Annotated in this window: 42 protein-coding genes (1 of these 42 running past the window's edge); 25 read left to right on the top strand and 17 right to left on the bottom strand. The window is 59.8% G+C overall.

Annotated elements, in window-relative coordinates; translation table 11 throughout:
* Window positions 1–148 precede the first annotated feature (148 nt).
* The gene (locus PMI16_RS18770) at window positions 149–775 is read left to right on the top strand and encodes an ABC transporter ATP-binding protein (RefSeq protein WP_007882429.1); all 627 of its coding nucleotides are present in this window, start codon (window positions 149–151) and stop codon (window positions 773–775) included.
* 18 nt (window positions 776–793) lie between these two features.
* On the opposite strand, the gene PMI16_RS25430 is transcribed toward PMI16_RS18770, so the two are convergent.
* The 3 genes from PMI16_RS25430 to PMI16_RS18780 all read right to left on the bottom strand — a co-directional run bounded on the left by PMI16_RS25430 (window position 794) and on the right by PMI16_RS18780 (window position 2,932).
* The gene (locus PMI16_RS25430; protein WP_081493438.1) at window positions 794–1,105 is read right to left on the bottom strand and encodes a hypothetical protein; all 312 of its coding nucleotides are present in this window, start codon (window positions 1,103–1,105) and stop codon (window positions 794–796) included.
* 57 nt (window positions 1,106–1,162) lie between these two features.
* Entirely contained in the window at window positions 1,163–1,609 is a 447-nt protein-coding gene (locus tag PMI16_RS18775) for an SRPBCC family protein (protein ID WP_007882432.1), read from the bottom strand.
* Between the two features lie 198 nt (window positions 1,610–1,807).
* Window positions 1,808–2,932, bottom strand: a complete 1,125-nt coding sequence (locus PMI16_RS18780; RefSeq protein ID WP_007882433.1) for an MrcB family domain-containing protein — start codon at window positions 2,930–2,932, stop codon at window positions 1,808–1,810.
* 197 nt (window positions 2,933–3,129) lie between these two features.
* On the opposite strand from PMI16_RS18780, the gene PMI16_RS18785 reads away from it, so the two are divergent.
* Together PMI16_RS18785 and PMI16_RS25435 are read left to right on the top strand one after the other, a co-directional pair.
* Window positions 3,130–4,032 carry a GIY-YIG nuclease family protein gene (locus PMI16_RS18785; RefSeq protein ID WP_007882434.1) on the top strand — a complete coding sequence of 301 codons (903 nt, stop codon included), beginning with the start codon at window positions 3,130–3,132 and terminating at the stop codon, window positions 4,030–4,032.
* A 188-nt stretch (window positions 4,033–4,220) separates the two neighbouring features.
* Window positions 4,221–5,135, top strand: coding sequence for a hypothetical protein (locus PMI16_RS25435; protein WP_007882435.1), 915 nt, complete (start codon window positions 4,221–4,223; stop codon window positions 5,133–5,135).
* 20 nt (window positions 5,136–5,155) lie between these two features.
* Here the strand turns inward: PMI16_RS25435 and PMI16_RS25440 are convergent, their stop codons facing one another.
* From PMI16_RS25440 to PMI16_RS18820, 7 genes are all read right to left on the bottom strand, one after another.
* Window positions 5,156–6,202 carry a DNA methyltransferase gene (locus PMI16_RS25440; RefSeq protein WP_007882436.1) on the bottom strand — a complete coding sequence of 349 codons (1,047 nt, stop codon included), beginning with the start codon at window positions 6,200–6,202 and terminating at the stop codon, window positions 5,156–5,158.
* A gap of 95 nt (window positions 6,203–6,297) precedes the next feature.
* A complete protein-coding gene (gene gyrB, locus PMI16_RS18795) occupies window positions 6,298–8,805 on the bottom strand; it encodes a DNA topoisomerase (ATP-hydrolyzing) subunit B (protein WP_007882437.1) in 2,508 nt (835 codons plus the stop codon).
* Between the two features lie 172 nt (window positions 8,806–8,977).
* Window positions 8,978–10,084, bottom strand: a complete 1,107-nt coding sequence (gene dnaN / locus PMI16_RS18800) for a DNA polymerase III subunit beta (RefSeq protein ID WP_007882438.1) — start codon at window positions 10,082–10,084, stop codon at window positions 8,978–8,980.
* Window positions 10,085–10,475: 391 nt separating this feature from the next.
* The gene (dnaA, locus tag PMI16_RS18805) at window positions 10,476–11,903 is read right to left on the bottom strand and encodes a chromosomal replication initiator protein DnaA (RefSeq protein WP_007882440.1); all 1,428 of its coding nucleotides are present in this window, start codon (window positions 11,901–11,903) and stop codon (window positions 10,476–10,478) included.
* 317 nt (window positions 11,904–12,220) lie between these two features.
* Window positions 12,221–12,988, bottom strand: a complete 768-nt coding sequence (locus tag PMI16_RS18810) for a class II glutamine amidotransferase (RefSeq protein ID WP_007882442.1) — start codon at window positions 12,986–12,988, stop codon at window positions 12,221–12,223.
* Between the two features lie 268 nt (window positions 12,989–13,256).
* A complete protein-coding gene (locus tag PMI16_RS18815; protein ID WP_034381271.1) occupies window positions 13,257–13,577 on the bottom strand; it encodes a hypothetical protein in 321 nt (106 codons plus the stop codon).
* Between the two features lie 451 nt (window positions 13,578–14,028).
* Window positions 14,029–14,268 carry a hypothetical protein gene (locus PMI16_RS18820; RefSeq protein WP_007882447.1) on the bottom strand — a complete coding sequence of 80 codons (240 nt, stop codon included), beginning with the start codon at window positions 14,266–14,268 and terminating at the stop codon, window positions 14,029–14,031.
* Window positions 14,269–14,477: 209 nt separating this feature from the next.
* Between PMI16_RS18820 and PMI16_RS18825 the strand changes: the two genes are divergently transcribed.
* Both PMI16_RS18825 and PMI16_RS18830 read left to right on the top strand, forming a co-directional pair.
* Window positions 14,478–15,428, top strand: a complete 951-nt coding sequence (locus tag PMI16_RS18825; RefSeq protein WP_007882450.1) for a LysR family transcriptional regulator — start codon at window positions 14,478–14,480, stop codon at window positions 15,426–15,428.
* 57 nt (window positions 15,429–15,485) lie between these two features.
* Window positions 15,486–17,540 (top strand): AsmA family protein, encoded by a 2,055-nt coding sequence (locus PMI16_RS18830; protein ID WP_007882451.1) that lies wholly within the window; start codon window positions 15,486–15,488, stop codon window positions 17,538–17,540.
* A 355-nt stretch (window positions 17,541–17,895) separates the two neighbouring features.
* Here the strand turns inward: PMI16_RS18830 and PMI16_RS18835 are convergent, their stop codons facing one another.
* The 3 genes from PMI16_RS18835 to PMI16_RS18840 form a co-directional block, all read right to left on the bottom strand.
* Window positions 17,896–18,204, bottom strand: a complete 309-nt coding sequence (locus tag PMI16_RS18835; protein WP_007882453.1) for a 2Fe-2S iron-sulfur cluster-binding protein — start codon at window positions 18,202–18,204, stop codon at window positions 17,896–17,898.
* Between the two features lie 48 nt (window positions 18,205–18,252).
* Window positions 18,253–18,450 carry a hypothetical protein gene (locus PMI16_RS26050; protein ID WP_157212704.1) on the bottom strand — a complete coding sequence of 66 codons (198 nt, stop codon included), beginning with the start codon at window positions 18,448–18,450 and terminating at the stop codon, window positions 18,253–18,255.
* A 183-nt stretch (window positions 18,451–18,633) separates the two neighbouring features.
* Window positions 18,634–19,515, bottom strand: a complete 882-nt coding sequence (locus PMI16_RS18840; protein ID WP_007882456.1) for a LysR family transcriptional regulator — start codon at window positions 19,513–19,515, stop codon at window positions 18,634–18,636.
* A gap of 204 nt (window positions 19,516–19,719) precedes the next feature.
* Here PMI16_RS18840 and PMI16_RS18845 point away from each other — a divergent pair, with 204 nt between their 5' ends.
* The 16 genes from PMI16_RS18845 to PMI16_RS18920 all read left to right on the top strand — a co-directional run bounded on the left by PMI16_RS18845 (window position 19,720) and on the right by PMI16_RS18920 (window position 37,826).
* Window positions 19,720–21,237, top strand: a complete 1,518-nt coding sequence (locus PMI16_RS18845; protein ID WP_007882457.1) for a CoA-acylating methylmalonate-semialdehyde dehydrogenase — start codon at window positions 19,720–19,722, stop codon at window positions 21,235–21,237.
* A gap of 170 nt (window positions 21,238–21,407) precedes the next feature.
* Entirely contained in the window at window positions 21,408–23,036 is a 1,629-nt protein-coding gene (locus PMI16_RS18850) for a GMC family oxidoreductase (RefSeq protein WP_007882459.1), read from the top strand.
* 229 nt (window positions 23,037–23,265) lie between these two features.
* Window positions 23,266–24,036 (top strand): ABC transporter ATP-binding protein, encoded by a 771-nt coding sequence (locus PMI16_RS18855; RefSeq protein ID WP_007882460.1) that lies wholly within the window; start codon window positions 23,266–23,268, stop codon window positions 24,034–24,036.
* The gene (locus tag PMI16_RS18860) at window positions 24,036–24,791 is read left to right on the top strand and encodes an ABC transporter ATP-binding protein (RefSeq protein WP_007882461.1); all 756 of its coding nucleotides are present in this window, start codon (window positions 24,036–24,038) and stop codon (window positions 24,789–24,791) included. Before PMI16_RS18855 ends, PMI16_RS18860 begins: the two co-directional genes overlap by 1 nt.
* A gap of 211 nt (window positions 24,792–25,002) precedes the next feature.
* Window positions 25,003–26,220, top strand: coding sequence for an ABC transporter substrate-binding protein (locus tag PMI16_RS18865; RefSeq protein ID WP_007882462.1), 1,218 nt, complete (start codon window positions 25,003–25,005; stop codon window positions 26,218–26,220).
* Between the two features lie 164 nt (window positions 26,221–26,384).
* Complete coding sequence (locus tag PMI16_RS18870; RefSeq protein WP_007882464.1) at window positions 26,385–27,269, top strand: branched-chain amino acid ABC transporter permease; 885 nt, start codon at window positions 26,385–26,387, stop codon at window positions 27,267–27,269.
* 33 nt (window positions 27,270–27,302) lie between these two features.
* The gene (locus tag PMI16_RS18875) at window positions 27,303–28,283 is read left to right on the top strand and encodes a branched-chain amino acid ABC transporter permease (RefSeq protein ID WP_034381272.1); all 981 of its coding nucleotides are present in this window, start codon (window positions 27,303–27,305) and stop codon (window positions 28,281–28,283) included.
* Window positions 28,284–28,443: 160 nt separating this feature from the next.
* Window positions 28,444–30,447 carry a UvrD-helicase domain-containing protein gene (locus PMI16_RS18880; RefSeq protein ID WP_007882468.1) on the top strand — a complete coding sequence of 668 codons (2,004 nt, stop codon included), beginning with the start codon at window positions 28,444–28,446 and terminating at the stop codon, window positions 30,445–30,447.
* A 220-nt stretch (window positions 30,448–30,667) separates the two neighbouring features.
* Window positions 30,668–31,441 (top strand): sulfite exporter TauE/SafE family protein, encoded by a 774-nt coding sequence (locus PMI16_RS18885; protein WP_007882470.1) that lies wholly within the window; start codon window positions 30,668–30,670, stop codon window positions 31,439–31,441.
* Between the two features lie 252 nt (window positions 31,442–31,693).
* Window positions 31,694–33,649, top strand: a complete 1,956-nt coding sequence (mnmG, locus tag PMI16_RS18890) for a tRNA uridine-5-carboxymethylaminomethyl(34) synthesis enzyme MnmG (RefSeq protein ID WP_007882472.1) — start codon at window positions 31,694–31,696, stop codon at window positions 33,647–33,649.
* A 5-nt stretch (window positions 33,650–33,654) separates the two neighbouring features.
* A complete protein-coding gene (gene rsmG / locus PMI16_RS18895) occupies window positions 33,655–34,314 on the top strand; it encodes a 16S rRNA (guanine(527)-N(7))-methyltransferase RsmG (RefSeq protein ID WP_007882476.1) in 660 nt (219 codons plus the stop codon).
* Window positions 34,315–34,869, top strand: a complete 555-nt coding sequence (locus PMI16_RS18900; protein WP_007882477.1) for a lipocalin family protein — start codon at window positions 34,315–34,317, stop codon at window positions 34,867–34,869. It abuts the gene before it with no gap.
* Window positions 34,870–34,924: 55 nt separating this feature from the next.
* Entirely contained in the window at window positions 34,925–35,557 is a 633-nt protein-coding gene (gene leuE / locus PMI16_RS18905) for a leucine efflux protein LeuE (protein ID WP_007882478.1), read from the top strand.
* A 62-nt stretch (window positions 35,558–35,619) separates the two neighbouring features.
* Complete coding sequence (locus PMI16_RS18910) at window positions 35,620–36,390, top strand: ParA family protein (protein ID WP_007882479.1); 771 nt, start codon at window positions 35,620–35,622, stop codon at window positions 36,388–36,390.
* Between the two features lie 60 nt (window positions 36,391–36,450).
* A complete protein-coding gene (locus PMI16_RS18915; RefSeq protein WP_007882485.1) occupies window positions 36,451–37,368 on the top strand; it encodes a ParB/RepB/Spo0J family partition protein in 918 nt (305 codons plus the stop codon).
* Window positions 37,369–37,424: 56 nt separating this feature from the next.
* Window positions 37,425–37,826 carry a tautomerase family protein gene (locus tag PMI16_RS18920; protein WP_007882490.1) on the top strand — a complete coding sequence of 134 codons (402 nt, stop codon included), beginning with the start codon at window positions 37,425–37,427 and terminating at the stop codon, window positions 37,824–37,826.
* Window positions 37,827–37,848: 22 nt separating this feature from the next.
* Here the strand turns inward: PMI16_RS18920 and PMI16_RS18925 are convergent, their stop codons facing one another.
* On the bottom strand, window positions 37,849–38,844 hold the full coding sequence (locus PMI16_RS18925) for a GlxA family transcriptional regulator (protein WP_034381281.1): 996 nt from the start codon (window positions 38,842–38,844) through the stop codon (window positions 37,849–37,851).
* Window positions 38,845–39,076: 232 nt separating this feature from the next.
* Between PMI16_RS18925 and PMI16_RS18930 the strand changes: the two genes are divergently transcribed.
* Window positions 39,077–39,787: a M24 family metallopeptidase gene (locus PMI16_RS18930; protein ID WP_007882492.1), complete on the top strand. Its 711-nt coding sequence runs from the start codon at window positions 39,077–39,079 to the stop codon at window positions 39,785–39,787.
* Between the two features lie 53 nt (window positions 39,788–39,840).
* Here PMI16_RS18930 and PMI16_RS18935 read toward each other — a convergent pair whose 3' ends face one another.
* Complete coding sequence (locus tag PMI16_RS18935; RefSeq protein ID WP_007882495.1) at window positions 39,841–41,682, bottom strand: ABC transporter ATP-binding protein; 1,842 nt, start codon at window positions 41,680–41,682, stop codon at window positions 39,841–39,843.
* A gap of 197 nt (window positions 41,683–41,879) precedes the next feature.
* A complete protein-coding gene (locus PMI16_RS18940) occupies window positions 41,880–42,545 on the bottom strand; it encodes a response regulator transcription factor (protein ID WP_007882497.1) in 666 nt (221 codons plus the stop codon).
* 235 nt (window positions 42,546–42,780) lie between these two features.
* Here PMI16_RS18940 and PMI16_RS18945 point away from each other — a divergent pair, with 235 nt between their 5' ends.
* The 3 genes from PMI16_RS18945 (at window position 42,781) to PMI16_RS18955 (ending at window position 57,147) form a co-directional block, all read left to right on the top strand.
* Entirely contained in the window at window positions 42,781–50,463 is a 7,683-nt protein-coding gene (locus PMI16_RS18945) for a beta strand repeat-containing protein (RefSeq protein WP_007882499.1), read from the top strand.
* Entirely contained in the window at window positions 50,460–55,022 is a 4,563-nt protein-coding gene (locus tag PMI16_RS18950) for an OmpA family protein (RefSeq protein ID WP_007882501.1), read from the top strand. Before PMI16_RS18945 ends, PMI16_RS18950 begins: the two co-directional genes overlap by 4 nt.
* Before the next feature lie 85 nt (window positions 55,023–55,107).
* Complete coding sequence (locus PMI16_RS18955) at window positions 55,108–57,147, top strand: sensor histidine kinase (protein WP_007882503.1); 2,040 nt, start codon at window positions 55,108–55,110, stop codon at window positions 57,145–57,147.
* Between the two features lie 2 nt (window positions 57,148–57,149).
* Here PMI16_RS18955 and PMI16_RS26260 read toward each other — a convergent pair whose 3' ends face one another.
* Window positions 57,150–57,671: the 3' portion of a response regulator transcription factor gene (locus PMI16_RS26260; RefSeq protein WP_007882505.1), read on the bottom strand. 150 nt of this gene lie beyond the right edge of the window; 522 of the gene's 672 nt are visible here — the last part of the coding sequence; its start codon lies beyond the right edge, outside the window; its stop codon occupies window positions 57,150–57,152.

Consider the following 57,671-nt stretch of genomic DNA (forward strand, 5'->3'; position numbering starts at 1 on the left):
AAAGTCAGGACCCAGCGTCGTCCCGGCGTCCGCCACGACAAATGAACGCCAATCGTCATTGAGCGTTCTCCATCCTCAATTACAATCGCCTCTCGGCCACGCCACCATATCGCCACCTCGCCAACGACCAACGCAAAGACTCCATCCGATGACCAGCCCGACCATCCTGCAAGCGACCGACCTGACTTTCAACTATCCCGAGCGTGAACTGTTCAACCAGCTCTCGCTCGCCATCCCCGCCGGCGTCACCATCATCCGCGGCGGCGACGGCCGCGGCAAAACCAGCCTGATCCGCCTGCTGGCCGGCGAACTGAAAGCACACAGCGGCCAACTGGCCATCAACGGCATCCGCCTGGATGAACAGGGCGCGCAATACAAGCAGCAGGTCTACTACGTCGACCCGCGTACGGAAACGTTCGACCAGATGACGGTGCCGGAATATTTTGCGTCGGTGCGGGCGCGGTTTCCCGACTTTGACGATGCGGTGCTGCCGGAATTATTGGAAGGCCTGTCGCTGACGCCGCATGTAGAGAAGAAGCTGTTCATGCTGTCGACCGGCAGCAAGCGCAAGGTGTATCTGGCGGGGGCGTTTGCTGCGGGTGCGGTGGTGAATTTGCTGGATGATCCGTTTGCGGGGTTGGACAAGGGATCGATCAACTTTGTGTGCGAAGTGCTGGCGGATTTTGCGGAGCAGGGTGAGCAGGTATGGGTCGCAAGTTTTTATGAGACGCCGCCTGAAATCCCGACAACCAGCATCATCGATCTGGGCGACTAAGGCTAAGACTAAAACAGGTCAGCGACGCCGATAACTTTTATCGCCGTTGTCCGTATAACAAAACTGCCCGCCGCGCGGGCCAGTGCAATAGCGATGGCTGCGACAACTACAGCCATCTTCGTCATCCTTCGCAAGCGGCATCAGCCGCTGCTGGTTGGACATGGAACAGACCTTCTTTGACGCGCTGACAGAGCCGTCATTGCAAATAAAGTCAGCACCGGCACAGTGAGAGACGCCGCCCTTTTTCCCTGAACAAGGCGTGTTGGCCGCGACGGCGGATTGATGAAACGCGGCAAGAACCAGCGCGAGCAAAAACCCAACGGTCTTCATCCCGTTCCCTTCCTTTTTATTATTGATTGCGAGCCGACTTGGCAACACAGTCTCGCGCTAGCCGGGAATATTCGGCTCCACCAGATTGGCCAGCTGCGCCAGTGACTCTTGCCAGCCGAGATAGCACATCTCCACCGGAATGACCTCCGGAATCCCCGACTGCGTAATGCGCACTTCCGTGCCGGTCAAGACCGGCTTCAACTTCACCGTCACCAGCAATTCGCCAGGCAGATTTGGATCGTCGAACTTGTCGGTGTAGCGAACCAGTTCACCCGGCACCAGCTCCTTGTACTTACCACCGAAAGAGTGGCCGTTGCCGCTGGTGAAATTCGAAAACGACATGCGGAAGGTGCCGCCAACTTTAGCCTCCAGATGCTCCACGGTGCAGGTGAAGCCGTAGGGCGGGAGCCATTTGGCAAGGGCGGCTGCGTCGGTGAAGGCGCGGTAGATTTTGTCGGGGGTTGTGCGGAGGATGCGGTGGAGTTCTACGGTTCCTGTGGACATGGTTTTTCTCCTTTGAGGCTGGCTTCTCTTAAGGGAAGTTTTAATTGTTGTGGATGAGCAGAAATTTAAGAATTTCAAGCAACTTAGTGTGTCCGCTTTGGCAGCAGAGCTCATATTTTATGACACTTAAATTCCATGCCAAAGCGCATCAGATTAAATGGCAACTCCTACAAGATGCAGAGAGGCTACGTACTTGAATCAATCCTCATCGGCTAATTTTCCATACATTTTTTTCAGTTCGTTAAGCTCAACGACAAGTCCTCTTGCTGCTAAATCATTTTTCCGTAGCTGCCATAAAAATCTCAAAGGATCGTTTTTCTGATCGGCTCGCGCATGGTGAAGTAAGCGATGGCAATTTGCGCACAAAGCGACGATGTTTTCTTCTACGTCTAGACTGTGCGGAAACTGCCCCTGCTTACTCAACGGAACTAGATGGTGCGCTTCTACATATGTCATCCCCGTCTTCTTCCAGAGGAAAGAACTATGCACACCTGCGCCTCCCGACAACGCGCATACCCCATTCGACATTGAAATCGCCCGCGCACTCACATTCGCCGAGCGTGAAAATACTTCGCGTCCCGATGACTTTATCTTACGTGGGGGAGGCTGAGGCCCGTTTGTAGATGGTTCTTTGGGAACCGTCTTTAGAGTTGCCTCAACAGCTTTGACGAACTCATCATTGGATATTTCAGTGTTCGCGTCGACTAAGGAATGTGGGTATTTCTCCCATAACTCGCTATACGCCTGCAACAGGATCCGCACGTCGTTTTCCAGTTTAGCTTGCGAAGGGAGATCATCGGCGAAGTACTCTTTCGCCCAAATGGAGCCGAACTCATATCCTGTTGAAAGCGTGCCATTGGTTCTTAAATCGATAGGCCCTGTAGTAAAACCTTCTGGGACCGGGCCGAGCTCGAGAACTGCCTGCTGCGCACAGTCTTGTAACTTTCGATACGCGAGATCGAACGAACCATAGCGAGTTTCAAAGGCAGTAAACGCTTGATTCAGCGTCAAGTACACGGAAGACATGTCCTCTGAAAATAGTAGGACGATGTAGTAACCCTCTAGCGCTGATTTCGTGATGGAGCGCTTGAATATTGCCACCCAGGGGACGTGGGCAAAGGTTCGATTTGGCTCGCCAATTGAGCCCTTGGTAAGCCACTCGGTAGAGATATATCCGCTCCTCTCTACACACTCTAGAAAGAATCCCGGGATACTTTTCCGTATGGCCTCCACAAGAGAGGGTATTTCAACATTTCGTGGAACGCGCCCATATTTTTCTTTTGCTGGCAGATATTCTGCGAAGACTGTTTTTAGTTCTATCATTTATCTTTTTCTAGTCATAGGAGTAGGTCTTACTTGACTAAAAATCAAATAATTGCGATAAATGATAAGTAAATATTCTGTTTCGTGCAGAGTGAATGTAATGAACTTGGACTACTTGGCGAGTAGTTAAGTAATTGTTGCGTTTTATTACCCATGTTAAATTGCGAAATAAATCTAATAACTATTGGAAAAATTTCGTGCCAACAGGTAAATCTATTCGCATATATCTCGCTGATGCCACGGTTACAGGAGTTCGATTTGCCGAATTAGTGAACTGGACGGGGCAAGGACTTGCTTGCCCGAGAAATAGATTGAGCGATTTGGCAAATTGGTCGGAAGCCTCAAAACCAGGGGTCTATTTTTTATTCGAAGGTCGTTCGAATGATACAAAGTCTCTGGCCTACATTGGTGAATCAGAGAATGTGCTAGAGCGGCTAACAACGCATGATCGTCAGAAAGAATTTTGGAGTGAAGTCGTTATCTTTAGCAGTAAGGATGACAATCTGACTAAGGCACACGTCAAATACCTTGAATCTTCTCTAGTTGCATTAGCTAAGGATGCGGATCGATATCAACTAGAGAACGGCAATATTCCGACTGCATCTAGCTTACCTCGAGCAGATCGCGATGCAATGGAAGAGTTTATTGAGAATAGTCGTATGGTCCTTGGTGTGTTGGGATACACGATTCTGGAGCCGCTGCTGCCGTCAAATCGGCAAAGGAAGGATGGCGCCAATGCTATCGAACTAGATTCTAGGGATAGTCCACTGATGGATCTGAGTTTCACTATTAGTGGACTAGTAGCAAGAGGTGCGCTGACGAACGAAGGTTTCGTCTTAAAGAAGGGGGCCCAGCTCTCCAAAGGCCAAAGTGAGAGCATGCCGACCAAACTAGCTAGTCTTAAGGCCCAACTCATTACCGAAGGCAGCTTAATCGAGTGCTCAGATTATTTTCTGGCCAATAGTGATCTACTGCTTAGTTCCTCAAGTTATGCAGCGGCTCTGGTTGCTGGGACATCTCGGAGCGGACCACAAAGTTGGAAGACATCTGATGGCCAAACATTAAAGCAGAAAGAGGACGCTTCTTTACTCATAAAGTAACACTAAGCGCCTCAACCTCGTCATGGCCCCAAGTCCTTTAAATCGTGTTTCGCTGACTTCTCTTTAGAGTATCGCGAACAAAATCGTTTGTAGCTCAAGCGTTTAGACGCCGTAGAGTTCTTAAGGTGTGTTTAGCATTAGAAGCCAGTCAGCGCTCGTTGTATTTGCACTGAAGACATAAATAAAAAATGAATACTCAGCAAATAATCTCGCTAGCATCAAACTACTTAAACGGCTTACGGGGACATGAGTTTGACGTTCTTGAAGTCTCCAAGCCCGTGTCACCAGACGCGGCCGTTAATCTAGCAAAAATTGTTTCGAAACTGTCCCCTCTTGTTGGGAATCTTATCGAATTTAATAGCTGTGAATACCTTAACGATCAGGATGGATTCGAGGAACTCGGCCACTGGGTTCGGCAAGACCCTGGTTTTCCAGACACCATTTTTGCAGGAAATGTTTTTCCGACCCCTGGCTTTGAAATAAAAGCTTGGTTTCCGCTTGCGACAGAAATCACGGCACGATTTAAAGATAGTCAAGATCATTTTGCAAGCGACCAAACATATGTCGCAATGCTTGCTTGGTTACCGGAAAATTTGATTTTTGGTAAGCCAAAAATTATTGACATTATGGTCGCGTCAGGTGCCTCTATTTCGATGGCTCGAGATAACCATTACCATAGCCCACCAGATTATTTGGTGCTTGAGCCTGGAGACACTAGCGATAGGACAAGCAATCTACAACAGACCAATACCAACGGATATAAATTTCAAGGCACTTCGGCTGAATTCGCCCAAGCTCAACAGTTAGTCGACAGCTGGGGAGAAGATGGTCGAAGATACAGTACTTCGGCCGAATATCATCGCTTACTACGAACTTTGATAGAAAGATTCCCCTATCGTTTAGACACGAATTTCGCAAAGATGGATAGGATTGCCCATCCAGATATCGAACGTTTTAAATCTCGAGTCTACGGCACCACGTTTCATGGAAAAACTATCGGCGAATGGAATAGACTCTTGTCCAAAGGAGACAATTGGGCGATCAAAGTCGCATTGGAACAAGAATTAGGTATCATCGAAGAAGGCCGAACGCCCGTTGAATAACTGGCCGCCCAAATTCATAGTTACTTAAATCGTGATAACCCAATTTGGAAATATGTTGCATCCAGTTCTGCTGCATAAGCTTTTCTGTTGATTTTTTGCGCAGCTAAACTCGCAGAAAATAGGCCACCGAAAGGCTCCCAAACGACATGTTCAGGATCACTGGACGCACTTATAATCTGAGTCATTAGATCTAGTGGCTTCTGATTCAAATGTGCTGCTTTCCCAGAAATTTCTGGGACCTTAATTCGCTCAGCACCTTTCAATGGGTTCCGTTCCCACACATTTGTAACCCCCATAGGACAATGGAAAATAGATCGCATCTTAATCCAATCATCTTTTGTCATAGGTGACTGACCATTCTGCGAGAAATACGGCCGCCCATCTGGATTGCCATGTTTGTTGGCATAAGTAGCCATTTTCTCGAACATTTCTGGAGGCGGATAGTACCAAAGATGTCCCTGATCAAGATACTTACGGACGGCTACATCCGCTACCTCACACGCCTCATTTGCTCGCTTCATCGGAAGTCCTGTTCTCTTCCATTCTCGATACAGCCATTTCTGAAGGGTCAATGAGTCAATTTTAGGTTCAAATACGTACTGTACGCACACCTCCGTGACTACTGGGAACCGGCGGATTTTTGCAGTGTTCACGTTACCAGCAATATGGGCACGCCCCTTGTTCCATGTATTAGCATTGACATATCGCCAGCCGTGCTGTTCTAAGATTGGGTGAGTCACCGCCCAACCTATTTCGGAATTCCAAAACCACAATGTGGTTTGAGCACTCGAAAATTCGCTCCAAGCTTTGATATGGGGAGCATACCAATTAGCTACCCCCATATGGTCTGATGTGTCCCCTTCAAAACCGAGAATTCCATAAGCCCCATCAGAAATGATCACATGTGGTGGAGCCCACTCAGTGTAGTAGTCAAGACTGTTCCCATGAAATAAATGCGTGTTGCCATTGCTCCAGCGATTAGTTTCTGGCGTTGAACTTAGCTTCACGGCTTTGCCTCGTCCAACGGTACTTGTAGAGACGTTTCTCTTCGCTATAGATTCGGTCATCCGAATTTCCTTAAAAACGTCCTAACTTAGGATATTTCATTCTCTGCTATTGCTCACTCTCGAGGGCGTAACAGAAGAACCATTAGATGATATTTTTAAACATCAATATTCCCAGCCTGCAGCGCATTCAACTCAATAAACGCCCGACGCGGTTCCACGTCATCCCCCATCAGCGTCATGAAAATCTGATCCGCGGCGATCGCGTCTTCGATTTGCACTTTCAACAGACGGCGGACGGTTGGGTCCATGGTGGTTTCCCACAGCTGTTCCGGATTCATTTCGCCCAGACCTTTGTAGCGCTGCTTGCTGACGCCGCGTTCGGCTTCTTCGCGCAGCCATGCCATGGCCTGGTGGAAGTCGTTGATGGCGCTTTCCTTGATCTTGTCGCCGGTGCCGCGGCGGATCAGTGCGCCGGGTCCGATGAGGCCGCGGAAGGTTGCCGCTGCATTGGCCAACACCTGGTAGTCGGGGCCGTTGACGAAGTCGGTGTCGATGGCGGTGACCTTGATGTTGCCGTGGTACATGCGCTGGATGCGCAGGACGTGTTTGTCGGTCAACTCGTCGGAGCGGACGATGACGTCGATGCCCGGTTCGTTGATGGCTGCCTTCAGTGCGACGGCCGATTGCTCGGCTTCTGCCGCGGTGTTCAGTTGCAGGGTGACGCCGGTCATGATGGCGGACAGCGCGGTGGCGTCGATCATGCGGGTCAGGCGCATGATGATGGCGTTGGCGGTGTTGTATTGACGGACCAGTTCGGTCAGCGGGGCGCCGCTGATCGGTGCTGCGCCTTCGCTGGGGACGAGCTCGGCGTCGTTGAGGGCGATCTGCATCATGTAGTGCGCTTCTTCGACGTCGTCCTTGAGGTAGCGCTCGTCCTTGCCGGCCTTGACCTTGTAGAGCGGCGGCTGGGCGATGTAGATGTGGCCGCGTTCGACCAGTTGCGGCATCTGGCGATAGAACAGCGTGAGCAGCAGGGTGCGGATGTGGGCGCCGTCGACGTCCGCATCGGTCATGATGATGATGCGGTGGTAGCGCAGTTTGTCGGCGTTGAATTCGTCCGGACCGATGCTGGTGCCGAGGGTGGCGATGAGCGTCGTGATCTGCTCTGAGGAGAGCATCTTTTCGAAGCGCGCCTTTTCGACGTTGAGCACTTTGCCGCGCAACGGCAGGATGGCCTGGAATTTACGGTCGCGGCCTTGCTTGGCCGAGCCGCCCGCGGAGTCACCCTCGACGATGTAGAGTTCGCACAGGGCCGGATCCTTTTCCTGGCAGTCGGCCAGTTTGGCGGAGAGGCCGAGGCCGTCCATGACGCCTTTGCGGCGGGTCAGTTCGCGTGCCTTGCGCGCGGCTTCGCGGGCGCGCGCGGCTTCGACGATCTTGCCGCAGATGATCTTGGCGTCGTTAGGTTTTTCTTGCAGGAAGTCGGTGAGGGTCTTGGCGACGATTTCTTCCACCGGGCCGCGCACTTCGCTCGATACCAGCTTGTCCTTGGTCTGCGAGCTGAACTTGGGCTCGGGGACTTTGACGGAGAGCACGCAGGTGAGGCCTTCGCGCATGTCGTCGCCGGAGACTTCGACCTTGGCTTTTTTGGCGAAGTCGTTTTCTTCGATGTACTTGTTGATGACGCGGGTCATCGCGGCGCGCAGGCCGGTCAGGTGGGTGCCGCCGTCGCGTTGCGGGATGTTGTTGGTGAAGCAGAGCACCTGTTCGTTGTAGGCGTCGTTCCATTGCATGGAGACGTCGACGCTGATGTTGGTGTTCTGGTCCGACATGCGCTCGCCGGTGGCCTGGAAGATGGTCGGGTTGAGGATGCTCTTGTTCTTGTTGATGTATTCGACGAAGCCGCGGGTGCCGCCTTCGAAGGCGAAGTCTTCTTCCTTGCCGGTGCGCTGGTCGGTCAGGCGGATGTGCACGCCGTTGTTGAGGAAGGACAGTTCGCGGATGCGCTTGGCGAGGATTTCGTAGTGGAACTCGACGTGGGTGAAGATTTCTTCGTCGGCCCAGAAGTGGACTTCGGTGCCGCGCTTGTCGGTGTCGCCGATGACTTTGATCGGGGAGACTTGCACGCCGTCGACAACTTCAATCTGGCGGTCTTGCGGAATGCCGCGCACGAATTCCATCGCATGCACTTTGCCGTCGCGGCGCACGGTCAGGCGCAGCAGTTTGGACAGGCCGTTGACGCAGGAGACGCCGACGCCGTGCAGGCCGCCGGAGACTTTGTAGGAGTTCTGGTCGAACTTGCCGCCGGCGTGGAGCTCGGTCATGACGATCTCGGCAGCGGAGCGTTTGGGCTCGTGCTTGTCGTCCATCTTGATGCCGGTCGGGATGCCGCGGCCGTTGTCGGTGATGGAGATCGAGTTGTCGGAGTGGATGGTGACGTGGATTTCGGTGCAGTGGCCGGCCAGCGATTCGTCGATGGAGTTGTCCAGCACTTCGAAGACGAGGTGGTGCAGGCCGGTGCCGTCAGAGGTGTCGCCGATGTACATGCCGGGGCGTTTGCGGACCGCTTCCAGACCTTCCAGAATCTGGATGGAGGAGGCTCCATATTGATTTTGTTGCGGTTGTTCGGTGTTGTCTGCTGGCACTGGGGACGAGAGGGACATGGCTACCTTCTGAAAAAACTAACGGAACTGCCTGACTAAATACTAAGAAACTGCAAGGAAACTGCAACTGAACTACAAAGGAACTGCTGAAATCGGGGATGAAACCGAATTCTTAAAAGTGGCGAAGGGCCGTCTTGCGCACGGCCCCTCGTCTACTTTCGGCTAACTGAAATCAAATGCGCATCGGCATGACGACGTATTTGAAATCGGCATTGTCGGGAATGGTGATCAATGCGGAAGAGTTGGCGTCGCCCAGGGCGATGTTGACGTAGTCGCCCTTGAGGTTGTTCAACACGTCGAGCAGGTAGGTGACGTTGAAACCGATGTCGACGCTGTCGCCGCCGTAGTCGATTTCGAGTTCTTCAACCGCTTCTTCCTGGTCGGCGTTGGTGGAGCTGATCTTGAGGCTGCCCGGCGCAATCACCCAGCGCACGCCCTTGAACTTGTCGCTGGTCATGATGGCTGCGCGTTGCAGCGAGCGCAGCAGCTGTTCGCGGCCGATGGTGAAGTTGTTCTTGTAGCCCTTGGGCACCACGCGGGTGTAGTCGGGGAACTTGCCTTCGACCAGCTTGGAGATCAGTTCGATGTCGGCGAAGGTCAGCTTGACCTGGTTGTTGGCGATTTCCAGTTGGACCGGGTCGTCGCTTTCGTCCAGCAGGCGCTGCAGTTCGATGATGGTCTTGCGCGGGATGATGACTTCCTGGCGCGGGAACTCTTGCTCGGTGGCGACCTGGCAGAAGGCCAGGCGGTGACCGTCTGTCGCGACGGCGATCACGTTCTTGCCTTCGACGACCAGCAGCAGGCCGTTGAGGTAGTAGCGGATGTCTTGCTGCGCCATCGAGAAGTGGACCATGTTGAACAGGTGCTTCAGGGTCTTTTGCGGCAGCGTGACTTGCGCGTTGTAGTGCTCGGCCTGGGCGACGGTGGGGAATTCTTCGGCGGCCAGCGTTTGCAGGGCAAAACGCGACTTGCCGGATTGCACCGTCAGGCGCTTGTTGGACAGGGTGACCGTCACTTCGCCCGAGTCGGGCAGGGCGCGCAGGATGTCGAGCAATTTGCGCGCGGCGACGGTGGTGGCGGTGGCTTCGCTACCGGAGCCGACTTCGGCGTGCGTGGTGATCTGCACTTCGATGTCGGTCGAGAGGAAAGATACTTTTTCGCCGTCCTTGCGAATGAGGATATTGGCCAGAATCGGCAATGTGTGCCGACGCTCGACAATACCACTCACTATTTGCAGTGGCCGGAGAAGCGTATCTCGTTGGGTTTTGACCAATTGCATAGTCTCTATATCCTTGCTAGTAGTGGTTTAAAGGATGCTGAAAGCCGCTTTCAAATTCTGTCTGCAATCCGGTCTGGTCCTCCGTCTGCGCTCAGTTTTGCCGTCGTTTCTGCAATGTGTCGCTGCAATTTGAAAACGGTTTCATTGCGGTAGCGCGGACTTGCCGTACTACATAGTGCTGTCGTGCTGCGCGACGAATCCATCCTCGCTTACGGTATGCCCACCCAATGACATGGCGATGACTGCCGCCGTGTTGCCTGTGCTGCTGTTTGGCGGTCATGCTTTTTTGGCAACAAAAAAAGAGTCGCCGGGACAAACCGGACCAACTCTCTCATTGTATCAAATCAACCCTTGTTCAAGGGGCAAATTAGGCTCTTTTGGAAGCCGATTCCTAACCTTTCAGGGTCTGTTCCAGGACGTGGAGTTCGTGGTTGCATTCCGGGTTTTTGGTGCGGTCGGCGGAGATCTTGCGCACCGCGTGCAGCACGGTGGTGTGGTCGCGGCCGCCGAACAGGTCGCCGATTTCGGGCAGGCTTTTCTGCGTCAGTTCCTTGGCCAGGTACATGGCGATCTGGCGCGGCCGGGCGATATTGGCCGGGCGCTTCTTGGAGTACATGTCGGCGACTTTGATGTTGAAGAAGTCGGCGACGGTTTTTTGGATGTTTTCGACGGAGATCTGGCGATTTTGGACGGACAAGAGGTCTTTTAGCGCATCTTTGACGACGTCGATGGTGATGTCCTTGCCGTGGAAGCGCGAGTAGGCCAGGATCTTGCGCAGCGCGCCTTCGAGCTCGCGCACGTTGGAGCGCAGGTGCTTGGCGACGAAGAAGGCGACGTCGTCGGACAGCTGGACGCCTTCCAGGGTGGCCTTTTTCATCAGGATGGCGACGCGCATCTCGAGCTCGGGCGGCTCGATGGCGACCGTCAGGCCGGAATCGAAGCGCGAAATCAGGCGGTCATCCATGCCGCTGATTTCCTTGGGATAGGTGTCGCTGGTGATGATGATCTGCTTTTTGGCGGCGATCAGGGCTTCGAAGGCGTAGAAGAACTCTTCCTGGGTGCGGCTCTTGCCGCCGAAGAATTGGATATCGTCGATCAGCAGCAGGTCGAGCGAGTGGTAATAGCGCTTGAAATCGTCGAAACCCTTGCGCTGATAGGCCGTGACCACGTCGCGCACGTATTGCTCGGCGTGGATGTAGCGGATCTTGGCGTGGGGGTTGTCGGCCAGCACCTGGTTGCCGATGGCGTGGATGACGTGGGTCTTGCCCAGGCCGACGCCGCCGTACAGGAACAGCGGGTTGTAGGACACGCCGGGGTTGTTGGCGACCTGGGTGGCGGCGGCGCGCGCGAGCTGGTTGGCCTTGCCGGTGACGAGATTGTCGAAGGTCAGCACCGAGTTGATGCGCGACAACTCCTGGCGCGGGGTCACCGGCGGCGGGGCCGGATCGACCAGGGATTCCTGGATGCCGGTCGGATAACCGTCGAGCATGGTGCCATGGCTGTTGCCGCCGTTGCCGTGCATGCCGGCGGCGCCTGCAGGCGTCGGCGCGGCAGCGGCAGCGCGACGGGCGGCGCCCACGCGCGGATCGAGCACGAACTCGACGTCGATCTGCATTTCCCAGTACTCGGAGGCAATGGTGGTGATGCGGCTGGCGAACTGGGTCTTGACCCAGTCGAGCTTGAATCGGTTGGGCGCGGCAATACGCAGGCGGCCGTCTTCGTAATCAAGCGGAGCCAAAGGCTTGATCCAGGCGCTGTATTGCTGCGGCGTCAGTTCCTGCTCCAGCTTTGCGGAGCAAGCCTGCCAAAAATTTTCCATGAATCTTCTTATCTAAATAGAGATGCAACGAGGCGCAACAATAGGCGCCAAGAAACGATGCAAAAAAGGGGGCCGAGCTGACTTGGGAAAAGCCGGATGTCAACACTGCGGATCGGGCTATTTTACTCTGATGGGGAAAAGTTATCCACAGGCAGAACGCGCTTTTGACAGAGTAAAAATGTATATCGACAGCCGGCAAAAGCTTAAGCGGAAATATCGAAAAATGCCGCTTGACAGAGCGACGGCTGAAGAGGGGAATCCTGGCTGAGGATTGGCAGGCGGGACCGGCTTTGCGGCCCGGCCTGCCTAATAATTAATCATTCGACAACGGCGCCGTCGACGAAGACTTTCAATTCGCCTTGCTGGAACTGGGTCCAGGTTTCGTCGGTGGTCAGCGGCTGGGTGACGATGACGGCGACGCGGTCCTTGGAAGTGGTGACTTCGGAGAAATCCACGGAAACGTCCTGGTCGGACAAATGCGCCGAGGCGAACGGGTGCTGGCGGATGATGTAGTACAGATTGGTGGAGCAATGCGAAAACAGTGCCGATCCATCCGACAACAGCATGTTAAATGGACCATGTCCGGCGATATAGTGCGTAAGTTCGCGCAACTCCTGCGTCAGGTCGGCCAACGGCGGCAGGTTTTCGCCGAAGCGGTTGCGCAGCTGTTGCAGCAGGTAGCAAAAGGCCAGTTCGCTGTCGGTGGTGCCGACCGGGCGATAGGGACCGTGCAAGGTGGGCGTGAAATTCTTGAGGTCGCCGTTGTGGGCGAACACCCAGTAGCGTCCCCACAGCTCGCGCACGAAGGGGTGGCAGTTGGCCAGCGAGACGCGGCCTTGCGTGGCTTTGCGGATGTGGGCGATGACGTGCTGCGATTTGATCGGGCAACTCTTGATCAGCTCGGCGACCGGCGAGGTGACGGCGGACTGGTAGTCGACGAAGTGGCGCACGCCCGAGCCTTCAAAGAAAGCGATGCCCCAGCCATCGCTGTGGTGATCCGTCAATCCGCCGCGATTTGCAAAGCCGGTGAAGCTGAAAACGATGTCGGTGGGCGTGTTGCAATTCATCCCGAGTAACTGGCACATGATGTCGGCGAAGCGGTGAGGCTGGAGTGAGTGTTGATAAAGAAGCAGGCAAGCCCTTACGGTATCACGCAGGCCGGCGCCGAGAAAGCCGGAATGACGGCAATTTCGTTCAATTGCTGTAAAAATCGTGCCGCGGATAAATTCGCGGATAAAAAAAGCCCCACGAATTGGGGCTCGTGGGGCTTAATCCTTCCTGAAGAGGGAGGAGGAGACTCGGTACGTGTTGCTTGATCTTTCTCTCGGCGCTCAGCTTGCTTATTACTAACTATTATCTGTCGCTGGCGGCCAGGTTGCGCAGTTCTGCGGCAAAACTCGGTTGTGAACGGCTGTAATCATTGGCCATGCGGTTGACCATCTTGACGCCGTTGAAACGGTGCTGACGCACGCGTTGTTCCAGCGACTTGCGCGGCACGACCAACACGACGGCGGCGCGCACGATGCCCATGACCAGCGGCTTGAAAACCATCAGCAGGGTGACCAGCACGCCCAGGCCCAGCAACGGACGCATCAGCGCGACGGTTGCCCCGATCAGCGACTGCGCGACCGGAACGGCGGCTTCAACTGGAAAGGCGATGGCTAGAACGGACATGATATTGATTTCCCTGATATCGAATGAATTTCTTCTCTTGTTGCATTGCAGTATAGACATCCCCGCCTCGCATTGCCAATTTCATGTTCCCATATCAGATATAGGGATTGTGAATGGCCACTTCCTGCATTATTCTCAAGAGATGTAGCCGGATGTCTCGAAGAATCTCGAACGATCTTGAACAATACGCGCGGACAAAAAAATCCCCGCAAAGCCGAAGCTTGCGGGGAAATCCTTCCTAAAGAGGGAGGAGGAGACGCCGGACAGTTTCTTGTGTCGCGCAATCAATACCGCCTCAAGACGTCGGTACGAGCATCAAAACACAAGACTGAATGGGGTGTTGCCCTACAGAATCAGCGGAATGCGCCGTTATAGCCGGATTGCCGGCTGGTTCCGCATTACATCGCTGCGCTGTAGTGAAGCAAATTGCTTGGTGCGAACTTCCCGCGCATCAACCGCGCGAAGCGATGAAACGCAGTTCTGCAGCCAGGTTGGGCTGGGTCGATTCGAACTTGTTGGCCATGCGGTTCAGCTGGGCTGCGCCTTCGACGTGTTGGTCGGCGGTCAGCAGGGCAGCTTGCGATTCGTGGGCTTGCACGAAGCGAACGAAGATGTTGCGCAGCACGGTACCGATCTTGCCGGCAACAGTGCCGGTGTTCTTTGCGGAGTAATTGGCGGTCAATGTAGTCATGATGGACTCCTTGCGAAATGTGTTATGTTGCATTGCAGTGTAATGATGCATGACTCGCTTTACCAATTTCCTTTTTGGATATCAGTTATCGTTTTTGTGAATATTGTTTTTTTGATGTGCAAGTGCTTCCTTTTTCCATTGTTTGTTTCCTCCAAGTCCCTTGTGTCCTTATTTCGTTCCTGTTTCGTTCCTGCTAAGGTGCGGCTGATATGAGCTTTCTGACTCTCGACCTGAATCTGTTGCGCGTTTTCGACGCGGTGATGACAGAACAAAACCTGACGCGCGCGGCCAATTTGCTGGCGATGACGCAACCGGCGGTATCCAACGCCCTGCGCCGCCTGCGCGACACCCTCAACGACGAACTGGTGATCCGCACCGCGCACGGCGTCAAGCCGACGCCGCGTGCCGAAGAGCTGTGGCCGACCGTGCGCCGCGCCTTGTCGGAACTGGAAGCGGTGATCACGCCGGAAACCTTCGACGTGTCGCGCGCGCAGAATACTTTCCGCATGGCGATGGTCGATGCGACCGCGGCGCTGTGGCTGCCGTCGCTGGTGCGCACCATCATGCGCGATGCGCCGCGCATCAAGATCCGCATGATGCCGCTGACCACGCGCGATCCGCGCGCCATGCTGCTGCGCGGCGACGTCGACCTGGCGGTGGGATTTTTCCCCGGCGTGGCGGCGCAGCTGGCCGACGGCCTGAAAACCCAGATCAGCCACGAGCGTCTGTACACCGGGCAATACGTGTGCGTGATGCACAAGAACCACCCGCTGGCCGACAAGGAACTGAACCTCGACAACTATTGCTCGGCGGATCATTTGCTGGTCAGTCTGTCGGGCAAACCCCACGCGGTGATCGACGACGTGCTCGCCGGCATGGGACGCGAACGCAAGATTTTGCTGACGGTGAACCAGTTCTTCACGGCCGGCCGCATCGTCGCCAGTTCGGAGCTCATCACCGTGCTGCCGCGCCACCTGATCGCGGCGACCGGCATGACCGAAGTGCTGGTGGTGAAGGAGTTGCCGTTCAAAACGCCGGAAGAACATGTGGACATGCTGTGGCATGAACGCGATGCGCGCAGCCCGGCGCATAAATGGTTGCGCGCGCATTTAAGTGCAACAACTCATGACGAATTCGGTCGTATCAATATGCAGCGCTGACGATGTCGTGATTTTTCCTCGATGCGGCGGCGCCGATCACTTACCTTAGGATGATTTATGCCGACAACATCAAGAACAATCGCAAAAATAATCGGATTGGGTTTCGCTGGTTTTTTAACACTGGTCATTCTGCTGATCGTACTGATCGTCAACTTCGACTGGAACCGGGCGCGCCCCTGGATCAACCAGCGCGTCAGCGATGCAACGGGCCGCCACTTCGCCATCCAGGGCGACCTGATCGTCAAGTGGCAAAAGCCGCAATCGCCACAATTACCACAATCGCCGCAAAGCAGCTGGGCCCGCTGGATACCATGGCCGCAGGTGAGCGCCGCCGACATCGTGCTCGGCAATCCCGACTGGGCGCCGGCCAACAGCAACATGGTCGCGATCAGGCAACTGAATGTGACGCTCAATCCCTGGCCGCTGCTGCAACACAAAATCGTCCTGCCTGCGCTCGAGGCCGACACGCCGCAAATCGCCCTGCTGCGCAACAAGGATGCGGTCAATAACTGGACCTTCAAATCGGATGGTCCGTCGACATGGGAATTCCGTCCCGAGAAGATCGTCATCCGCAAGGGCAGCGTGCAACTCGACGATGTCATCCAGAAGATCAATGCCAAGGCGGATATCGACACGCTCGATCCGGACAAGGAAAAAATTTACGGCATAGGCTGGAACGTCAAAGGCACATTCAACAAAGCCGACATCCGCGGCGAAGGCAAAGCCGGCGGCGTATTGTCGCTGCAGGATGAAAGCAAACCTTATCCGCTGGAAGCCGACGTGCGCGTCGGCAAAACCCGCATTGCCGTCAAAGGCACGCTGACCAAACCGCAAGAACTTGCCGCGCTCGATCTGCAACTGAATCTGTCGGGCGACAGCATGGCGCATCTGTTTCCGCTGACCGGCGTGCTGTTGCCGGAAACGCCGCCGTTCTCGACTTCCGGTCGCCTGATCGGCAAACTCGATCCGAAACAGAGCGACTGGATTTACGAAAAATTCAACGGCAAGTTCGGCTCCAGCGATATCGGCGGCACGCTGGAATATCAATCGAAACAGCCGCGGCCGCTGCTCAAGGGCGAGATCGTTTCCAACCTGCTGCAATTTGAAGATCTGGCGCCGCTGATCGGCGCCGACTCCAACGCCAAGAAAGCGGAGCGCGGCGCGGAAGAACACCAGCCGTCGAACAAGGTATTGCCGGTCAAGGAATTCAAGACCGACGCCTGGGATGCGCTGGATGCCGACGTCAAACTGACCGCGCATAAAGTGGTGAAGGAAAAGAACCTGCCGATTACCGACATCCGCGCCGACCTGCACCTGAACGACAAGGTGCTGCAGCTGACGCCGCTGAATTTCGGCATCGCCGGCGGCAACCTGACATCCGACATCAAGCTCGACGGCAGCACGCCGAAGATGAAGTCGGAACTGAAATTGTCGGCGCGGCGCATCAAGATCCAGCAGTTGTTCCCGAACCTCGATGCGGCGCAAACCAGTTTCGGCGAAATCAACGGCGACGCGGCGCTGACCGCCACCGGCAATTCGGTCGCCGCCATGCTTGGTTCGTCCAACGGCGAACTGAAGACGCTGATCAATCACGGCGCCATCAGCAAATTGTTGCTGGAAGAAATGGGCCTGAATATCGGCAACGTGGTGGTGTCCAAACTGTTCGGCGACAAACAGGTCAAGCTCAATTGCATGGCCGGCGACTTCGCCGTGACCAACGGCCTGATGCAGGCGCGCACCTTCACGCTGGATACCGAAGATGCGCTGGTCGACATTACCGGCGACGTCAATCTGGCCCAGGAGCAACTTAATCTGACCATCAATCCACGCAGCAAGGGCCTGCGGATCATTTCGCTGCGCTCGCCGCTGTTCGTCACCGGTCCGTTCAAGGATCCGAATATCGGCGTGGACAAGGGCGTGCTGGCGCTGAAGACCGGCGGGGCGATATTGCTCGGCGTGGTGGCGCCGGTTGCAGCCATCCTGCCGCTGATCAACATCAGTGGAGAACAGCAAACCGATTGCGCCAACCTGCTGCAGGAAGTGCAGAAAAAACCTACCGCGCCGCCCCCCGGGAAAACCTACAAAGGCAAGCCGGTACGGGCCGCCAGGTGATTTCCTTGCTTCGTTGCCGATAGATTTTTTAAAACCGGTTCGGCAAAACCATCTGTGGATAACATTGTGAATAAGTCTTGCGCGGTTTGGGGATAGCGCGAGACTTTTTCACAGCGTCGAAATCTATCCAATAACTGTTCCAAAGTCATACACGCGTTGCCAAGCGCTTATCATTTTCGTAAACGTCTGATTCGATTTCGGTTTACCGGGTTATCCACAGAAAAGGACTTGTGTTAACTACTACTACTATTTGTATATATAAACTTTTATATAAAACCCTGAAAACCTTTTTCTCTCATTTCCCGACCGGACAAACCTCAAAAACGAAAAACCGATCGGGAAACTCTTTCGAAAATCATTTCAGGGAAATTGCATCGGGAACGTCGAGCACCAGATCCGATTCGGCGACCGCCACGCACGGCAACAGGTAACCTTCGGTCTTTTCTTCCCTGGTCAATCCCGGCCAATCGATCTGATAACGGATTTGCCCGCTTTTTAAAACGCACAGGCAGGTGCGGCATGTTCCGTTGCGGCAAGAACTCGGCATGCGAATCTGCGCCTGTTGTGCTGAAACGAGCAGGGACAATGCCGGCCTGGCGATAAATTCAAGTCCTGAGGGCAGGATAAGCACCTTGTAGGCATTTTTCGGGTCTTGCTCGTCCATGGGGCATCAACTTGGTTGGCTTGGCTGTGGCGACGTCTTGCAGCTCGTTCAGGTGGAAATGGCAATTTTCGGATGAAAACCGGCGAATTCATCATTCTTTACCAGCCCAACCGGCAAAATCCATCCGAAATACGTATTTTCAGGCGCATCTGTGGATAAGTCTCTGCATATCTCTTGTGTGAAATGGGGATAGCTCAGAAGTTCTTCACATTGCTGTTTTCTATCCAACATCTGTTCTTTTGCCATACACGACTTGCCAAGCGGTTATGAATTTCGTAAACCCATGATTTGATTTTGGTTTACCGGGTTATCCACAGAAAAGCGCCGGTGTTAACTACTACTACTATTTATATATATAACCTATTAATTTAAAAACCAAACTCACGTTATTCTCGGGAAAATATAAAAATTCCTTTAAAACAACATCGTTCAGGACCAGACATCCTGCAACAACGCGAACACTGCAGCGATCGCAGGCTCATTCTTGCGCTTCTCCAAAGCAATGAAAGAAAGCTCCGTCGACAAGTCGACCGCGTCAGCGATCACCAGACCGTGGGCATGTGCCTGGCTCAGTGCGATCGACTCGCGGGCGAGCGACAGGCCGACGCCCGATTTCACCAGGTCCAGCATGGAAGATTCCTGATCGACCAGCGCGACCGCATTGGGCGTGAGTTTGTATTGGGCAAAAACCCGGTTCAGCAGACGGTGATGGGCGGACTCCGGCGGCGTCCAGATCCAGGGGAGTTGCGCCAGCTCCTTCCAGCCTTTGCCGGCAACCCGGCTTTTCCAACCGGCGGGAGCGATGACGTTGTAGGTGAAATGCGTCAGGGTCAGGCTGTGGAAGCCTCTGCCGGGCGAACCGAGGAAAAAGCCGACGTCGAGCTCGCCGGCTTTGACTTGCTGCAGCACCGAACCCGACATATGGTGTTGAAGACGTGTGGATAGTTGCGGATGACGCTCCACCAGCAGCTTGAGGAAGGCGCCGAGACGGATGAATTCCGGATCGAGGATGGTGCCGATGGCCAGCGTACCGGTCAGATTGCCGGCGCTGGTATGCAGGGCATTGGCATGTTGATGGAATTCCTGCAAGGTGTGGAGAACCCGTTCGGCGACCGGCAGCAACTTGCTGCCTTCGTTGGTGAGTTTCATGCCGGCGCTGGTGCGCGTAAACAGGATGAGATTCAGTCTTTCCTGCAGCAGCTTGATTTGCAGGCTGACGGCAGGTTGGGTGACATGCAGGGTTTCTGCTGCGCGAGTCAGGTTGCCCTCATGCGCGACAGCGACAAAAGCGCGTAATTGTGTGAAATCCATGATTAAGTTTGATTAAAAGTAGTCAACTGCCATTCATGATGGATTTTTTGCAATGCCTTGATTATCAGTTATTTTTATATTGCTGTTGATAATAACTGATTGGATTCATTTCATTCGAGGCGATATTCTTCCAAAAGCAAACAAACAAGCCAATTTCAGCAATCTCCGGGCCAACTACATTCATTGATCACCAAAGGAATACTTATGACTGCCGCATCATCGACTATTCAGCACTACATCAACGGCCGTGTGACTCCGTCCGAAAGCGGCCGTCAGCAAGACGTTTTCAATCCTGCGACCGGCGAAGCGTCTGCCAAGGTGGTGCTGGCTTCGACTGCGGAGGTCAATGCCGCCGTGGCTGCCGCCAGTGCCGCTGCGCCAGGCTGGGCCGAGACGGCGCCGCTCAAGCGCGCACGCGTGCTGTTCAAGTTCAAGGAGCTGATCGAGCAACATCATGACGACCTCGCTGCCGCGATCACGCGCGAACACGGCAAGGTGTTTTCCGATGCCAAGGGCGAAGTCACGCGCGGCCTGGAAATCGTCGAATTCGCCTGCGGCGTGCCGCAACTGCTGAAGACGCAATTCACCGACAACATCGGCGGCGGCATCGACAACTGGAATCTGCGCCAGCCGCTGGGCGTGACGGCCGGCATCACGCCGTTCAACTTCCCGGTGATGGTGCCGTTGTGGATGGCGCCGCTGGCGATCGCCACCGGCAACAGCTTCATCCTGAAGCCGTCCGAGCGCGATCCGTCGCCGTCGCTGATGCTGGCCGACCTGTTCAAGCGCGCCGGTTTGCCGGATGGCGTGTTCAACGTAGTGCAGGGCGACAAGGTGGCGGTCGACGCGCTGCTGCAGCATCCGGAAGTGCAGGCGATTTCCTTCGTCGGTTCGACGCCGATTGCCGAATACATCTACAGCGAAGCCACCAAGCGCGCCGGCACTTTCCCGTTGCGTGCGCAAGCATTGGGCGGCGCCAAGAATCATCTGGTGGTGATGCCGGACGCCAACCTGGAACAGGCGGTCGACGCGCTGATCGGCGCGGCTTACGGTTCCGCCGGTGAACGTTGCATGGCGATTTCGGTGGCGGTGGCGGTCGGCAGCGTGGCCGACCAGCTGGTCGAAGCCTTGATCCCGCGCGTGAAGGCCTTGAAGATCAAAAACGGCATGGAAGCCGATGCGGAGATGGGCCCGCTGGTCACGGCGGCGCACAAGGCCAAGGTGGAAGGCTACATCGACGATGGCGTCAAGGCAGGCGCCAAGCTGCTGGTCGATGGCCGCGGCATCAGCGTGCCGGGCCATGAAAAGGGTTTCTTCGTCGGCGGCACCTTGTTCGACAACGTCACGCCGGACATGAAGATCTACAAGGAAGAAATCTTCGGACCGGTGCTGTGCGTGGTGCGCGTGCCGGATTTTGCCGAAGCGGTGCGTCTGATCAATGCGCATGAATACGGCAACGGCGTGTCGCTGTTCACCGCCGACGGCAATACGGCGCATGAGTTCTCGCGCCGCATCCAGGTCGGCATGGTCGGCATCAACGTGCCGATTCCGGTGCCGATGGCCTGGCATTCCTTCGGCGGCTGGAAGCGTTCGCTGTTCGGCGACACGCATGCCTATGGCGAAGAGGGCATCAAGTTCTATACGCGATATAAGTCCATCATGCAGCGCTGGTCGGCTACTATCGGCAAGGGCGCGGAATTCACGATGCCGGTGGCGAAGTAATCGAAGGCGATTGCATTACCACTCGCCGTCGTCCCGGCGAACGCTGGGACCCAGTGTCGTATTGCCGGTTGTGCGACTGTACATAGCGCGCTGCACGACACTGGGTCCTGACTTTCGTCAGGACGACGGAGTTGAAGGGTGTCAGATAAAAAAATCACGGAGACAGAAGCATGGAGTCAGCAGGTCAATACGATTACATCATCGTCGGCGGCGGCACGGCCGGTTGCGTGCTGGCCAACCGGCTCAGCCACGATCGCGGCGTCAGGGTGCTGCTGATCGAGGCGGGCGCCAAGGACGATTACCTGTGGATTCACATCCCCGTCGGCTATCTGTATTGCATCAATAATCCGCGCACCGACTGGCTGTATCGCACCGAGGCGGATGTCGGCCTCAATGGTCGCAGCCTGATTTATCCGCGCGGCAAAGTACTGGGCGGCTGTTCGTCGATCAACGGCATGATTTACATGCGCGGCCAGGAACGCGATTACAACCAATGGGCGCAACTGACCGGCGACGACAGCTGGCGCTGGGATAACGTGCTGCCGTTGTTCAAGAAGAGTGAAGATCACTACAAGGGCGGCGATCAGTTCCATGGCGTTGGCGGTGAGTGGCGCGTGGAGAAGCAACGGCTGTCGTGGGAAATCCTCGATGCCTTCCGTGATGCGGCGGCGGAAGTGGGCATTCCGAAGATCGACGACTTCAACCGCGGCGACAACGAAGGCAGTTCCTACTTCGACGTGAATCAGAAGCGCGGCATCCGCTGGAATGCGTCCAAGGCTTTCCTGAAACCGGCGATGAAAACCGGCAACCTCGACGTCATGACCGGCTCGCATGTCAAACGCCTGCGCATTGAACAAGGCGAGAATGGTCCGGTCTGCGTCGGCGTCGAATTCACCGGCGGCGGCAAGGAGTGGTATGCCGAATCGACACGCGAAACGATCCTGGCTGCCGGCGCCGTCGGTTCGCCGCACATCCTGCAATTGTCGGGCATCGGTCCGGCGAACTTGTTGCAGCAGCACCAGATTCCGGTGGTCAAAGACCTGGCCGGCGTCGGCGAGAACCTGCAGGATCATTTGCAGATCCGGACCGCGTTCAAGGTCAAGGGCGTGAAGACGCTCAACATGATGGCCAACAACTGGTTCGGCAAGATGAAGATCGGGATGGAATACGCCTTGTTCCAGAGCGGGCCGATGTCGATGGCGCCGTCGCAGCTGGGCGTGTTCGCCAAGTCGGATCCATCGCAAGCATCCGCCAACCTTGAATATCACGTGCAGCCGCTGTCGCTGGAAAAGTTCGGCGATCCGCTGCATCCTTTCCCGGCGTTCACCGCCAGCGTCTGCAATCTGCGGCCGACCTCGCGCGGACACATACGCCTGGGTTCCGGCGACGGTGCGCTGGCACCGAAGATCACGCTCAATTACCTCAGCACCGAACAGGACCGCAAGGTCGCGGCCGACTCGCTCAAGCTCACGCGCAAGATCGCCGCGGCGCCGGCATTGCGAAAGTATCAACCCGACGAATGCAAGCCCGGCGTGGAATACCAGTCTGAGGAAGAGTTATACAAGGCCGCCGGCGAAATCGGCACGACCATCTTCCATCCGGTCGGCACCTGCAAGATGGGGCGCGACGACGATGCGCTGGCCGTGGTCGACAGCCAGTTGCGCGTGCGCGGCGTGGCCGGACTGCGCGTGGTGGATGCTTCCGTGATGCCCACGATCACGTCCGGCAATACCAATTCTCCCACCATCATGATTGCTGAAAAGACAGCAGAACTGATCCGAAAAGCACGTAAAAATTAAATAATTCGGGCTTTGTCCGATACGGTACTTATACGTATTGTAGTAATGGTACGACTCGGCTACTATGCGCCAGATATTAAAACAATAAGACTCTCGCAGAAGGCCTGACGATAGGTGTCCAGGCCCAAAAAAGAGTAGTTGCGGACGTCAGAAGCGTCGAGTAACTTACTAAGCGGCCATGCAGTTCCAAATACGCATGGTATTCACGGGAAGAATGAGAAGAGACACTATGACAGATGTCATTCTGGAGACAAAAAACCTGACGAAGGAATTCAAGGGTTTTACAGCGGTGAGCGCCGTTAACTTGCAAATCCAGCGCGGCCATATCCACGCGCTGATCGGCCCGAACGGTGCCGGCAAGACCACTTGCTTCAATCTGCTGACCAAATTCCTGGTGCCGACCTCGGGCCAGATCTTATTTAATGGCAAGGACATCACGATGGAAGCGCCGGCGCAGATTGCGCGCCAGGGCATCATCCGTTCCTTCCAGATTTCCGCCGTGTTTCCGCACCTGAGCGTGATGGAAAACGTGCGCATCGGCCTGCAGCGCACGCTGGGCACTTCCTTCCATTTCTGGAAGAACGGCGACAGCCTGAACCAGCTCAATGACCGCGCCATGGCCTTGCTCGAAGAGGTCGACCTGACCAGCTTCGCCGACACCATCACCGTCGATCTGCCCTACGGCCGCAAACGCGCGCTGGAAATCGCGACGACCCTGGCGATGGAACCGGAACTGATGCTGCTCGACGAACCGACCCAGGGCATGGGTCACGAAGACGTCGATCGCGTGACCGCGCTGATCAAGAAAGTCTCGGCCGGCCGCACCATCCTGATGGTCGAACACAACATGAACGTGATCTCCGGCATCTGCGACCGCATCAGCGTGTTGCAGCGCGGCGCCGTGCTGGCCGAAGGCACGTATGACCAGGTATCGAAGAATCCGCAAGTGATGGAAGCCTACATGGGCACGACATCGGGCGCGCTGGAAGGAGCTCACTGATGAACACGGCAACCATGCAACAAGGCGGCGTCACATCCACCGGCAGCGGCACGCCGGCGCTGGCGATTTCCGACCTGCAAGCCTGGTACGGCGAATCGCACATCCTGCACAACGTCAACCTGACCGTGAACAAGGGCGAAGTGGTGACGCTGCTGGGCCGCAACGGCGCCGGCCGTACCACCACCTTGCGTTCCATCATGGGCCTGGTCGGCGCCCGCAAGGGTTCGATCAAGATCAACGGCAATGAAACCATCGCCATGCCGACCTACAAGATCGCGCATCAGGGCGTGGGCTATTGCCCGGAAGAGCGCGGCATCTTTTCGTCGCTGTCGGCGGAAGAAAACCTGATGCTGCCGCCGTTCGTGTCGAAGACCGACAAAGGCATGTCGATCGAAGAGATCTACGACATGTTCCCCAACCTGAAAGAGCGCCGCAACAGCCAGGGCACACGCCTGTCCGGCGGCGAACAGCAAATGCTGGCGGTGGCGCGCATCCTGCGCACCGGCGCGCGATTGCTGTTGCTCGACGAGATTTCCGAAGGCCTGGCGCCGGTCATCGTGCAGGCGCTCGCGCGCATGATCACGATGCTCAAGGCCAAGGGGTACACCATCGTGATGGTGGAACAGAATTTCCGTTTCGCGGCGCCGCTGGCGGACCGTTTCTATGTGATGGAACACGGTCAGATCGTCGAGTCGTTTGCCGCGGCGGAACTGCAGTCGAAGACGCAGAAGCTCAACGAATTGCTGGGCGTATAAGTTCGGGCAGCGCCAGGTTCATTTCGCGGCAACACGGATTCTGAAGATTCGGATTAATCGGCAAGTCATAAAAAGAATGCACCATGCGTTCCATCGGTGCGACGGGCAGTCACGCAATCGGTGACGCATTGCGTGACGTAATCAGTTAAGCAACAACGAACTTACGCAACAATTTAGCTATTCAGCGAACGTTATAACAAAGGAGATGAAAATGAAATTGAAGGCAATGTCACTCGCCGTATCGACTGCGGCAGCAGCGTTCGCTCTGGCAGCATCCGCGCCGGCTTCGGCACAGATCTCCGGCGACGTGATCAAGATCGGTTTCATCACCGATATTTCCGGCGTTTATTCGGACATCGACGGCCAGGGCGGCGCGGAAGCGATCAAGTTCGCCATCGCCGACATGGGCGGAGCCATCAACGGCAAGAAGATCGAACTGGTCGTTGCCGATCACCAGAACAAGGCTGACGTCGCCGCCAGCAAGTCGCGCGAATGGTTCGACCAGCAGGGCGTCGACGTCCTGATCGGCGGCACCAATTCCGGCACCGCGCTGGCGATGGCGAAAGTGGCCAATGAAAAGAAAAAGGTCTTCATCGAAAACGGCGCCGGCTCGGCCCGCCTGACCAATGAAGAATGCTCGCCTTACACCGTCCACTACGCCTACGACACCGTTGCGCTGGCCAAGGGCACCGGCTCGGCAGTCGTCAAGCAAGGCGGCAAGAGCTGGTTCTTCCTGACCGCCGACTATGCGTTCGGCCACTCGCTGGAATCCGACACCAGCAACGTCGTCAAGGCATCGGGCGGCACCGTCGTCGGTTCGGTCAAGCATCCGCTGGGCGCATCGGACTTCTCGTCCTTCCTGTTGCAGGCGCAGACTTCCAAGGCGCAGATCATCGGCCTGGCCAACGCCGGCGGCGACTTCATCAATTCGGTGAAGGCAGCCAACGAATTCGGCATCACCAAGACCGCCAAGCTGGCCGGCCTGCTGGTGTTCATCAACGACGTGCACTCGCTGACGCCGAAACTGACCCAGGGCATGTACCTGACCGACAGCTGGTACTGGGACGCCAACGACGAGACCCGCAAGTTCGCCAAGCGCTACTTCGAAAAGCAAAAGAAGATGCCGTCGAGCCTGCAAGCCGCCGACTACTCCGCCGCGCTGCAATACCTGCAAGCCGTGAAGGCTGCCGGTACGGATGATTCGGACAAGGTCATGGCGCAACTGCGCAAGACCAAGTTCAACGACGTGTTCCAGAAGAACGGTTACCTGCGCGCCGATGGCCGCGTGGTCCACGACATGTACCTGTACCAGGTCAAGACGCCGACCGAATCCAAGTATCCATGGGACTACTACAAGCTGGTCCAGACTATCCCCGCGGAACAAGCCTGGACCACCAAGGCTGAATCCAAGTGCTCGGCCTGGAAATAAGTCGTCGGTCATTTAGCTGGTAAATAAACGCAACACGCAATCTGTCATCTTCATTCAAACGGGGATGACAGATTTTTCTTGTTGCACTTGATCAGCCGAACGCGCATGGTGTACCCAGACGAGTACCCCGGGGCCATCCGGTCAATCAGAATGAATGAGTTTTTATGGAATTATTCGGCATACCCCTGCAAGCCTTGTTGAGCCAGCTGCTGCTGGGCCTGGTGAACGGCTCGTTCTACGCGATGCTGTCGCTGGGACTGGCGGTGATCTTCGGCCTGCTCAACGTGATCAACTTTGCACACGGCACCTTGTACATGCTTGGCGCGTTCGCCGCGTGGATAGGGCTGACCTACTTCGGGATCAATTACTGGCTGATGCTGCTCCTGGCGCCGCTGATCGTGGGCCTGTTCGGCATCATCATCGAAAAGACCATGCTGCGCTGGCTCTACAAGCTGGACCACCTGTACGGTCTGCTGCTGACCTTCGGCATCACGCTGATGGTCGAAGGCATCTTCCGCTCGATCTACGGCGTCTCGGGACAGCCGTATTCGGTCCCTGACGCCTTGCAAGGCGCGACCAACCTCGGCTTCATGGTGTTGCCGAATTATCGCGCCTGGGTCGTCCTGGCGTCGGTGGTGGTGTGTTTCTCGACCTGGTTCGTGATCGAGAAGACCCGTCTGGGCGCATACCTGCGCGCCGGCACCGAGAACCCGAAACTGGTGGAAGCCTTCGGCATCAACGTGCCGCTGATGGTCACGCTGACCTACGGCTTCGGCGTGGCGCTGGCGGCGTTTGCCGGCGTGCTGGCCGCGCCGGTGATCCAGGTGTCGCCGCTGATGGGTTCCAACCTGATCATCGTGGTGTTCGCGGTGGTGGTGATCGGCGGCATGGGCTCCATCCTCGGCTCCATCGTCACCGGTCTGGGCCTGGGCGTGATCGAAGGTCTGACCCGCGTGTTCTATCCTGAATTGTCGGCAACCGTTGTGTTCATCATCATGGCCATCGTCCTGATGATTCGTCCTGCCGGTCTGTTCGGTAAAGAGAAATAAGGCGACGACATGACTAATGCGATGACTAATCCAATGAGCAAGAAACTCTTTTACGCGGTGTTGCTGATCCTGGCGCTGGCGGCGCCGTTCGGCCTGTATCCGGTGTTCCTGATGAAGATGCTGTGCTTTGCCTTGTTTGCCTGCGCCTTCAATCTGCTGATCGGTTACACCGGCTTGCTGTCCTTCGGTCACGCGGCCTTCTTCGGCGGCGCCGGTTATGTTGCCGGCCAGGCGATCAAGGCCTGGGGTGTGCCGACTGAAATCGGCCTGATCCTCGGCACCGCCACCGGCGCACTGATCGGTCTGGTGATGGGCCTGCTGGCGATTCGCCGCCAGGGCATCTACTTCACCATGATCACGCTGGCGCTGGCGCAGATGCTGTTCTTCGTTGCGCTGCAGGCGCCGTTCACCGGCGGCGAAGACGGCCTGCAGGGCATCCCGCGCGGCAAGCTGCTGGGCGTCATCGATCTGTCGAACGACATGACGCTGTACTACGTCGTGCTGGCGATCGCGATTGCCGGTTTCGCGCTGATCGTGCGCACCATCAGCTCGCCGTTCGGCCAGGTGCTGAAGGCGATCAAGGAAAACGAACCGCGCGCCATCTCGCTGGGCTATGACGTCGACCGCTACAAGCTGCTGGCTTTCGTGCTGTCGGCGGCGCTGACCGGCCTGGCCGGCTCGACCAAGGCGCTGGTGCTCGGTTTCGAAACGCTGACCGACGTGCACTGGAGCATGTCCGGCCTGGTCGTGCTGATGACGCTGGTCGGCGGCCTGGGCACCATCATCGGTCCCATCGTCGGCGCGGTGATCATCATCATGCTGGAAAACAAGCTGGGCGATATCGGCAACTGGCTTGCCAGCGTGACGCATATCGAATGGTTCAATACCTTGGGCGACTCGGTGACCATCGTGACCGGTTTCATCTTCATCGTTTGCGTGCTGGCCTTCCGCCGCGGCATCGTCGGCGAGATTCTGCATTTGATGGGAAAACGTTCACCGTCCGCATCGCACTAGTAGTTTTGCTCAGGCCGGTTTGCCGGCCAGGGTAACTGCAGCACTCACTGCCGCCGCACAGTTCAGACTGTCCGGCGGCAGTTTTCATTTGACGCCGGCCGGTTTGCTTGTACAGTGTCGCCACGCGCAATAATGCAGCAAATGTATTTCGGAGAATTGAATGGCAGTGCCCCAGACCGACGAGCAGATTGAAATTTTGAAGTGTCACGCCCAAATCGTCATGATCGAGGCGGTTGCCGGCTCGGGGAAAACCACCACGCTGGCGATGCTGGTGAAGCAGGCGCTGACGAAAGGGCTGGGGGCGCATCAGATCCAATGCCTGTGTTTCTCCGAAGGCGCCAACAAGCGTTTCCGCGAAAAGCTGTACGAAGAAGGCGTCACCAGGCCGGTGCCGCTGAACACGGTGGAAGCGTATGCGCGCGAGTGTCTGGCGCAACTGGGCGAAGCGCTGGCGCTTGAAAAGACACGTTACTACGCGTCGGACGAAGAGCTGCGCCCGCACCTGGTGGCGGCCGCGAACAGCGTGTTGGCGCGCCATGAAGGAAGGGCGGGGCGGACCGACAACGGCTTCGATTTTTCCTTCGAAAAAAACAGCGCCAACGCCGAGGAAATGTTCTCCCTGCTGTATCGGTTTAAAGCCAGTCTGGCCTCGCATCGCTTCCATGACGAAGAGCTTGACTACGACGATCTGGATCAGCTGGCGACGCAGTTCGGGACCCAGATCGAAGCGGTCGAAATCGGCATTGCCTACGAGCGGCAACGGCAAACCTATCCGGGCGAGTACAAATGGCGCAGCGCCGCCGATCTGGTGCCGGACCTGGTGGAGTTGCTGAGCAATCATCCGTCCGCGTTGGAAATCCTCCCGATCAAGGGCTTGTATCTGATCGATGAGTGGCACGACATCAACGCAGCTGAATTCCGTTTGCTGCAGTTGTTGCTCAGAGGAAAAAGATTGGTGGCGGTCGGCGATCGTTATCAAATTATCAACTCTGCGCGCGGCGCGGATATTGTCTATTCCACCGCCGGTTTCGAGATGGCCTTCCCGAATGCGCAGTACCTGCCGCTGGGGAAATCCTATCGTTTCGGCACCTCGCTGTCCAAGCTGGCGCAACGGCTGACGGCGCGCAAATGTGCCTCGCATGAAGATCTGCACACCGAAATCAAGCGCGTGACTTACGACCCGACCTTAGCCGGAGACTGCGCCGCGAAAGTGACGCAACAGGTGCAGGCGTTGGTGAAAGCCCGGGCCGATACGCGCTACTCCGACATTGCGATCATCGTGCGCGAGCCGGACCAGACCATCGAGATCGAGAACCTGCTGCTCGATCAGAACATTCCGTATTACTGCGACGATATCGAGTCTTATCTCCACCGTCCCGAAATTCTGATGTTGCGCGGTCTGCTGCATATGGCGAGCAACTCGTTCGCGACGCTGCAAGGCGACAAGGAAAGCATCAAGCGCATGGTCATGGGATTTTCCCTGTACCTGCCGGTGGGGGAGTCGTCCGAGAACTGGGAGCGCGGCTACTTCACGGAAGGAACCTGGTTCGAGGAAGCGCAGCGCATGATCGCGGAGCAGCCGGATGCGCTCAAGGATTTTTTCGAAGCGGTACTGTGCAAACCGCGCGATGCCGACGACGACATGACGCTGCGCTGGAAGCAGCGCTTCACCGACGTCGTCGATGCGTTGCAGAAGCTGAACAAGGAGAGCAGCGCCGCCGCGTTGCTCGACTTCGCCAATCGCCGGCTGGCCCTGGTCGACGCCACCAGCCGGGCGTTCATCAATCGCAACCGGGCGACGTCGGCGGCCAAGTCCATCCAGACCTTCATCGCCTTTGCCTCACGTCACCCGGAAATGAACGCGGCGGACTTCCTGTCGGAGTTGCACCGCCGCCAGCAAAAAGTCAGCAAGAGTCGCAGCGCCATCCAGTCGCGCCGGCAATTGACGCTGACCACCATCCAGGCGGCGAAAGGGCGGCAGTGGCCGCACGTGCTGGTGCCTTATCTGCAGCAGCACGAATTTCCCCGCTTGCGCGATATCGCCGAGGAAGTCCGCCATTTTTATGTCGCCATGACACGGGCGGTCTCCAGCCTGTCTTTGTTTGAACCCGACGAAGAGCATGCGGGGCAACGCAGCGTCTTGATGGATCGCGTGCGCAAGTAAAGTCCCTTGCTCATATTTTCTTTGCATGCCGTTGGACACATCATAGGAGTGGAGAAGCACGGGCCGGGGGAGTAAAATGCTTGTCGCTCTGACAGTGCCGACGGCTCGCTTCGCGGCTGAATGTCGGGGCTGAACCGACAAGTACTCCCTTCTCCCGTTTAGCGAAAGCCTCCGATGTCGTTGTTTTTCCCGCGCTGTATCTTCACGCAGGCAGGTACGCATGCCTGATCTCTTTTCCAATTATGTAATTCTCTGTGTCGGTGCCTTCGTCGCCGGCCTGGTCGATGCGGTGGTCGGCGGCGGCGGCCTGGTGCTGATCCCGACGCTGTTTTCGGTATTTCCCAATGTCGCGCCGGCCACGCTGCTGGGCACCAACAAGGTGGCCGGCGTCATGGGCACCAGTGCAGCCGCAATCAACTTCGCCCGCAAGGTGCGCATCCATTGGGCGGCGGCAGCGCCTGCCGCGTTGGCGGCATTTGCCTTGTCCTTCACGGGCGCCTACCTGGTCACCCACGTGCCGACCGACATGATGCGGAAGGCTCTCCCTTTTGTGTTGCTGGCCGTAGCGATCTATACCCTCAAGAAAAAAGACTTCGGCCAGACCCATGCGCCGTTGTTGTCCGGCGGCAAGGAAAAACTCTATGCAGTGCTGGTCGGTGCCGGGGTAGGATTCTACGACGGCTTGTTCGGGCCCGGTACCGGCAGCTTCTTCGTGTTCCTGTTCGTACGGATCTTTGGCTACGATTTCCTGCGCGCCTCGGCCGTGTCGAAGGTAGTCAATATCGCGACCAATCTGGCTGCCCTGGTCTGGTTCTCGTACAACGGTCACGTGATCTGGCAATTGGGTCTGCTGATGGCGGTATTCAATATCGGTGGTTCCCTGGTCGGTACCAAGCTGGCGATGAAGCATGGCAGCAGCTTCGTCCGCAAACTTTTCTTGTTTGTGGTGAGCGCGCTGATTTTGAAGACGGGCTACGACGCATTTTTAAAATGAACATCGCATAGATTCCGGCGATTGTTTCACGTGGAACAATCGCCGGAAAGTATCGGGGTAGTTGAGAAGGGGAGCCAAGGCTTCCCTTTTTTGTTTATGCGCTGTTGATCGATTCTTGTCTGCCCTGGTCCAAACTGTTTCACGTGAAACAAAAAACGTGACTAAAACGGGAATAACAGGGGCCGGGTCTGATACCCATCCTAAAAAGACTTTATAATCTCGCCTCTGTTCACCGTCTCCACGAGGCGCATTATGCTATTTCCCACACAATTTGATGTCATCGTCGTCGGCGGCGGTCACGCCGGAACCGAAGCCGCATTGGCATCCGCCCGCATGGGGCAAACCACATTGCTGTTGACGCACAACATCGAGACCCTCGGTCAGATGTCCTGCAATCCTTCCATCGGCGGCATCGGCAAAGGTCACCTGGTCAAGGAAGTCGACGCCATGGGCGGGGCGATGGCCATTGCGACCGACGAGGCGGGCATCCAATTCCGCATCCTGAATTCGTCCAAGGGCCCGGCTGTCCGCGCCACGCGCGCCCAGGCTGACCGTATCCTGTACAAGCAGGCGATCCGTTCGCGCCTGGAAAACCAGCCGAATCTGTGGTTGTTCCAGCAGGCGGTGGATGATCTGATGGTCGAGGGCGACCGCGTCATCGGCGCCGTGACCCAGGCCGGCATCAAGTTTGCGGGCAGGGCGGTGGTATTGACCGCGGGTACTTTCCTCGACGGGAAGATCCACGTCGGCCTCAACAATTACTCCGCCGGACGCGCCGGCGACCCGCCGGCGATCTCCTTGTCGGCCCGTCTGAAAGAACTCAAGCTGCCGCAGGGCCGTCTGAAAACCGGCACGCCGCCGCGCATCGACGGTCGCAGCATCGACTTTTCGGTGCTGGAAGAGCAGCCGGGCGACCTCGATCCCATCCCGGTATTCTCGGTCATGGGCAATGTCGCCATGCATCCGGAGCAGATGCCGTGCTGGATTACCCATACCAACACCCAGACCCACGACATCATTCGCGCCGGCCTGGATCGCAGCCCGATGTACACCGGCGTGATCGAAGGCGTCGGTCCGCGCTATTGCCCGTCGATCGAAGACAAGATCCACCGCTTCTCGGGCAAGGATTCGCACCAGATCTATCTGGAACCGGAAGGCCTGACCACCAACGAGTTCTACCCCAACGGCATCTCCACCAGCTTGCCGTTCGACGTGCAGCTGGCGCTGGTGCGCTCGATGCGCGGCATGGAAAACGCCCACATCCTGCGTCCGGGCTACGCCATCGAGTACGACTACTTCGATCCGCGCGGCCTCAAGTCCTCGCTGGAAACCCGCCAAATCCAGGGCTTGTTCTTCGCCGGCCAGATCAATGGCACCACCGGTTACGAAGAAGCCGCCGCCCAAGGCATGCTGGCCGGCCTCAACGCCGCGCTGCAGACGCAGGGCAAGGACAGCTGGACGCCGCGCCGCGACGAGGCTTACCTCGGCGTGCTGGTCGACGACCTGATTACCCAGGGCGTGCAAGAGCCTTATCGCATGTTCACCAGCCGCGCCGAATATCGCCTGAGCCTGCGCGAAGACAACGCCGACCTGCGCCTCACCGAAATCGGCCGCCAGCTCGGCTGCGTCGGCGACGCGCAATGGGAAATGTTCGAGAAAAAACGCGAAGCCGTTGCACGTGAAATGGAACGCCTGAAATCCACCTGGGTGAATCCGCGCATCCTCGGCGATGCCGAAGCCGAACGCGTGTTGGGCAAAGCCATCGAACGCGAATACAACCTGGTCGATCTGCTGCGCCGTCCGAACGTGACCTACGACAGCCTGATGACCCTGACCGGCGCCGACGGCCAGGCGCTCGCCGGTCCCGGCGTCGCCGACGATCCGGTGCGCGAACAGATCGAAATCCAGATCAAGTACGCCGGCTACATCGATCGCCAGGCCAAGGAAATCGGCCGCCAGGAACACAATGAAAGCCTGAAGTTGCCGGCCGACCTCGACTACATGGACGTCAAAGCCCTGTCGATCGAAGTGCGCCAGAAGCTCAACAAGCACAAGCCGGAAACCCTTGGCCAGGCATCGCGCATTTCCGGCGTGACGCCGGCGGCCCTGTCCCTGTTGCTGGTCCACCTGAAAAAAGGCGGTCTGAAAAATGCAGCCGACTCGACAGACGCCGGCGGCGACTCCGACAACCACAATCAGGCGGCCTGAGCATTGTGAACACGACAAGCACCGACACCAAGCTGGCCGATACCCTGAGCGCCGGCGCCGAAGCCCTCGGCCTTGCGCTCAGCGCCGGCCAGCAACAGAAACTGCTGGCCTACCTCGCCCTGATGGCGAAGTGGAACCGCACCTACAACCTGACCGCCTTGCGCGATCCGGCCCAGATGATGACGCATCATCTGCTCGACTCGCTGGCCGTGGTCAAGGCCTTCGAGGGCGCGACCAATGTGCTGGACGTCGGCGCCGGCGGCGGTTTGCCGGGCATCGTGCTGGCGATCTGGGCGGCCGAGGCGCAACCGGCAATGCGGGTTGCCATGATCGATACGGTGCACAAGAAGACCGCTTTTCTGACGCAAGCCAAGGCGGAGTTGCAATTGGGCAATGTCTCGGTGTATACCGCGCGCGTCGAACAGTTGCAGGTTGAGCAACTGTTCGACGTGATTACTTCGCGCGCATTTGCGGAACTCAATGACTTCGTCAACTGGTCGAATCATCTGCTGCAAGCCGGCGGCCATTACATCGCCCTCAAGGGCGTGATGCCGCAGGATGAAATTGCCCGTCTCCCCGAGGGATGGAAAGTCGCCCGTACCGAAGCCCTGCAGGTGCCCGGTCTGGATGCCGAACGTCATCTGATCTTCATCGAAAGGTCTTGAATGAATACCCAGCTTGCCCGTCGCCTGTTTTCTTCCCTGATGCTGGCCTGCGCCGCTGCCGCGGCATTGCCGGCCGTGGCGCAGGAAGTCGTCACGGTTCCTTTGGTGGACCTCAAACGCTACGTCGGCAAGTGGTATGAAATCGCGCGCTTCCCCAATAGTTTCCAGAAGAAATGCATCGCCAACGCGACCGCCGAATATCGCGTGCGCGCCGACGGCGACATCGACGTCATCAACCGCTGCAAGGTAGAGGGCGGCGTGCTCGATCAGGCCGACGGCCTGGCACACGTCACCGCCGGCAGCAACAACGCCAAGCTGCAGGTGCGCTTTGCCCCGGCCTGGCTGGCATGGTTCCCGCTGGTGTGGGGCGACTACTGGATCATCGATCTGGATCCGGATTATTCCATCGCCACCGTCGGCACGCCGTCGCGCGATTATCTGTGGATCCTGTCGCGCAAGCCGGCGCTGTCGACCGCGGAATACGAGGCGGCGGTCAACAACGCCACCAAGCAGGGATTCGATACGTCGAAGCTGGTCAAGACGCCGCAGCAATAATCCCGGTAACCGCAGTAACGACTACGATCACGTACAACGAAAACGAGGAGACATCATGCAGGCACTGTTTCATACCATGGGCATTACCGACGTCTGGCAACTGGTCGCCGCGACCGTGGTGTTCCTGATGTTGCCGGGACCGGGCACCTTCTGCGTGCTGACGTGTTCGGCCAAGCATGGCTTGCGCGGCGGCTTTGTGGCGATCGCGGGATTGATGTTAGGCGACATCGTGCTGATGTTTCTGGCGGCGATCGGCGTGGCGGCCTTGCTGCATGCGAATCCCTTGCTGTTCAAGGGAATGCAGTACATCGGCGCGGCGTATCTTGCCTATCTCGGCGCGCGCCTGCTGTTTGCGAAGGAAGAGGGCGGATCTTCGGTGGTGCCGTTTTCGAACATGGCGGATTTCCGCCGCGGCTTTTTCGTGACCTTGATGAATCCGAAGGCGATCGTGTTTTACATGGCCTTTTTCCCGCTGTTCATCGATCCGGCAACGCAGCAGGGCGCGGCGACTTTCCTCGCCATGGGTGCGGTAATTTGCACTTGCACCCTGATCTATGGCAGTCTGCTGGTCCTGGTGGGAAATGCCGCGGCAAAACGCCTGGCGCGCAACCGTACGATCGCCACGCTGGCGTCGCGCGCGGCAGGTATTTTCCTGATCGGCTTCGGCATCAAGTTAAGTACAAACTGAGAAATCTGAACCTGTATTGCATCAACCCCGAGCACCAACGGAACACTCACTAAAAAGAACCTATGGCTAAAATCTTTTGCGTTGCGAATCAAAAAGGCGGCGTCGGTAAAACCACCACAGCAGTCAATCTCGCCGCCGGTCTGGCGCAGCACAATCAGCGCGTGTTGCTGGCCGACCTCGATCCGCAGGGCAATGCCACCATGGGTTCCGGCATCAACAAGGCCGAGTTGCAGGGTTCGATCTACGAAGTGCTGCTCGGCATGTCCGACATCAAGAGCGTGCGCAAGCGTTCCGAAAGCGGCAACTTCGACGTGCTGCCAGCCAACCGCGAACTGGCCGGCGCCGAAGTCGAAATGGTCGAACTCGACAATCGCGAGAAGCGCCTCAAGGACGCCTTCGCCGCCATCGCCGACGACTACGATTTCATCCTCATCGATTGTCCGCCAGCGCTGTCGCTGCTGACCCTCAATGGCTTGTGCTCGGCGCACGGCGTGGTGATCCCGATGCAGTGCGAATACTATGCGCTCGAAGGTTTGTCGGATCTCGTCAACACCATCAAGAAAGTGCACGCCAAGCTCAATCCCGATCTCAAGATCATCGGCCTGCTGCGCGTGATGTTCGACCCGCGCATGACGCTGTCGCAACAGGTGTCCGACCAGCTCGAGCAGCACTTCGGCGACAAGGTGTTCAAGACCGTGATCCCGCGCAATGTGCGTCTGGCGGAAGCGCCGTCCTACGGCATGCCGGGCGTGAATTTCGACGCCGCATCGAAGGGCGCGCAGGCCTACATCGCGTTCGGCGCCGAGATGGTCGAGCGCATCAAGACCTTGTGATCGTTATAAACGATATAAATAATTTAAGTAATCAGCACTTCAGAAACAGGTAGGTAAAAGATGGCAACCAAAAAATCAAAGGGCCTCGGCCGCGGTCTCGACGCACTGCTCGGAGGATCTTCCGACATGACCGAAGACGAGCCGGTGGTCGCTGGTTTGCCGTCGGTGATGCCGGTCACGGACCTGCAAGCCGGCAAGTACCAGCCGCGCAGCCGCATGGACGAAGGCGCGCTGAACGAACTGGCCGCCTCGATCAAGGAACAAGGCCTGCTGCAGCCTATCCTGATCCGCGCCATCGGCCAGAAGGACGGCAAGGACATTTACGAAATCATCGCCGGCGAGCGCCGCTTCCGCGCCGCCAAGATCGCCGGCCTGACCGAAGTGCCGGTGCTGGTGAAGAACGTCGACGATCAGACCACCGCCGCCATGGCGCTGATCGAAAACATGCAGCGCGAGGATCTCAACCCGCTGGAAGAAGCGCAGGGCATCCATCGTCTCATCACCGATTTCAATTTCACGCACGAGCAAGCCGCGGTCGCGGTCGGCCGCTCGCGCAGCGCGGTGTCGAACCTGCTGCGTTTGCTGAATCTGGCCAAGCCGGTGCAGACCATGCTGATGGCCGGCGATATCGACATGGGCCATGCGCGCGCCTTGCTGGCCGTCGATTCCGCCACGCAGATCAACCTGGCGAACCAGGTCGTCGCCAAGCGCATGTCGGTGCGCGAAGCTGAAAAGCTGGTGGTGCGCACCACCGCCGAACAAGCCGCATCGAACAAGCCCCATGGCAACGGCAATGGCGGCAAGGAAAAATCGCGCGACATCGCGCGCCTGGAAGAAGAACTGTCGGACATCCTGGCCACGCAAGTGTCGATCAAGACCGGCGCCAAGAACCGTGGCCAGCTCATCATCAGCTTCGCCGGCCTCGATGCGCTCGACGGCGTGATCGCGCGCCTGCGCGGAGAAGCGGTAGAGCAGTAAAACAATCCGGGGCGGGCCGGCATCGATGTCGCTCGCAATGGGAAAAAGGAAGCGCCATGCCTTACCTGCAACTCGACGTCAACGGCACTTATCCGGCAGAGCAAAAGAAGCAGCTCGCCGCGCGCATGGCAAAGACTTATGCCGGGATGATGAGCGTCGACATCCGCCGCATCAGCATCGTCGTGCGTGAGTGCGGCGACGGCAGCGTCTGGCGCACCGTCGACAGCGGCGAGGTGGAACCCGTCTCGGTGCTGATGTGCGACATCCGTCGCGGCCGCACGCCCGAGTTGCGCATGGAAGTCGCCAAGGCGCTGTGCCGCGATTGCATCGATGTGCTGGGCTTGCGCGAAGACCGCCTCAACGTCGAATTCACGCAGCACAGCGGCGACGAAATGTACCACCCGACCCTGGGCGGCTACAGTCCTGAATGGTCCGCCGGCGAAGCCGGACCGGACTGACCGATCGGGCGATGCAGGTTCTTTAGGGCCTCGCCATTGCAGCATCCGCATCACCCACGCCACCTGCAGAAAAATTATGGCGGTACTGCTGCGCGCTGATTCCCAGCCGCCGCCGGAACACCACGCGCATGTGGCTGGCATCGCGGAAGCCGCAACGATAAGCCACCGTCTTCAACGGCGCCGCCGAACTTTCCAGCATCACGCGCGCCGCATCGACGCGCGCGCTCTCGATGAATTCCGCCGGCGTCATCTTCGCATCGCGGGCAAACACGCGCGCGAAATTGCGCGGGCTGCTGGCAACCACTTTCGCCAGTACGTCGACGCTGAGCTTGTCCTGCAAATGTTCACGCACGTAATGCTGCACCTGGCCGACCAGCGACATCTCTTCCGCATACGGCGTGAGGTAAGGGCTGAACTGAGATTGCCCGCCGCTGCGCTGCATGAACACGACCAGGCGCTTGGCAACGTTGAGCGCGACTTCCTGTCCCGCGTCTTCCGCCAGCAGCGCCAGCGACAGATCGATGCCGGCGGTCACGCCGGCCGACGTCACCAGCCGGCCGTCGCGCAGATAGATGCGATCGGCGTCGACTTCGACATCGGGAAAGTCGCGTGCCAATGCGGCGGCGTCGTTCCAATGCGTGGTGACGCGCTTGCCGTCCAACAGTCCGGCGCGCGCCAGCAAAAAGGCGCCGTTGCAGATCGCGCCATATCGTCCGGCGCGTCGTGTCGCCTGCACCAGCCAGTCGCTCAACGCGGCGTCGCGCGCCTGTTGCGGCAAGGCCGGACCGCCCGCCACCAGCAGCAGATCGACGGCATCGTCCACTTCGCTGTAATGCCGGTGCGGCACGATCTGCATGCCGTTGGAACAGGCCATCGCATCGCGCGTGCTGCCGACGACTTGCAGGCGATAGTGCTGCGGCGGCAACAGGAAACGATTGGCTTCCGCGAACACATCCAGCGGACCGGAAACATCCAGCGCCTGGACGCCGGGAAACACCAGCAGAGCGACAGTGGGCATGGCAGCAGACAAGTAGGTGAGGGGGTGAGGGTAGCGCGGATCGACTGACGCCATCATAGCGCCGTCTTTGCTTGCGGGCAGGCATGCGCATGTCCATGGCGGAAAAACGCCGCAGGATGGCTGTCAACGCGTCCTGGCGGCGCTGTCTTTGTTGCGCGCCGTCGCCGATAATTTTCTCCGTCGGGGACGTGCATGGTGTGCGTTCCTTTGCCGCTTCTTCAGGAGAACATACATGAACACTTCGACCAACATATTGAGCGCCGGCGACGCCGAACGCGTCGGTCCCGCATTCTCGGTCGACGGCATGCTCGCCGCGCGCAACAAAACACGCCAGGCAATTCGCGATATCGCCGCGCGGGTCAGACCGGGCATGGTCGAAGAAGACGCCGTCGCCATGGCCAGGCAAATCCTCATCGATTCCGGCCTCGCGCTGAGCTGGCATCCGACCCGCGTGCGCTTCGGCCGCAACACGACCAAGCCGATGCGGCAGGCTTCCGAACCCGGCGTGGTGCTGCAGGAGAACGACATCTTCTTCATCGACATCGCGCCGCGCCACGAGGCCTGGGAAGGCGACGGCGGCGCCGCTTTCGTCGTCGGTTGCAATGCGGGCCGCCATGAAGAATACGTGCGCTGCGCGCAGGATGCAGAAACGGTGTTCCACGCCGCGCGACGCGCGTGGAACGAGCAGAAACTAAGCGGCGAAGAGCTGTACGCCTTCGCCGAACACGAAGCACGCAAGCGCGGCTGGGAATTGAATTTCGACTTGCCCGGCCATCGCGTGTCGGACTTTCCGCACGCGGCCATCCACACGGGATCGCTGGCGGAATTTGAAGGCGTGCCGTTGGCGATGCGCTGGATTCTGGAGATCCATTTGCGCCATCCCGACCATACCTACGGCGCCTTTTTCGAGGATATGTTGCTGGAAGATGGTGACTACGTCTGATCACCGTGTTCGCTACGCACCATGACGGATGCGTAGCGAATGGCGTCGTTGAATCAGGCCTCTTCGCCCAGGAAGCCGCCGCTCTGATGCGACCACAAGCGGGCATACAAACCATTGTGCGCCAGCAGTTCCTGATGACTGCCTTGCTCGACGATGCGGCCCTGATCGAGCACGATCAGCCGGTCCATCGCGGCGATGGTCGACAGGCGGTGGGCGATGGCGACCACGGTCTTGCCTTCCATGAGGCGGTACAGGCTTTCCTGGATCGCCGCTTCCACTTCCGAATCGAGCGCGCTGGTGGCTTCGTCCAGCAACAGGATGGGCGCATCCTTCAACATCACGCGCGCGATCGCAATGCGCTGGCGCTGGCCGCCGGACAACTTCACGCCGCGTTCGCCGACGTGGGCGTCATAGCCTCTGCGGTCATGCGCATCGGCCAGGCCGCCGATGAAATCGTGCGCCTCGGCGCGGCGCGCGGCGGCGATCATCTCGTCGTCGCCGGCATCGGGACGACCGTACAGAATGTTGTCGCGCACCGAACGATGCAGCAGCGAGGTATCCTGCGTCACCATGCCGACTTGCGCGCGCAGGCTGTCCTGCGTGACGTGCGCGATGTCCTGGCCGTCGATCAGCACGCGGCCTTGTTCGACATCGTAAAAACGCAGCAGCAAATTGACGATGGTCGACTTGCCGGCGCCGGAGCGTCCGACCAGGCCGATCTTTTCGCCGGGGCGGATGTTCAGGTTCAGCTTGTCGATCACCTGGCGCGCGTCCGGGCCGGTGGCGCCGTAAGCGAAGCTGACGTCTTCGAAATGCAGCTCGCCGCGTTTTACCCGCAAGGGCTGCGCATCCGGCAAGTCCTTCACCTCATGCGCGCGCGACAGCGTGTTGATGCCGTCCTGCACGGTGCCGACGTGTTCGAACAGCGCCGCCATTTCCCACATCACCCAATGGGCGATGCCGTTCAGGCGCAGCGCCATCGCGGTTGCCGCCGCCACCGCGCCGATGCCGACCTGGCCTTGCGTCCACAACCACAGCGCGACGCCGGCGGTCGACAGGATCAGCACCATGTTGAGCGAGTGATTGACGATTTCGAAGCCGCTGACCAGGCGCATCTGGCGATTCACCGTGACGAGGAAATCCTGCATCGCGCTGCGTGCATAGCCCGCCTCGCGGCCGGCATGCGAAAACAGTTTGACGGTGGCGATGTTGGTGTAGGCGTCGGTGATGCGGCCGGTCATCGTGGAACGCGCGTCGGCCTGGTTGCGCGCCACTTTCGACAGGCGCGGCACGAAGTAGCGCAGCGCCGCGATGTACAGCGCCAGCCAGCCGAAGAAGGGCAGCAGCATCCACAGGTCGAAGTTGCCCACCACCGCCGCCATCGTGACGAAGTAGATCATCACGAACACCAGGATGTCGCCCATGATCATGCACACGTCGCGCACCGCGAGCGCGGTCTGCATCACCTTGGCGGCGACGCGGCCGGCGAATTCGTCCTGATAGAAACTCATGCTCTGGTTGAGCATCAGGCGATGGAATTTCCAGCGCAGCATCATCGGGAAAGCACCCGCCAGCGTCTGATGCTTGAAGAAAGTCTGCAACGCGATCAGCACCGGACTGCCGATCAGCACCACCGCCAGCCACAGCAGGCTGCTGCGTTCCTGCGCCCACAATTGCGACGGCTCGATGTGGCTGAGCCAGTCGACGATGCGGCCCATCATCGCAAACAGCAGCGCTTCGAATGCGCCGATGATCGCGGTCATCGCGGTCATGGCGACGATGTAGCGGCGCAGACCCTTGGTGCAGGTCCAGATGAAAGCGGCGAAGCCGCGCGGCGGCGGCTTGGGAATATTGTCGGGGTAGGGGTGAACCAGTTTTTCAAACCATGCGAGCATGCCATCTCCAGAATGTCGCCATGAGGACCGATGTGCGTGCGTCAACAGCATGCAGGCAAGCACCGGCGCGGCGAAGAACAGAGATTCTAACCCGTTCACCAAAACGGGGCGGGCAGCCGGCATACGCAAGAAAATGGTAGTGAAATCCATTGGCCGCTCTACTGCATTCGACCGAATCCTATTCGGTCGCGGTACCGTCACTCGATGATGTCGATGCTCTCGCAAAAGCTGTAACCCTGTCCGTGCTCGGTGCGCAGCGGCAATTTTTCGCCGGTCAGGTTTTGCCAGCGGCGGCGCAGGCGGCTGATCATCTGGTCCAGGCGGCGCTCGTCGTAATCGATCCATTCGACGCCGAAGGCCTTGGCGATCTGCTGGCGATGCACCACTTGTCCCATGTTGCGGGCCAGCAGTTGCAGCAGCAGGATTTCCATCGCGTTGATTTCGTGGAAGCGACCGTCCGGCGCGTACAGGCGCCGTTCCAGCAGATGCAGGCGCCAGGCGTCCTTGCCCAGGCGGCGCGACACCGATGACACGTAGGCGGACAATTCGCGCAGACGCACCGGCTTGATGAGGTAGTGATCGGCGCCGCGCTTGAGACCTTCGATCTTGTCGTCGATGCTGCCGCGCGCGGTCAGCATGATGGTGCTGATATGGGGATGGGTGCGCCGCAACTGTTCGGTGACGTCGAAGCCGTTCCCGTCCGGCAGGCCGATGTCGATGATGGCGATGTCGGCGTCGTCGACCTGGCGCAGGAACTCGGCCACATTGCCGGCTTCCGACACGCCATACCCTTCACTCAGGAGAAAGTCGGCGACCTCGTTGCGCAGGTCGGCCTCATCCTCCAACAGTAGCACCCGAGCCATTTCCGGCCCTCCCCAGTGTAGAAATTTTTCGCGAGTATAGCACCATACCCGTGCGTAGGTCAGAACTCGTCAGAACTTGTCAGGCACGGTTAGTTTCTGTCTGAACTTGTCAGAAAGCCCCTGCAAATTTCTATCAAAATTCGGTCGCTTACAAATCTTTACAACGAGGGCGACCGTCCATCCTGCCGCAGAGCGAACGCCGGTCGATTTCTTTAAAAAACACTCCGGTATCGTCATGCACCGCTCACGTCTTTTCAGCCGTTGGTTCGGCTTCGCCATTGATCGCCTCAGTGCTCGCTCCTCATTCGCCAGCGTGTTGCTGGGCATAAGCGGATTGCTCTGTTCCCTGCCCGCGCTGGCGGCGCTGAACGTCTCCATCACGGTGCCGCAGCCGACCTACCCGCTGACAATCAATCCGGGCGACGCTACCCTGTTTCGCATCAGCCTGATCAACAGCAATCCGAACGCGACAGTGACCAACGTCGCCTTCACCGACACCATGCCGGCCGCGCTGAAGATCGCCACGGGCGCGGTGGCGTATTCATGCACCGACGGCAGCGGCGCGACGGTCGCCACGCAAGGCACGTTGACCGCAGTGGCCGGCACCAGCGTCATCAGCCTCACCGGCGGGGAAGTGCCGGTGGCGGTGGCGACCGGCAGCGGCACCAATGGCCAGTGCGTGATCGATGTCCCGGTGACTTCGACTGCATCCGGCACCGCGCCGGTCAACACGATTCCGATCGGCGCCGTCACCGGCAACGACGATACCGGCGCCGTCGCCAACGGCAGCCAGGCGCAGCAATCGATCAACGTCACCACGCTGAGCGCGCCGACCATCAGCAAGTCGTTCTCGTCGTCGGTGATCGTCAAGGGCGACCAGCCGGTCAAAATGACCATCACGATCAGTAACGCCGGCAATCCCACGGTCAATCTGCCGCTGAATGGCGCCGGCGACTCACCGGCGTTTGCAGTGCGCGACATCCTGCCGGCCGGCCTGACGGTCGCTCCTACCCCCAATCTGTCGACGACGTGTAGCGGCGCAGGTGTTGCGCCCAGCTTCAGCGCAGCTCCGGGCGACACCACCCTGACCGCCTTTGGCGGCACCGTGGCCGGCGGCGGCACGTGTACGCTCAGCGTTGACCTGATTGGCACGACCACCAGCGGCGCTTACAACAAGGACGTCGTCAATACCATCCGCCGCAGTCTCGATTTCGGCAATCAGCGGGGCCTGACGCCGCCGAGCGATGCAACCGCGACCTTGTCCATCCGCTCGATCCTGCAGGTCACCAAGCAATTCAACCCGACCACCATCAGCGCCGGTCAAGCGTCGTCGTTGACGATCACGCTGACCAATGCCAGTCCGGTCACGCCGATCACGCTGACAAACTTCACCGACAGCCCGATTGACGGCGTTACGCCGACGGTAGCGACCGGTTTGCGCCTGGTCGCGCCGGCAGCGGCGCCGACCACTACCTGCGGTGGAGCGGTCAGCATCACCGCGGGCAATCTCGGCGTGCAGATGACAGGCGGCAGTATTCCCGCAAACAGCAGTTGCACGATCACGGTCCCGTTCGTGGGTTCGCTGTCGACCGCCGGTACGCCACAAGCCTTTACCAACACGATCGCTGAAGGCGCGGTGCAGACCAGCGACGCCAGCATCATCAGCCAGGGCGCGACGCACACGGTCACCGTGGTCGACCAACTGCTGGTACAAAAGACTTCGAGCCCGGCCACCGTCGCACCCGGCAACCCGATCCGATACACCATTACCGTCAACAACTACTCGTCGTCGCCGCTGAGCAACGTCAGCGTGCCCGATGCGTTGCCGGCCGGCGTGGTCGGCTTGCCTAGCCCGGCCCCGACATTGACCGCCGCGTGCGGTGCGCTGGCCCATGACATTCCAGCATTGCCGGCCACCAACAATTCGCTGCATTTCACGATTCCTACCGTGCCGGCCGGTAGCGGCCCTTCGGCCGGCACCTGCGCGATCACTTTCTGGGCCATGGCGCCGAAGGGCTCCGCAGTCGGCGCCACGCTGATCAACAATATCCCGGCGCATAGCGTTGGTTCAGGCGGCATCTTCAACTCGAACGTTAGCGCCGTCACCACCTCGATCGACCCGACCGTGACCATCGGCAAGGTGTTCAACCCGGCCAGCGCGTTTGAAGGCACGGTCTCAGTGTTGACGCTGACGCTCACGAATATCTCCGCACAACCGGTCACGGCTGCGGCCTTCACGGATACGCTGCCGATCAGTTCGGACACCCATCAGCAACTCGTGGTTGCCAATCCGGCCGACGTCTCGACCAGTTGTGCCGGTGGCGTCGTCACCGCGGTTCCGGGCGCCAACACCGTCAGCCTGAGTGGCGGCACGATCCCGGCGCGCGCGGGCAGCGGCCTGGGAGCCAACGGTACCTGCCAGGTACAGGTAAAGGTCATCGGCGGAGCCGGCAACTATCTCAATGTGCTTCCGATCGGCGCGCTGACCGGCACCCAGCAATTCCCGGACAACAGTACGCCGACCGCCGTCAGCAATGTGACACCGTTCAGCGCCAGCCTGGTCTATTCCTCGGCGCTGCAGGCTTCGAAATCGTTTTCACCGACGACCATCGCTGCGGGTGGCAAGTCGACCGTGCGCCTGCATTTCGCCAATATCGGAACCGGCACGCTCAATAACGTCAGCACGACCGATCCTCTGCCGACCAACATGTCCGTGGCCTCGCCATCGAACGCGTACAGTACTTGCGCCGGATCACCCGTGATTACAGCGACACCGGCCGCCGCGAGCGCGGTGGTAAGCGGCATCATTTTGCCGTCGAGCGGCCAGTGCGACGTATTGTTCGACGTCACCGGCAGCGGCGGAGCCGGCTGGACTAACACCATTCCCGTGGGCGGCGTCAGCGCCACTGGCGGTGTGATCAACACTACGCCGATCAGCGCAACGCTGAACAACAGTTCCGCCGGCGCAGTATCGGTCAGCGTCAGCGCCGTCTCGGCGACGACTGCAACCTCGAGCCTGTCGCCGGGAGAACCGGCCGTGCTGACCATCATCATTCGCAATGACGCCTCGCTCGCACTGAGCGATCTCAAGCTGACCAATTACTTCACCGTCGACGGCCTCGCGAGCGGGGCGCTCAACGGCATCCAGCTGGCTTCGTCGCCGAATCTGGCGACCACCTGCCAGGGCGGCCTGGTGACGGCCAATGCAGCAGGTACCGCCCTTACGCTGTCGAACGCCAATCTCGCCGGGGGCGCAGGCACCACTTGCACCGTGACCGCCAACGTCACGCTAATCACCACCGGCACCGTGCAGGACCGCATTCCGGTCGGCGCGATCAGCAACAGCCAGGGCGTGAGCAACACCACGGCCGCGGTCACCAGCTTGTCTTCGAGCGGCAACGTCGGCGTCAGCAAAAGCTTCACGCCGGCCGTCGTCAAGCCAGGCGACCGTACCCGCCTGCGCCTGACGCTGGTCAATGCCGGCGCCGTGCCGCTGACCAATATCATCGCCAACGACAATCTGCCGGCCGGCATGCTTGTGCCGGCCAGCGCCAATCCGATTACCAATTGCACGGGGGCCACCATCAGCGCGCCGACGGCAGGCAAGGTCACCATCACCGGCGGCTCCTTGCCGGCCGCGGTCGGCGGCGCCACGGTCAGTTGCTACGGTGAAATCGACGTGCAGGCCGCCGTCGCCGGCGCTTACCAGAACGTGATCGCCGTCGGCGACGTTACCGGCACCAGCGGCGGTCCGGTGCAGAACGGCGTGCCGGCCAAGTCGACGCTGCAAGTCAAGAACCCGGCGACAATCGCCAAGGCGTTCGCGCCGGCGCAGACTTCGCCGGGCGTCCCGTCCACCGCGACGATCACGCTGAGCAATAGCAACGCCACCGCGTTGACGGCAGCTTCGTTCACCGATGTGCTGCCAGCCAACGTGGTCGTGGCGCAAACACCGAACGCCTCCACCACCTGCGCCGGCGGCTTCGTCTCGGCGCCGGTGTCGGCGACCGCCGTGACCTTGACCGGCGCCACGATTCCGGCCAACGGTTCGTGCCTGGTCAGGTTCGACGTGTTGAGCAATATCGCGGGCATCTATGTCAACACGATCCCGGCCGGCGGTCTCAATACCGCCGAAGGCGTGACCAATGACAATCCGGCCAACGCCACGCTGACGCTGCTCGACCCGCCGACAGTCAATAAGCAGTTCAGTCCGGTATCGATCGCCGCCAACGCCAAGTCGACGCTGACCATCGTGCTCGGCAACACCAATGCCACCGCGGCGACACTGAGCGCGGACCTGGTCGACACCTTGCCGACCTCGCCCGGCAACATCGTCGTCGCCGCGCCGAACGGTCTCGGCGGCACCTGCACCACGGCGCGCGTCACCGCCGTCGCGGGCAGCGGCACGGTCTCTTATAGCAACGGCTCGACCATCCCGGCCGGCGGCTGCACGATCACCGTCGACGTCACCGGTTCCGTCTCCGGCACGTACAACAATTTCATCCCGGTCGGCGGCCTCAAGACCAACGCCGGCAACAATGTGCAGCCGGCCACCGCCAATCTCGCCATCAGCCCGCTTGGTTTCATCTCGGGCAAGGTGTTCAAGGACAACAACGTTACGCCTAACGGTACGTTCGAGATCGGCACCGACACCGGCATTGCGAATGTCGGCCTGACATTGACAGGCACCAGCTATGGCGCCGACGGCGTGCCGGGCGGCGGCGACGACGTCGCGGTCAGCCTGGTCACCGTCAGCGACGCGCTCGGCAACTACGCCTTCACCGGTCTCGCGCCGGGCAGCTATACGGTCACTGAAACCGCACAGCCGGCCGGCACCACCAACGGCATTACCACCGCGGGCCCGATTTCGGGCGCCGGCGGCGGCACGCCGGGCAGCGCAACGCCGGTGGCGACCACGCCCAGCCGTATCTCCAACATCGTCCTGCTGAAGGACGGCAGCGGCCAGGTGTCGGTCTCGCCGAACAACAATTTTGCGGAAGTCGTTCCATCGTCGATCAGCGGCATCGTCTTCCTCGACCAGAACAACAATGGCGTGAAGGAGCTGGCCGACACCGCGCTGACCGGCGTCACCATCGAACTGCAGAACGGCGCGGGCACCGTCATCGCGACCACCACTACCGATGCCGCGGGCGCTTACAGCTTCGCCAACCTGGCGCCGGGCACCTACTCGGTGCGCGAGCCGACGCAACCGGCCGACACCGCCAACGGCCTGACCATTGCCGGCACCGTCGGCAACGGCGGCACCGCGGGCACCGCCACGGGTCCGACCACGACGCCGAGCCGCATCGTCGGCATCGTCCTGCCGCCCGCCACCAACAGCGTCGCCAACAACTTCGCTGAAGTGCCGAGCGGTCGCCAGGTGTCGGGGCGCGTCTTCGCCGACGCCGATAACGACGGCCTGTTCAACAACACCGACACCGGCCTGGCCGGCGTGCGCATCGACCTGAGCGGCACCGACATCAACGGCAGTGCCGTGACGCGCACCACCACCACCGGCGCCGACGGCCGCTACACGTTCAGCGGCCTGACGGAAGGCACGTACACCGTGACCGAACCGACCCAGCCTGCGCGCACCACCAACGGCATCACCACGGCCGGCTCGACCGGCGGCACCGCGACCGCGGTCGGCACGACGCCGTCAGTCATCAGCAACATCAGCCTGACCGGCACCAACACCATTTCCATCGACAACAATTTCGGTGAAATCCCGATCCTGGTCGGCGTCGTGTCCGGCAAGGTGTATGTCGACGCCAACGGCAACGGCGTGGTCGATGCGGGCGAGACCGGCATCGCCGGCGTGGTCGTCAAGCTGACCGGCACCGACAACCTCGGCGCGACGGTCAACCTGAGCACCACCACCGCCGCCGACGGCAGCTACAGCTTCACCAACCTGCAACCGAGCAACGGTAGCGGCTACACCATCACCGAAGTGCAGCCGGCGCTGTATGCCGACGGTCGCACCACCATCCAGGCCGGCAATCCGGGCGTGCTGGCGTCGACCAAGCCGGTGCTGTCGAACAACGCCGACGTCATCCGCAACGTCAACGTGATCGCCGGCGACGTGCTGTCCAACTACAACTTCGGCGAAGGTGGTGCGCTGACCTTGCGTCCGCCCATCGTCAACGGATACGTGTTCCTCGACCGCGACCACACCCGTCAGCGTCCGGACGACGGATCAGCTTCCGGCGTGGGTGGCTGGACCGTGCAACTGACGCAGGGCGGCGTGCCGATCTGCACCACCACCACCGACAGCAACGGCTTCTACCAGTTCGATAACCTGCATTGCCCCGGCTATGAAGTCAGCGGCCTGCCGACCGGTTCCGGCTTTGCGATTTCATTCTCGAAGGAAGGCAATGTCCTGCCGCAGACCCCGACTTCGGGCGGTGGCCGCGGCGTTACCGCCAGCGGCGGCAAGATCACCGGCATCACCTTGGCGGCGCTCGATGAAGTGGTCGAACAGAACCTGCCGCTGGATCCGTCCGGCGTGGTCTACGACTCGCTGACGCGCAAGCCGATCACCGGCGCGCAAGTCACCATCAGCGGTCCGGCCGGCTTCGTGCCATCCACGCATCTGGTGGGCGGCGCGGCGACGCAGATCACCAGCAGCGACGGCTTCTACCAGTTCCTGTTGCAGAACGCGTTCCCGAGCGGCGTTTATACGCTGACCGTCAGCGCGCCAAGCTACCTGCCGGCGCCGTCGACCAACCTGCCGGCCTGCGTCGGCACCGTCAACATCGGCGCCGTACCCAACCCGGCGCTGGTGCAGGCCAGCAACACCGCACCGGCGGTGTCGGTGCCGGCGGCCAATCCGGCCGCTTGCGTGGGCATCGTGTCGGGTGGCGCGACGACGTCGCAGTATTACTACAGCTTCTTCATCACCAACGGCGTGTCGGCGGACATCCTCAACAACCACATCCCGCTCGATCCGGCCAGCAACGACCTCATCTACGTGACCAAGTCCTCGCCGATGGTGAACGTGGCGCGCGGCGACCTGGTGCCTTACACCATCACCGCCACCAACAAGCAGGCGTATTCGATTCCGTCGACCAGCGTGCGCGACCAGATTCCGCCGGGTTTCAAATACCGCACCGGCAGTGCTTCGCTCAACGGCGTGGCGGTCGAGCCGGTGGTCAGCGGTCGTCTGCTGACCTGGCCGAACCAGAACTTCGCGCCAAAGGAGAAGAAGACTTACCGCCTGATTTTGACCGTCGGTTCCGGCGTCGGCGACGGCACCTACACCAACCAGGCGTGGGTTACCGGATCGACCAATTCCGTGCTGTCCAACGTCGGCCAGGCGTCGGTGCGCATCGTGCCGGACCCGACCTTCGATTGCCCGGACATCATCGGCAAGGTGTTCGACGACCAGAACGGCAACGGCTACCAGGACCAGGGCGAACCGGGCATTCCGGCGGTGCGCGTGGTGACGCCGCGCGGCCTGCTGGTGATGACCGATGCGGAGGGACGTTTCCACGTGCCGTGCCCGGACATCCCGAACGAAGACCGCGGCTCCAATTTCGTCATGAAGCTCGACGTGCGCACGCTGCCGACCGGCTATCGCCTGACCACGGAAAACCCGCGCGACGTGCGCATCACGCGCGGCAAAGTCACCAAGCTCAACTTCGGCGCCACCATCCACCGCGTGATCCGCATGGAACTCAGCGACGCCGCCTTCGAAGCCGGCAGCCTCAGGTTGCAACCGCAATGGCAGAAGCAACTTGACGCCTTGCCGCAGCAACTCAAGGCGCGGCCGTCGGTGGTCCGTCTGGCCTACCAGCCCGGCGCTGACGCCGAGCTGGCAGGCAAGCGCGTCGAGGCCGTCCGCAAGCAGATCCAGGATCGCTGGCGCGCGCTGAAGGGGGAATACACGCTCAATATAGAAACAGAGGACGCACAATGAAAACAAGACGTCAGCCCAAGTCCGGCTCGCCCCTGCGCGCGCGGAAACTGGCCGTCGTGCTGAGCGCGCTGGGCCTGGTCTGCCTGCCCATCCGCGCACAGGAATCCGCAGTCAGAGCAGATCAGGTGCAGGAAGACGGGTCACAGATCAACTCCCATATTCGTGGAAAGATGATCGACCGCAGCCGCACCAGCGAGCAGCCGGTCGAGCCCAATACCGAGTACCAGTCCAGCGCCTTCGACGGCTTGTCGCCATCGGCGCTGACCGACGGCGAACGCCGCGTGATGCTGGAAACGGTTCCACCCGACAGCGCCGCCCAGAATCAGGTCACGCTGCAAGACGAAGCCAAGGGCAGCCTGTTTGCTTCAGGTCGCGCGATCCTGCTGCCTCCCACCATCGAGGTGCTCAATCGCCTGATGCGCACGCTCGAAGGCAAGCGCGACATCCGCATCGAAATCGTCGGCCATACCGACAGCCAACGCATCGCGCCGGCATTGCGACCGACCTTCGCCGACAACCAGGCGCTGTCGCAGGCGCGTGCGCTGGCGGTGGCGTCGTACTTGAAACAGAACCTGCACCTGCCGCCGGAAGCATTCTCCGTCAGCGGCAAGGGCGAGTCGCAGCCGGTCGCCAGCAACGCCAATCCGGCCGGCATGGCGAAGAATCGCCGCGTCGAAATCCGCGTCTGGTACACCGAAGCACCGGCCATGGTCACGCGCGAAAAGCTGGTGGAAAACAACGCTTGTGTGGCCAATCCGCAAGCCGTGGATGCCTTGCCGTTCTCGATCACCGTTGACGGCCAGCCGGTCGACGTCGACAAGCAGGCACAGGAAGCCGATCGCCAGCGCTGCGTCGACGTGGGCCTGGAGAAGGCCGACATCCAGATCAAGTTCGATCCGCTCAACGTGGCGCCGGCGCTCAACGTCTGGGCGTTGCCGAGCACCGCGGTGCGCAGCAAGCCGGTAGTGTTCGGCACCTATACCAACTACGCCTGGTGGATCAAGCGCGCCGAGTTGCGCGTGTTCGCCAAGGGCCAGAACGCGCAGGAAACGCCGCTCGCCGTGGTGCCGTTCACCGCCGGCGACGCCGTGCAATGGCAGGCGCCCGACAATGCGCCGTCGGAATTGGCCTACCTGATCCGCGTGGTCGACGGCGACGGCAATTTCGACGAGACGCTGCTCAAGCCGCTGCGCCTGTTCGATCGCGCCGATCCCCTCGTTGACGCGGCGCGCCTTGAGCGCGAGCGCCTGTCCGGCTGGGGCGAATCAAGCCTGCACCTGAAGAACATTCCGGCGCGCGGCGGCTCCGTCACCATCAGCGGCGAGCATGTCAACGCCGGCGACAGCGTCAGCGCGATGGGCATGCAGGTGCCGGTCGACGAGAAGGGCAAGTTCGTGCTGCGCCAGATCCTGCCGCCGGGACCGCACCAGGTCGACGTGTCCGTGAAGAATGCGGAAGGCAAGGGCGCGACCTTCCGCCGCAACCTGTCGATCGCCGACAAGGACTGGTTCTATTTCGTGGTGGGCGACCTGACCATGGGGCGCGACCGCACTTCGGGGCCGGCGCAACTGGTCACCACCGATACCTCGCACTACAACAACGAAACCTGGATCGACGGCCGCGGCGCGTTCTACCTGAAGGGAAAGGTCAAGGGCGATTACCTGCTGACCGCCAGCGCCGACACGCGCGAGCAACCTCTGCGCGACCTGTTCAGCAACTTCCAGACCAAGGATCCGAACTACCTGCTGCGCCGCATCGATCCCGACCGCTACTATCCGGTCTACGGCGACGACAGCACCATCACCGACGACGCGCCGACCCAGGGCAAGTTCTACGTCAAGCTGGAAAAGGACAGCTCCTACGTCATGTGGGGTAATTTCCAGACCGCCTGGACCGGCACCGAGCTGACGCAATACAGCCGCGGCCTGTATGGCGCCAACTTGCTGTGGAACGACAAGGAAACGACGAAGTACGGCGAGAAACGCACCACCGTCAACGCCTTCGTGGCCGATCCCGGGACCTTGCAGTCGCGGGAGGAATTCCGCGGCACCGGCGGTTCGCTGTACTACCTGCACCACCTCGACCTGACCGAAGGTTCGGAACGACTGTGGGTGGAAGTGCGCGACAAGGATTCCGGCCTGGTGATCCAGCGCACGCCGCTGTCCCCGGGGCAGGACTACGACATCAACTACCTGCAGGGTCGCCTGACCTTGCGCGCGCCGCTGCCGTCGGTGGCCGACGGCAGCACGCTGGTGCAGACCTCGGCGGCCAGCGGCAATCCGGTCTACCTGGTCACGACTTATGAATACGTGCCTGGTCTCAGCGAGATCAGCGCCAGCGCCTTCGGTTTGCGCGCCAGCCACTGGTTCAGCGACAACCTGCGCGTGGGCACCACCATTTATCGCCAGGGTGAAAACGACAACCAGCAAAACCTGCGCGGCGTCGACGCCACCTTCCGCTACAAGCCCGGCACCTGGGTCAAGGGCGAACTGGCGCGCTCGAGCGGCATCGGCAGCGAAAGCCTGAGTTCGCTCACCGGCGGCTACGACTTTACCGCGAACAAGCGCAGCGGCGACGGCGCCACCGCGCGTCGTCTCGACACCGCGATCGACCTGGCCGACGTCAGCGAATTCCAGGGCAAGCTGTCGGCGTACTGGCAGGAGCGCGATCCCAACTTTTCCGGCCCTGGCGCCAGCCTGCCGAGCGGCGAAGGCTTGGCGCAGAAGGGCATCGCCGCCACCGTGCCGGTCGGCGACCGGACCGAAGTCAGCACCAAGCTCGACTATCGCGACTCGACCAACAGCACCGCCAGCCAGAGCGCCAGTTCGGCCGAAGCGGCGGTGCGCCACAAGATCGACGCCGAGTGGGGCGTGTCGGCCGGCGTGCGCCACGACCAGCGCTCGGGCATCAATCAGTTCGGCGTGCTGACCAACGCGAGTCCTATCCTGAGCCAGAACGGCAGTCGCAACGACGTGATCTTCCGCGTCGATTACCGGCCGCTGGAAGAGGGCGAGGCGGAGAAGGCTGCCGCGCTCGAAGCGGAAGCCCGCAACGGCGACGGCAACGGCAAGCTGCTCGCGGCCGTTCCCGGCACCGCGCTGGGCACGGCGCCCTCGGCCAACGGCGGCGCCTTGCTTGCCACCGGTCAGAACGGACCGGCGTCCTCGATCGTGCCGACCACCGGCATGTCCGGCGGCGTCGACGTCAAAGCCACGCGCGACGCCACCTCGGCCGTCGGCGTGGCGGCGGCGCGCGTGCCGGGCCTCAAGTACAAGTCGTGGGACACCTATGCCTTCGTGCAGGGCACGGTCAGCCGCAACGGCGACCGCAGCGACAACGACCGCGCCGGCGTGGGCGGCAGCTGGGCCGTCAACGACAAGCTGCGCCTCGGTGCGGAAGCCTCGGGCGGCGACGGCGGAGCAGGCGGCCGCGTCTCGGCCGATTATCAGGTCGACGACCGCAGCACGGTCTACCTGACCTACACCATGGAAACCGAAAGCGCCGACAGCAACTACGCCGGCCGCCAGGCGACCCTGACGTCGGGCACGCATTATCGCTACAGCGACCAGATCGGCCTGTTCGGCGAAACGCGCTGGAGCGACGGCGCCGCCGGGCCCAAGAGCCTGACCCATGCCTTCGGCGTCGACTTCGCGCCGAACCCGCGCTGGACGCTGGGCGGCAAGTACGAAACCGGCACGCTGTCGGACCCGCTGTCGGGCGACCTCAAGCGCGACGCCGTCGGCTTGTCGGCGGCTTACAAGTACAACGACCTGAAGTATTCCGGCGCCATCGAATACCGCATGGATCGCGGCACCACGCTGGGTGTCGTCAACGGCAGCTGCATCACCAACGACGCCGGCGGCAACTGCGGCGGCACCGCGGTCAACAACAACCGCCGCACCTGGTTGTGGAAGAACTCGGCGCAGTACCAGCTCAGCCCGGCCTGGCGCCTGCTCGGCAAATTCAATCTGTCGCGCAGCTCCAATACGCAGGGCGCGTTCTATGACGGCGACTACACCGAAGTCGTCACGGGCGCGGCCTATCGTCCGGTCGACAACGACCGCTGGAACACCTTGTTCAAGTACACCTACTTCTACAACATGCCGTCCGCCGGCCAGGTCGACAGCACCGGCCTGAACGCGGCCGGCACCTTGACCGGCAGCGCGCTCGACTACACGCAGAAGAGCCACGTGTTCAACATCGACACCACCTACGACGTCTTGCCGTGGCTGTCGGTGGGCGTCAAATACGGCATGCGCCTGGGCCAGTTGCGCATGTCCAAGACCCAGGGCGACTGGTTCTCCAGCCGCGCCGACCTGGTGGTGCTGCGCGCCGACCTGCACCTGGTCAAGGAGTGGGATGCGCTGATCGAGACGCGTCGCCTGCGCGCGCAGGATGCAGGCGATGCACGTTCGGGTTACCTGGTGGGGCTGTATCGCCACGTGACCGAACACGTGAAGATGGGTGTGGGCTACAATTTCACCAATTTTTCGGATGACTTGACCGATTTGTCGTATCGCAGCAGGGGCTGGTTCCTGAACGCGCTGGCGACTTTCTGACTGGTAATCATCCGGACGCCATGGCGGCACGCCAGCCTTCCTTGTGAAGGACGGCGTGCCGCTTTCTTATTGCCAACCTGAACCCATGCCGGCTGCCCTGCGCTTGCTGTTGTCGTTGTTGATGTGGACATTGCTGACCGCAGGCGTCGCCTCGGCGCAAGTGCTCTCGCTCGACCACGGCAGGGAAGACCTGCAAGGCCACGTTTCGGTGCTGATCGACGCCGGCAAGTCGCTCAAATTCCGCGACGTTTCGGATCCCGTCCAGCGCCCGCGCTTCACCCATCTCGACAGCGACCTCAACGCCGGCCTGCTGGACGCCACCGTATGGCTGCGCTTCGAAGTCCGGCGTGCGCCCGGACGCGACCAGGAATGGTGGCTGGAAGTGCAGCCCAACACCATCGAGCACGCGGTGCTGTACATCCCCGATTTCGACGGCAGCTACAGTGCGCGCGTCTCCGGCAGCACCGTGCCGTTTGCGCAACGCGACCTGCGCTATCGCAATCCGGTGTTCAAGCTGCACGTGTGGGGCACGCGGCCGCAGGTGCTCTACCTCAAGATCAAGACGCGCGGCACCGTGGCGCCGCGCCTGACCTTGTGGCAGCCGGCCGCCTTCCTCGAAGCGGCCGGGCGCGAGCAACTGGCCTTCGGTCTCTACCTCGGCGCCTACGCCATGCTGGTGCTGGCCAGCTTCTGGTTCGAGCTGGCCCTGCGCGACGGCGTCTACCGCAGCTTCGGCGTCTGTCTGCTGACCTGCATGCTGCTGACGCTGGGCGACACCGGCCTGCTGTCGCAGTACGTGTTCCCGGAGCAGCCGCATCTTGCGCGCACGGCGTTCGGGCTGGTGATCGCGTTCAGCCTGTACGCCTGCGTCGATTTCCTGCTCCGCTTCCTCGGCATGTCCCGCCGCTATCCGCGCCTGACGCGCTGGTACGCCGGCGCCGCCGCGTTGCTGTCCGCGTTGGCCGCCGCCGGGGTGCTGATCTTCGGTTACGCGGAAACCATGCGCGTGCTGTCGGTGGCGTTGACCTTCTGCATCGCACCGGTCGCCTTCGCGTTATTGGTCAAGCCCGCGCTCGACAGCACCCAGGAGATCCGCTACGCGTTATTGGTCACCGGCGTGCTGATGTTCCTGAGCCTGATGGTGCAGTTCCTGCTGCGGCTCGGTTATATCGAGCGCAACTGGGTCAGCGAGTATTCGGTGTTCATCGCCTCGCTGCTGTTTTTCCTGATCGTGTATTACGCCATGAGTCGCCGCTATTCAGCCTTGCGCGCGGCCAAACAGGCGGCGCAAAGGAAACTGCTGGAAGTCTCGCAACAGACCGAGCTGTATCTGGAGCAGCAGGTAACCATGCGCACCGAGGATCTGCAGCGCGCCATGGCGACGGTGGAGCGGGCGCTGGAGCAGGAGCGGGCCGCCTACGCAGAGCAGCGCCAGTTCATCGCCACCGTGTCGCACGAACTGCGCACGCCGCTGGCGGTGATCGACGCCACCGCGCAGAATCTTGAACGCGACATCGGACCGGCTCCCGGCAAGGCGCTGGCGCGGCTGGAAAAAATCCGCCAGGCCTCGGAGCGCTTGTCGTCGCTGTTCGACACTTACCTGAGCAACAACCGTCTTGATGTACTGTCGCAAGGACCCATGCCGACCGACACTTGCCTGCAGCCGCTGCTGGAAGATGCCATTGCAGCGGCGCAGCCGCTCGGCGATCGCCATACGTTCATCCTGGAAAAAGAGGGCATGCCGCCCGGCATCTGGTCCGATCCAGATCTGCTGCGGCTGGTGTTGCGCACGCTGGCCGACAATGCGGTCAAATACACGCCGTCCGGCACCACGGTGCGCCTGCGCGCGGCGACGCTGGCGGATGGCTGGCACATCGACATTTCGGACGACGGTCCGGGCATTCCGGAGGATGAACGCGGGCGGATTTTCGAGCGCTATTTCCGTGGCCGCTCATCGAGCGGCAACGCCGGCAGCGGCCTCGGCCTGGCGCTCGCGAGACAGCTGGTGGAAACCCTGGGCGGGACCCTCAGGCTCGATACGGAAAGCCGCCAGGGCGCGACCTTCCGCATCTGGCTGCCGGGCAAGCCGGCAGCCGGCGCCGCGAACGAGCGCCGCGGATCATAGCGTCACTGCAAGCTTACCGACACCGACAGGCGGTAGCCGATGCCGTGGTCGGTGTGCAGCGGCAGTTCGCTGCCGCTGGCTTTGTTCCAGCGACGCCGCAGACGGCTGACCAATTGATCCAGGCGGCGGTCGTCATAGTCCAGCCAGTTGAAGCCGAAGGCGGTGGCGATGGTCCTGCGCGTCACGGTGGAGCGTTGCGATTGCGACTGGTTGATCAATAATTCCATCAACTGCATTTCCTGGGTGTTGAGTTTTTCCTGGTGGCCGTCGGGCGAGCACAGCTGGCGCTTGACGCGGTCCAATCGCCAGCCTTCGGCGCCGAAACGGCGCACCATCGGCGCCATGTAGGCCGACAGCATGTCGGGCCCGATCGGCTTGGTCAGGTACTGATCGGCGTATTCGCGCAGGCCGCGGATTTTTTCGTCGAGGTCGCCGCGTTCGGACAGGATCACCACGCCCGCCTGCGGCCGTGCGTCATGCAGGCATTGCGCCGCCTTGTAACCGGCGCCGTCGGGCAGGTCGAT

The sequence above is a fragment of the Herbaspirillum sp. CF444 genome (assembly GCF_000282135.1).
Lineage (GTDB): Bacteria > Pseudomonadota > Gammaproteobacteria > Burkholderiales > Burkholderiaceae_D > Herbaspirillum.

Coding starts and splice junctions, on each gene's coding strand:
- PMI16_RS18770 (WP_007882429.1), top strand. CDS start 149: ATGACCAGCCCGACCATCCTGCAAGCGACCGACCTGACTTTCAACTAT.
- PMI16_RS25430 (WP_081493438.1), bottom strand. CDS start 1,105: ATGAAGACCGTTGGGTTTTTGCTCGCGCTGGTTCTTGCCGCGTTTCAT.
- PMI16_RS18775 (WP_007882432.1), bottom strand. CDS start 1,609: ATGTCCACAGGAACCGTAGAACTCCACCGCATCCTCCGCACAACCCCC.
- PMI16_RS18780 (WP_007882433.1), bottom strand. CDS start 2,932: ATGATAGAACTAAAAACAGTCTTCGCAGAATATCTGCCAGCAAAAGAA.
- PMI16_RS25435 (WP_007882435.1), top strand. CDS start 4,221: ATGAATACTCAGCAAATAATCTCGCTAGCATCAAACTACTTAAACGGC.
- PMI16_RS25440 (WP_007882436.1), bottom strand. CDS start 6,202: ATGACCGAATCTATAGCGAAGAGAAACGTCTCTACAAGTACCGTTGGA.
- gyrB (WP_007882437.1), bottom strand. CDS start 8,805: ATGTCCCTCTCGTCCCCAGTGCCAGCAGACAACACCGAACAACCGCAA.
- dnaN (WP_007882438.1), bottom strand. CDS start 10,084: ATGCAATTGGTCAAAACCCAACGAGATACGCTTCTCCGGCCACTGCAA.
- dnaA (WP_007882440.1), bottom strand. CDS start 11,903: ATGGAAAATTTTTGGCAGGCTTGCTCCGCAAAGCTGGAGCAGGAACTG.
- PMI16_RS18810 (WP_007882442.1), bottom strand. CDS start 12,988: ATGTGCCAGTTACTCGGGATGAATTGCAACACGCCCACCGACATCGTT.
- PMI16_RS18815 (WP_034381271.1), bottom strand. CDS start 13,577: ATGTCCGTTCTAGCCATCGCCTTTCCAGTTGAAGCCGCCGTTCCGGTC.
- PMI16_RS18820 (WP_007882447.1), bottom strand. CDS start 14,268: ATGACTACATTGACCGCCAATTACTCCGCAAAGAACACCGGCACTGTT.
- PMI16_RS18825 (WP_007882450.1), top strand. CDS start 14,478: ATGAGCTTTCTGACTCTCGACCTGAATCTGTTGCGCGTTTTCGACGCG.
- PMI16_RS18830 (WP_007882451.1), top strand. CDS start 15,486: ATGCCGACAACATCAAGAACAATCGCAAAAATAATCGGATTGGGTTTC.
- PMI16_RS18835 (WP_007882453.1), bottom strand. CDS start 18,204: ATGGACGAGCAAGACCCGAAAAATGCCTACAAGGTGCTTATCCTGCCC.
- PMI16_RS26050 (WP_157212704.1), bottom strand. CDS start 18,450: ATGGCAAAAGAACAGATGTTGGATAGAAAACAGCAATGTGAAGAACTT.
- PMI16_RS18840 (WP_007882456.1), bottom strand. CDS start 19,515: ATGGATTTCACACAATTACGCGCTTTTGTCGCTGTCGCGCATGAGGGC.
- PMI16_RS18845 (WP_007882457.1), top strand. CDS start 19,720: ATGACTGCCGCATCATCGACTATTCAGCACTACATCAACGGCCGTGTG.
- PMI16_RS18850 (WP_007882459.1), top strand. CDS start 21,408: ATGGAGTCAGCAGGTCAATACGATTACATCATCGTCGGCGGCGGCACG.
- PMI16_RS18855 (WP_007882460.1), top strand. CDS start 23,266: ATGACAGATGTCATTCTGGAGACAAAAAACCTGACGAAGGAATTCAAG.
- PMI16_RS18860 (WP_007882461.1), top strand. CDS start 24,036: ATGAACACGGCAACCATGCAACAAGGCGGCGTCACATCCACCGGCAGC.
- PMI16_RS18865 (WP_007882462.1), top strand. CDS start 25,003: ATGAAATTGAAGGCAATGTCACTCGCCGTATCGACTGCGGCAGCAGCG.
- PMI16_RS18870 (WP_007882464.1), top strand. CDS start 26,385: ATGGAATTATTCGGCATACCCCTGCAAGCCTTGTTGAGCCAGCTGCTG.
- PMI16_RS18875 (WP_034381272.1), top strand. CDS start 27,303: ATGAGCAAGAAACTCTTTTACGCGGTGTTGCTGATCCTGGCGCTGGCG.
- PMI16_RS18880 (WP_007882468.1), top strand. CDS start 28,444: ATGGCAGTGCCCCAGACCGACGAGCAGATTGAAATTTTGAAGTGTCAC.
- PMI16_RS18885 (WP_007882470.1), top strand. CDS start 30,668: ATGCCTGATCTCTTTTCCAATTATGTAATTCTCTGTGTCGGTGCCTTC.
- mnmG (WP_007882472.1), top strand. CDS start 31,694: ATGCTATTTCCCACACAATTTGATGTCATCGTCGTCGGCGGCGGTCAC.
- PMI16_RS18900 (WP_007882477.1), top strand. CDS start 34,315: ATGAATACCCAGCTTGCCCGTCGCCTGTTTTCTTCCCTGATGCTGGCC.
- leuE (WP_007882478.1), top strand. CDS start 34,925: ATGCAGGCACTGTTTCATACCATGGGCATTACCGACGTCTGGCAACTG.
- PMI16_RS18910 (WP_007882479.1), top strand. CDS start 35,620: ATGGCTAAAATCTTTTGCGTTGCGAATCAAAAAGGCGGCGTCGGTAAA.
- PMI16_RS18915 (WP_007882485.1), top strand. CDS start 36,451: ATGGCAACCAAAAAATCAAAGGGCCTCGGCCGCGGTCTCGACGCACTG.
- PMI16_RS18920 (WP_007882490.1), top strand. CDS start 37,425: ATGCCTTACCTGCAACTCGACGTCAACGGCACTTATCCGGCAGAGCAA.
- PMI16_RS18925 (WP_034381281.1), bottom strand. CDS start 38,844: ATGCCCACTGTCGCTCTGCTGGTGTTTCCCGGCGTCCAGGCGCTGGAT.
- PMI16_RS18930 (WP_007882492.1), top strand. CDS start 39,077: ATGAACACTTCGACCAACATATTGAGCGCCGGCGACGCCGAACGCGTC.
- PMI16_RS18935 (WP_007882495.1), bottom strand. CDS start 41,682: ATGCTCGCATGGTTTGAAAAACTGGTTCACCCCTACCCCGACAATATT.
- PMI16_RS18940 (WP_007882497.1), bottom strand. CDS start 42,545: ATGGCTCGGGTGCTACTGTTGGAGGATGAGGCCGACCTGCGCAACGAG.
- PMI16_RS18945 (WP_007882499.1), top strand. CDS start 42,781: ATGCACCGCTCACGTCTTTTCAGCCGTTGGTTCGGCTTCGCCATTGAT.
- PMI16_RS18950 (WP_007882501.1), top strand. CDS start 50,460: ATGAAAACAAGACGTCAGCCCAAGTCCGGCTCGCCCCTGCGCGCGCGG.
- PMI16_RS18955 (WP_007882503.1), top strand. CDS start 55,108: ATGCCGGCTGCCCTGCGCTTGCTGTTGTCGTTGTTGATGTGGACATTG.